A 55,455-nucleotide genomic window follows, 5' to 3' on the forward strand; every position below is an offset into this window, starting at 1 on the left:
CGCCGGCATCGACGCCCTCCAGAAGGCCAGTGAGGACAAGGACTTCACCGCTGCCGGGTTCGTCCAGGCCGGCCGGCACCTCAAGGAACTCGTGGACCTCCAGCCCTTCCAGAAGGGGTTCCTCAACGCCGCCTACTCCACCCCCACCGGCCAGGCGGCCGCCGTCGGCAACGGCAAGGCGGCCATGGAACTCATGGGCCAGTGGGCCCCGTCCGTGGAGGCCGACTCCGGCAAGGGGCTCGGCAGCAACCTGGGCTTCTTCCCGTTCCCCGCGGTCGAGGGCGGCAAGGGCGCCATCACCGAGGTGTTCGGCGGAGGCGGCGGACATGCCCTGCGCCGGGGCGCCCCGCAGGCGGCGGTCGAGTTCCTGAAGTTCTTCGCCTCCGAGGCCACCGAACTGGAACTGGTCAAGAAGACCGGCACCCTTCCCGTGCTGCCGAACGCGGAGAAGGCCATGACCGACCCCAACCTCAAGCTCGTGCAGGCGCAGTTGAAGGCCGCCACCGGCTTCCAGCTCTATCTCGACCAGGCGTACGCACCCGCCGTCGGCCAGGAGGTCAACGACAGCGTGGCCGCGCTGATCGCCGGCTCCAAGTCCCCCGAGCAGGTTGCCCAGTCGATCACGCAGACGGCGAAGGAAGAGCAGTAGCCCGCGATGACCTCCACGTTCCTCGCAGACAAGCGGAGCGGTCCGGGCACCGATCTCCCGCCCCCGGAATCGGTCAGGGCCCGGGGGCGGGGCCGCCGGCGCGTACTGCACTGGCTGACCGCGGTGGGCTTCCAACTGCCCGCCCTGGTGCTGTTCATCGGCATGGTCCTGCTGCCGATGCTGTTCGCGCTGTACGCCGCCTTCTTCCGCTGGGGCGGCTTCGGCATGCCCTCCGACTACATCGGCACGGACAACTTCACCCAGCTCTTCGACAACCCGGTCTTCCTGGGCGACCTGTGGCGCTGCCTGGTCCTGGTCGTGCTGTCCCTCGCGTTCCAACTGCCGTTCGCGCTCGCCATGGCGGTCCTCCTCAACCAGAAGCTGCGCGGCAGAGCCGTCTACCGAATGCTGTTCTTCGCGCCCTACGTCCTGTCCGAGGCGATCACCGGCGTGCTGTTCAGCATGGTCTTCGCCCCGGACTCCGGACTCGCCGACCACATCTTCGGCGCGGTCGGCCTGGACGGCGTGGGCGGGCTGTGGTTCGCCGATCCCTCCTACGTCATGGCGACGCTCTTCCTGGTCATGATGTGGAAGTACTTCGGCTTCCACATGATGCTCTACCTGGCCGGACTCCAGTCCATCCCACGGGAGTTGACCGAGGCGGCTCTCATCGACGGCGCCAGCGCCTGGCAGCGGTTCCGCAACGTCACCCTGCCGCTCCTCGCGCCCACCCTGCGGATCAGCATCTTCCTGTCCGTCATCGGCTCGATCCAGCTCTTCGACCTGGTGTGGGTGGTCACCCAGGGCGGCCCCGACCACCACTCCGAGACCATGGCCGTGACCATGTTCCAGTACGGCTTCAAGCGCTACCAGGTCGGCTACGCCAGCGCGATCAGCGTGGTCATGTTCGGCATCTGCCTCGTCTTCGCCCTCGCCTACCAGCGGTTCGTGCTCCGCCGCGACCTCGAAGGGGCCACCACGACGATGAGGGGGGACGGCAAGTGACCGCCCGCAAGACCACCGCACGGACCCTGCCCCTGCACGTGATCCTCGTCGCCGTCGGCGCGGTGATGGTCGTACCCCTGGTGTACGCCGTCCTGTCCGGGTTCAAATCCACCGACGAGCTCTCCAGCAACCCCTTCGGGCTACCGAAACACTGGCTGACCAGCAACTACACCGACATCCTGGCCGGGGGCGACTTCTGGCGGCTGCTCGGCAGCAGCACGCTGATCGCGGTCGGTACGACGGTGCTGGTGGTCGCCGCGTCGGCGCTGGCCGCGTTCTCCTTCGCGCGGTTTGCCTTCCGGGGGCGGGAGGCGCTGTTCACGCTCTTCACGATGGGGCTGATGTTCCCCTTCGCGGTGGCGGTGCTGCCGCTGTTCCTGTTGCTGCGCTCGCTCGGCCTGCTGGACAACCCATTGGGCGTGATCCTGCCGCAGGCCGGCTTCGGGCTGCCGATGACGATCATCATCCTGCGCGCCTTCTTCCGGGAGATCCCCGGTGAGCTGGAGGAGGCGGCCACGCTCGACGGGTGCAGCCCGTTCGGGTTCTTCTGGCGCGTCCTGCTGCCGATGGCACGGCCCGCGCTCGGCACGGTCTCGGTGCTCGCCGTCGTCACCAGCTGGAACAACTTCATGCTGCCGCTGCTGGTGTTCACCGACAACACGTGGTGGACGCTCCCCATCGGTGTGCAGCAGTTCCAGGGCCAGTACTCCGCGGAGTACGCCCGCGTCTTCGCCTATCTCGTCCTGGCGATGGTCCCCGCCCTCGCCTTCTACTCGGTCGCCGAGCGCCAGCTCGTCGGCGGCCTCACCGCCGGTGCCACGAAGGGCTGACCCCGGCGCTTCGAAAAGTACGGCTCACCCCGCCCGCACGTGAGGAGTCGCACCATGCGCAAGAACCGTCTCAGACTCGCCGGAGTCCTGGCCGCAGTGGTGGTCGCGGCCGCCGCTCCCACCGCCCAGGCCCACGGCAAACCGCCCACCCTCGCCGACCTCGCCCAGCGCCACGGCCGCTACTTCGGCAGCGCCACCGACAACCCCGAACTCGTCGACGGGCCGTACAAGAAGATCCTCGGCAGCGAGTTCGACCAGATCACGCCGGGCAACGGCATGAAGTGGTACGCCACCGAACCCGAGCAGGGGGTCTTCGACTGGACCAACGGCGACGAGATCGTGAACCTCGCCCGCGCGAACCACCAGAAGGTGCGCGGCCACACCCTGGTGTGGCACAGCCAGTTGCCCGACTGGATCACCTCGCGCGAGTGGACGGCGGCCGAGCTGAGGCCCGTACTGAAGAAGCACATCCAGACCGAGGTACGGCACTACCGCGGCAAGGTCTTCGCCTGGGACGTCGTCAACGAGGCCTTCAACGAGGACGGCACGTACCGCGAGTCCGTCTTCTACAAGACCCTCGGCCCCGGATACATCGCCGACGCCCTGCGCTGGGCCCGCCAGGCCGACCCCAAGGTCAAGCTCTACCTCAACGACTACAACATCGAGGGGATCGGGGCGAAGAGCGACGCCTACTACACCCTGGCCAAGGAGCTGAAGGCGCAGGGCGTCCCGCTCGACGGCATCGGTCTCCAGACCCACCTGGCGCTCCAGTACGGCTATCCGACCACGCTGGAGGACAACCTCCGCCGCTTCTCCAAGCTGGGCCTCGACACCGCGCTCACCGAGGTCGACATCCGGATGATCCTGCCGGCGACCGAGGAGAAGCTGGCCCAACAGGCCCAGTGGTACGCCGACTTGACTGATGCCTGTCTCGCGGTGCGCCGGTGTGTCGGGATCACGATCTGGGACTACACCGACAAGTACAGCTGGATACCCGCCTTCTTCGAGGGCCAGGGGGCCGCGCTGCCCTGGGACGAGCAGCTCCAGCCGAAGCCGGCGTACCACGCGATCCGGGCGGCGCTGAAGTAGGGGGGCGGGGGCCTACGCGGCTGCCGCCGTCTCATCGGCGCGCTTCCGTCGGGCCCGGAGCGGAGAAGCGCGCTCCGAGCGACTCGGATGTGCCGGGCCGGTGGCCGACGGTGGCCGCTCGGCCGCCGCCGGCTGGGGCCGCGGTAGGCCGGCCCCCGGGACGCCGGCCACCGCCGTTGGGGGTGGAGGCGGGCCAGGCCCCCGGTGTGCCTCCCTGGGAGCCTGTCTCCGCGACCGGGGCCGCTTCGCCAGGGCGCGGGCGGCTTCGGCGATACGCCCGAGGGCCTGCGCGCGGGTCCCGCCGGTGGTGCGGGGCCCAGCGCACGTGCTCGCGTGTGCCGGGATGGTGGCCTGATGCACGGGACGGGGCGTGATCTGTCGGCGGGGGCTGGCGGTGCGGGTCCGGCCGGGATGGTGGCCTGATGCACGGGACGGGCTGTGATCTGTCGGTGGGGAGCTGGTGGTGCGGGGGGCCGGTGTGGTTGCGGGTGTTGGGATGGTGGCCTGATGCACGGGACGGGCTGTGATCTGTCGGTGGGGAGCTGGTGGTGCGGGGGGCCGGTGTGGTTGCGGGTGTCGGGATGGCGGTCTGATGCACGGGGCGGGGCGTGATCTGTCGGCGGGGGTGAGGGGGTTGGGCCGGCGGGTTGCGGGTGTCGGGAGGGTGGCCTGATCCGCCGGGTGGGTCGTGATGGCCGGTGGTGCGGGGCCCGCAAGGGTGCCTGCATCTGCCGGGGTGGCGGCTTGATCCATCGGACGGGCCGTGATCCGTCAGCGGGGGGCGGGTGGTGCGGTGCTCGACCGCACCACCAGTTCCGTGCCCAGCTCCACGCGCGGTGAGTCCGGGCGTTCGCCGCGGGCCAGTTTGAGGACCGTGCGGACGGCCAGCTTGCCCATGTCGGCGAGCGGCTGGCGCACGGTGGTCAGTGGGGGCGCCGACCAGCGGACTTCCGGAAGGTCGTCGAAACCCACCAGGCTCATGTCCTCCGGCACCCTCAGCCCGCGTCTCCTCAGCGCCTCGACCGCGCCGAGGGCCATCTGGTCGCTGGCCGCGAAGACGGCGGTCGGCGGTTCGGGCAGCTCGAGGAGCTTCTCGCAGCCGGCGAAGCCGGACTCCGGGTGGAAGTCGCCGGGCACGACCAGGGACTCGTCGAGGGTGAGCCCGGCGCCCTCGAGAGCGGCGCGGTAGCCGTCGTAGCGGGCCCGCGAGCACAGCAGCCGGGGCGGCCCCGCGATCAGGCCGATCCTGCGGTGGCCCAGCGACAGCAGGTGCTCGGTGGCCGCGAGCCCTCCCGACCAGTTGGCGGCGCCGATGGTGGGGGCGTCCAGTGCGGGGGAGCCGGCCGGGTCGACGACCACGAGCGGGACGCCCAGGGCGCGCAGCTCGTCGTGGAGGACCGTGTCCAGCGCCGAGGTGACGAGGACGACCCCGTCGGAGGCGCGGGCGCGCAGATTGCGCATCCACTCGCGTGCGGCGCCCGAGCGGCCGTGGATCGCGGAGACGACAGTGCCGACGCCCTCGGCGTGGGCGACCTCCTCGACACCGCGGATGATCTCCACGGCCCAGGGGCTGTCGAGGTCGTTGAAGACCAGGTCGAGCAGGGCGGCGCGGGTGCCGGGGGCCGCGGGGCGCCTGCGGTAGCCGTACTGCTGGAGCAGCTGCTCGACGCGGGCGCGGGTGTGCGGGGAGACGTCCGACCGGCCGTTGACCACCCGGGACACCGTCGGCACCGAGACTCCGGCCTGCCGGGCGATCTCCGTGATGGTGACCCTGCCCCGGGGCTCGGCGTCGGCCTTGCCTGCTGTCACTTGCCCACCTCCGCGTCCAAGCCTCGAAACTTCCAGGAGTCTTCCGGAAAAGTGGGGTCATACACAAGGCGTCACAGGGAGTGATCGCCGTGGGACATGCGTCGGGGCCGGTGCGCAGACAGCCGCTGCGAGCCGGCCCCTCAGATCTCCGGGCGGTACGGCGGCCGCCCGGGCGTTTTCAGGCGGCCGCGACCGCGACCGGGCGGTGCGGCGCGATGACCCGGCCGTCGGGCAGGAGCTCACCGGTGTCCTCGAAGAGCAGAACGCCGTTGCACAGCAGGCTCCAGCCCTGTTCCGGGTGGTGCGCCATGAGGCGGGCGGACTCCCGGTCGGCGGAGGCGGCGGTGGGACACGGTGGCTGGTGCTGGCACATTGGTGGGATCTTTCGCTGTGTTGTGGTCATGACGTCCCCCGTTTGCGATAACTCAGTCGGAACCCAGTGTTGCCCTACGGGCGTCAATCCGCAGGTATTTCGCATCACCACTTCTTCACAGATTGGAGACGCGTCACCCGGCCGGACGGTTCATCTCAACTGCACTGTCCCTTCGGGTGGTTCGCAGTGGCCGGATAGGGCTAGTCCACCTGGAGTCGGGCCCGAGTTCGGCTCGTCCGAGCAATTGTGCGCTCGTACGAGCAAATAGTCTTCTGTGTGATCCCTGGGGATTGTCTACGACCCTAATGGCACCGGAAACGGAGTCGTACCCCGCTACCCGGAATCAGGGGCGGGGTACGAGTGCGGTGGGCGATGCGCGCGGACGAGGATTCAGGCGGGCGAGCCCAGCAGTGGGGCCGGTGTCACCCGATGGGCCAGTACCGGGAGGAGTTCGGCTGCCCGGTGCGGGCGGTGGGCGGCGATGCCGGGTGGCGCCGGTGCCAGTGGGACGAGCAGGTCGGTGGCGGCGAGGTGGCCCGTGCCGGCGTCCGCCGCGCAGTCGCCGTGCAGCCACAGCGCGAGCATGTACAGACCCGGGATCGACAGCAGGCGCGGCTGATACGGCTGCTGCATCACCTCCGCCTGACGCAGTGCCCGCTCGGTGGACGCGATGTAGGGGCCCTCGAAGAAGTGCGAGAACGCCCAGCCGTCCGGGGTCAGCATGGTCTCGGCCGCGGCCACCGAGCGATCGCCGCAGCGGATCAGGAAACGCCACCCGGTCAGCCGGGTGGCGGTGCCGTCCAGGACGTGTACGGGTAGGGGGAGCTCGGGTGTGACGGGTCCCTGGGCGCGGAGCAGGGAGGGTGTCCGGGCCTCGCGGACCGCGGTGGGCGAGGCGAGTGCGGTGAGGACGGAGCGAAGTGCTGGGGCGGGAGCCGGGAGGACATGCAGCGGCATGGTGGGTCGCCTCTCAATCGACAGGCACGGTGGCGCGAGGGCGGGGGCGGACGGCGCTGTCAGCTCACGAAGGTCAGAGAGGCGGGGGCCGGGGTCCGGTGACGCGGGTGCGGGTGAGGACTGCGGTACGTCACCTGACGGCAGGATCCAGGACCGCGGGTGCCAACCCTCTGCCTTGTTCGCGAAGTTTATACGACATGTGTTCAGACAGTGTTTCGTCTAGCCGCTTCCAGCGCGCGGGGCAAGGGGCCATTCGGTCGGCGATACGCGAGAATGATCCCGATACCGTGACTCTCCGGCGGCGGTGACCTCGGGAAATGTTCGGGAAGTGGTCGGCCAATTCTCGTCGGCGTTTTTCACGAGTTCTTCGGGGCACTCGAAACTGCTGAGTGCTCCATGCCGAGTGAATGTGCCACCGGTCACTTCCGACAGGGTAGCGCGCTCGGGGCCGACGCGGGACGTTACCGATCGTTCCGGCTGGGCATCATCCCACCTGACTCATGACGCATCGAGGAGGGACCCTTCGATGGGGGAGAAGGTCGTGGCAGGCCAGTTCGACCTGTCCGATCGCCAGCGCTACCGCGACAAGCTCCGCAGGTGCCTGACGGGGCTGGAGCGGCTCCTGGCGGAGCAGCGGTTCGATCGTCCCCAGAACCTGATGGGGCTGGAGATCGAATTGAATCTGGTCGGCACCGACGGTATGCCGAGAATGCTGAATGGAGAGGTCCTCGAACGCATCGCAAGCCGAGATTTCCAAACAGAACTCGCCATGTTCAACCTGGAAGTCAACATCGCCCCACACAGGCTGGGCGGCAGGGTATTCGACCGGCTCGCCGAGGAACTGCGGACCTCGCTGGCGTACGCCGACCGTAAAGCGGGCGAGGTCGACGCGGGAATCGTGATGATCGGCATTCTGCCCACCCTTGACCGGGACGACCTGGTCTCCTCCAACCTGTCCGACGTCGACCGCTACACCCTGCTCAACGACCAGATCGTGGCCGCCCGCGGTGAGGACTTCGTCCTCGACATCGACGGGGTGGAACGCCTCACCTGCACCTCGAAGTCGATCGCCCCGGAGGCCGCCTGCACCTCCGTGCAACTGCATCTCCAGGTCACGCCGGGACGCTTCGCCGATGTGTGGAACGCCGCGCAGGCGGTGGCCGGCGTGCAGATAGCCGTCGGCGCCAACTCGCCCTTCCTCTTCGGGCGCGAGCTGTGGTGCGAGTCCCGCCCGCCGCTCTTCCAGCAGTCGACGGACACCCGTCCGCCGGAGCTGCAGGCCCAGGGAGTGCGGCCGCGTACGTGGTTCGGGGAGCGGTGGATCTCCTCGGCGTACGACCTCTTCGAGGAGAACCTGCGCTACTTCCCGGCCCTGCTGCCGATCTGCGACGAGGAGGACCCGCTGGAGGTCCTCGACCAGGGGGGCGTGCCCTCCCTCGCCGAACTCGTCCTGCACAACGGCACGGTGTACCGCTGGAACCGGCCCGTCTACGGCATCGCCGACGGCGTCCCGCACCTGCGTGTCGAGAACCGCGTGCTGCCCGCCGGCCCCACCATCACGGACGTCATCGCCAACGCGGCCTTCTACTACGGCCTTGTCCGCGCCCTCGCCGAGGAGCCGCGGCCGGTGTGGACCAGGCTGCCCTTCGAGGCGGCCACGGCCAACTTCGACGCGGCCTGCCGGTACGGCATCGACGCGCGCATGGTCTGGCCCCGGCGCGGTCGTTTGGGCGGCACGGTCGAGGTCGACGCGGCGACCCTCGTACGCGACGAACTGCTGCCGCTCGCCGACGCGGGCCTCGCCGGGTGGGGCATCGAGCGCGCCGACCGGGACCTCTACCTCGGGGTGATCGAGGAGCGGTGCCGGCGCCGGGCCAACGGAGCCTCCTGGCAGGCGGCGACGTTCCACCGGGCACTGGAGGCGGGACTGTCGCGGGACGCGGCGCTGGCGGCCACGACACGGCGGTACCGCGAGCTGATGCACCGGGGAGAGCCGGTGCACACCTGGCCGGTGGGGCTGCCGGAGCCGGTGCCGCTGGGGTGAGGGCCCGGGGCGACGCGCGGAGTCAGTCGCTGACGCTGCCGCCCCGGGCACCCGCGGCCACGATCGCCTTCAGGATCACCGTGTGGATCTGGGAGGGGTCGTTGACCTGCTGGCCGGAGCCGCCGGTGGCCTCGGCGAGCTGTTCGGCCTCCGCACGGTCGGCGTCGGGGCCCACCGCGATCACGATCAGAGGGACCGGGCGTTCGGGGTTGGAGAGTTTCTCCAGTTCGGAGACCAACGCTCCGCGCGAGATGCTGCCGGGATCCTGGTTGACGCCGTCGGTCAGGACCACCAGCGCGTTGAACTTGCCCTTGGCGTAGGAGGAGGTCGCCGCCTTGTACGCGGCGAGCGTGGTGTCGTACAACCCCGTCGCTCCGCCCGGCACCGGCTCGAGGCCGCCGAACGCCGCCGACAGCCGCTCGCGTTGGGTGCCGGTCCCGTCCGCGCTGTCGCCCAGACGGTCCGTCGGTACCAGGACCTTGTAGTCCTTGTCGCCGTCGAGCTTGGTGGAGAACTTCCACAGGCCGATCTCGTCCTCCTGGGTGAAGGTCGCCAGGGCCTGGAGGAGGGAGGCCTTGGTGACGTCCATCCGGGAGCGGCCGGTGCCCGGCACGGCCTCCGACATGGAGGAGGACGCGTCCACGACCGTCGTGATCCGGGCACTCTGCACGGTGATCGTCCAGGTGCCGAGGGCCTCCTGGAGCGCCGCCGCCGAGGCGGGCTCGGCGGCGGGTTCCGCATAGGGCTGCGGCACCTCGCCACCGGCCTTCGCGACCAGCGTCTTCGACACCTGGTCGGCGGAGGTGCGGAACCCCCGGTCCGTCAGCAGCTGTTCCTGCTCGGGCTTGCGCAGGTAGGTCATGAAGCGGATCGCCGCGCGGCTCTCGTCGGTGGTCAGTCGTGTCTCGTCGACCAGCGCGTAGGGGTAGTCCAGCCGCGGTGAGCCGTCCTTGGGGTAGAAGAAGTCCAGACCGTCCCCGGACTCCGCCGAGGAGTTGTGGGCGAAGGCCGCCTGTTCGGACAGGACCAGCGCCTGATTGCGCTTCGGATTGCCCTGCTCGGTGCCCGAGGAGTCCCGCGGCAGCGTCTCCACGAGCCGGCCGTCGCTGTCCGAGATGCGCTGGGAGAGGGCCTTCATCATGGCCGCGGCCTTCGTCTCCCCGCCGGCGGTCTCGCCCGCCGCACTCGTGAGCCGGGTGAGGGCGAGCAGCCCGGTCGCGCTGCGCGCGGGGTCGGCGGCGCCCAGCTTGAGGGAGTCGTCCCGCAGGGTGGCGCCCGCCAGTTGGAGCCAGCCGTACGTCTTCTTCGGCCAGCCCAGTGACTTCCCGGCGGTCGGCACCGTTGCCATCCCGACCGGGCTGGAGGCCACGTTGCCGACACGGGCCACTTCCGTCGCGTCGCCGTCCGCGGAGATCTGCTCGACCCACACGTCCGAGTCCGGCACCCACACCTGCACGCCGGGGTCCTTCCCGGCCGCGAGGGTGTCCCTGACCTTGTACGACTCGCGCGCGGTCACCGTGATGTCGACGCAGCGTCCGTCGGAGGTGAGGTTCTCGTCGCGGGCCCGCTCGGCAGCGCTGCGCAGGGCGGGGGCGACGTCGGGGGAGGCGGCGAGCTCGAGCCGGACCGCATCGTCCCGGCAGGAGGAGCCGAAGGAGAGCAGACCGCCCTGGACGGCGGCGGCCGTCCCGCCGGCGACGGTCAGCACGAGGACCGTCGCGATGGCCACGGTACGGCGGCGCGCGCGTGGGCGGGGGTCGCTGCCGCCCGCCCCATACTGATCGGGCAAGCTGTGACGTCCCATGACGGTGGTGCCCTCCCCTGTCGATTTCCGTGCCGGCACGGCCGTAAATGGCAGGAAAGAGGGAGGCACGCCCCCCGTACGGCGTCCGTCCCCCCGACGGCCTTGCGCACGATCTTCGTCACTTCTTTCGAAGGACCCTAGCGGGGCGGGGGTGGGGATGAGGCTGGATTACTCAACTGGAGGCAGGTGTGCAGGCGGAGGAAGGGGCAGTGGCCGATTCTTTTCCGCAGAAGGCGCTCTCACGGAGGATTTTCCGTGACGAGACGCTGCTCGTTCTGGGGCTTTCGCTCGGTGCGAGTGGTGTGTCCGCGCTGATCAGTTTTGTCGGGTCGGTCACCAAACCAGGGGGTCTCAAGGACCAGGCGGCGACCCTCAACGCCTCGGCCGCGCCGGGCCGTCCCTGGCTGGATCTCGCCTGGCAGCTCTTCGGGATCGCGTCGGCCCTGGTGCCCGTGCTGCTCGTCGCGCACCTCCTGCTGCGCGAGGGGCAGAGCCTCAGAACCCTCGGCTTCGACCGCACCCGGCCCGGGCCCGACCTTGCCCGCGGGGCCGGGATCGCGGCCGTGATCGGCAGCACCGGTATCGCCTTCTATCTGGCCGCGCGTGGTCTGGGCTTCAACCTCACCGTGGTGCCCGAGGCGCTGCCGGACGTGTGGTGGAAGTACCCCGTACTGATCCTCTCGGCGATGCAGAACGCGGTCCTCGAAGAGGTGATCGTCGTCGGCTATCTGCTGCGCCGACTCCACCAGCTGGGCTGGACCCCGGGCACCGCGCTGGTGGCCAGTTCCGTACTGCGTGGCAGCTACCACCTCTACCAGGGCATCGGCGGCTTCCTCGGCAACATGGTGATGGGCGTGGTGTTCGTCTACCTGTACCGCCGGTGGGGGCGCGTGGGCCCCCTGGTGGTGGCGCATTCCCTGCTCGACATCGGGGCGTTCGTGGGCTACGCGCTCCTCGCGGGGAAGGTGGGCTGGCTGCCGACCGCGTGATCAGGCGAGCAGTTCGCCCTCGATGACCGTGACCGCACGGCCCGTCAGCAGCGTGCGCCTGCCGCGCAGCCCGGTGCGGACCCGGCCGGAGCGGCGCGAGGCCTGCAGCCCGGTGAGATCCGTACGGCCGAGACGCTCCGACCAGTAGGGAGCCAGAGCGGTGTGGGCGCTGCCGGTGACCGGGTCCTCGTCGATGCCGACGTTCGGGAAGAAGCAGCGGGAGACGAAGTCGTAGCCCAGGTCCGGGTTCTCGGCGCGGGCGGTGGCGATGACGCCGCGCTCCGCATAGGCGGACAGGGCCTTGAGGTCGGGGCGCAGGGCGTGGACGGATGTCTCGTCGGCCAGTTCGAGCAGCAGGTCACCGATGTTCGGGCCGGTGTCGAAGGCGGTGAGGGGCTCGGTGCCCAGCGCCTCGGCGACTCCCTCGGGAAGTTCGACCGGGGTCAGCGGGGCCGTCGGGAAGTCCAGGGTGATCGAGCCGTCCTCGCACGGTGTCGCGCTGAGCACACCGCTGCGGGTGGCGAACCGCACCGGGCCCTCATGGGCACCCGTGCTGTACAGGACGTGGGCCGTGGCGAGCGTCGCGTGGCCGCACATGTTCACCTCGGTGGCGGGCGTGAACCAACGCAGCGCCCAGTCGGCCTCGCCGTCCCCGGGGAGCCGGTGGGCGAAGGCCGTCTCGGCGTGGTTGACCTCCAGGGCGATGTTCTGGAGCCGGTTGTCGTCCGGGAAGGCGTCGTCCAGGAGCAGGACGCCGGCCGGGTTGCCGGTGAAGGGGCGGGCGGTGAAGGCGTCGACGATTCGGATGCGCATGGCCCGACGGTACGAGGTGATCTCGCGGCCTGGACAAGGCCAATTCGGGGTCGCTGGACCGTTTTCCGTGCCGGGATCCGGGGCGCGTCCTGTCACGCTGATCCGTCGCCCGGTGTCTTGAGGCCGATCTCCTCGAGACGGGAGACACCCTGAACGCGGCCAACCGCCTGACGCGGCGCGACGACGTGACGCGCTGATCACCGTCGGCTGCTGCTCGACGTGTTCGCTCCCGACGTCGCCCTGGTGAGCGACGGCGGCGGCGTCGAACTGGCCGCGCTACGGGGGAGTCTCCCTCTGCCCATTGCGCTCTCGGTGGCGAGCCTCCATTATCAGGAATCCTGTTACTTTAATTTTGTAGCGATGGGTGTTCAGCCATGCCGTTCAGCCCCGGAATCCAGGCCAGAGGGATCCAGCTCCTGCTCGGTCGCGTGATGTCCCGCGTCCACAAGGACCTGCGCTTCACCGACGTCCCGGCGCGTACCGAGAGCCTTCGGGTGGAGACCGGTGCCGGACCGGTGACGTGCACCGTCTACCGCCCGCCGGTCACCACGGACACCCCCGCCCCCGTGTACGTCAACTTCCACGGCGGCGGGTTCGTGGTCGCCCGGCCCGAGCAGGACGACCACATCTGCCGCTACATAGCCGCCACGGCCGGTTGTGTCGTGATCAACGTCGACTACTCGGTCGCACCGCAGCGGCCGTTCCCCGCGCCCGTCACCCAGGCCTACGACGTCACCGCGTGGGTCGCCGAGAACGGTGCCGCCGGTGGCTGGGACGGTTCGCGGCTCGCCGTGGGCGGACACAGTGCCGGAGCCAATCTGACCGCCGCGGTCTGCCGCCTGGCGAGGGAACGCGGCACCTTTACGCCCCGGCTCCAGATCATCGACTCGGCACCGCTGGACCAGGTCGCCGATCCGGCCACGAAGCGGTCCCTCGTCGCCAAGCCGCTGCTCACTCCGCAGCTCATGCGGATCTTCAACGCCGCCTATGTTCCCGATCCCGCCGACCGTGCCGGGCCCCTCGTCTCGCCCGCCCTCGCCGACGACCTCGCGGGTCTTCCTCCCGCCCTGGTCATCACCGCGGAGAACGACCGCCTGCGCGACGAGGGGGACGCCTACGCCAAGGCTCTGGAGGCCGCCGGCGTCCCGGTCACCCACCGCGTCTTCGAGGGCGTCGACCACTACTTCACCCACACCGGTCCGGTACCGGCCGGAAAGGAAGCCATCGACCTGATGGCCACGGCGCTGCGCGACGCCTTGGGGGCGGGCGACTCCTGACCTCCTGGACCCGGGCGGAGGCGGCGCCCCGGGCCGCTCGGTTTCCCGCGCGCACGGTCTCGCGCCCCGCGAAGCCCGAGGGGAAGTCGGCAGAGGTGTACGGGTGAATCGGTGTCCACTCCTCGCCGGTCCCGTGCCGACCGTCGCCGACTGAGGTGCGCGTCCTCGACCGGCTTCGGCTCCGGTGGGATCTGTTCACGCCGTGCAGGCGCTCCCCGCGCCGCCGACGGCCACCGATACCGCGGCGCGCGGTAATGCGGTCCATGCTCACCGACCGGGCAGCGGCCGCTTGACCGGCGGAGCAGCTTTCCCGTACTCGGTTCACCGGAAGGGCCTTGTCATGCGATCGGTTCCGATATATCGTTGAAGCATCGCGACAGATCAACGATGGAATGGAGTGATTGCGATGCGTACCCACGGATTCGAGCGTGGACATGGTGGAGCCGGTCGTAGGGGCCGTGGTGGCCCTGAGGGCCTGCGCGGCGCCTTCGGGCCTTTCGGCCCGGGCGGTCCCGGTGGTCCCGGCTTCGGAGGGCCGGGCTTCGGCCCCGGGCCCTGGGGGCCGAGGGGGAGGGGCGGACCCAGGGGGAGGGCGCGGCGCGGTGACGTGCGGGCCTCGATCCTGGCCCTGCTCAAGGACCGGCCCATGCACGGTTACGAGATGATTCAGGAGATCGCCGAGCGCAGTGGCGGGGCGTGGAAGCCCAGCCCGGGTTCGGTGTACCCCACCCTCCAGCTGCTGGAGGACGAGGGGCTGATCGCCAGTGAGACGGAGGGCGGCAAGAAGCTGTTCGCCCTCACCGAGACCGGTCGTACCGCGGCCGACGAGGGCCCCGACGCGCCGTGGGAGGAAGCCTCCCGCGGCATCGACTTCGAGGCGCTCGGCGAGATCCGGCAGGCCGGCTTCGGCCTGATGGAGGCCTTCGGCCAGGTCTGGAAGACCGGCAGCAAGGAGCAGCGTGAAAAGGCGCTGACCGTCATCAACGAGGCCCGCAAGAAGCTGTACCTCATCCTCGCCGACGAGGGCTGAGACGAGTCCGGGCAGTCGTAGGGCGATCAGAAGGCGCCCCGTGGAGCGATCCGCGGGGCGCCTTCCTGTGGGCGGCGCACTTGTGCCGCGCTCACTTGTGCCGCGCTCACTCCACCAGTCCGGCCAGCTTCCGCAGTGACTCGTTCAGTGCGGCCGTCCCCGAGTCCTTCAGTTTGCCCGCCATCAGCGAGACGGCGGCGCCCGTGAACTCGCCGTCGATGCGGACCGTGGTGGCGTCGCCGTCGGGGGTCAGGGTGTAGCGCGTGGCGACGCTCACCGCCATCGGGCCCTTGCCCCGGATGGCGAACAGCCGGGCCGGCTCCACCTGGTCGATGGTCCACTCGACCTCGGCGGGGAAGCCCATCAGCTTCATGTTCTCCTGGAAGGTTCCGCCCGATTCGAGAACCGTCGGGCCGCCCTTGGGGAAGCTCGTGTGGGTCGCGTTCCACTCCCCGTACGCGGACCAGTCGGTGAGCTGGGCCCAGACCTTCTCCGCGGGTGCGGAGATGAGTGCCTCCGCGCTGATTTCCGCCATGCGGCCACCTCTTCGTGTCGGGCTGTGGTGTCGCGGAAAGTAGCCGCAGGGGGCGCAACATTCAATACTGATGAACCGTCAGAAAACATGGAGGTGTGTTCAGCCCACCTGCCGTATCACCGCCGCGTCGAACAGACCCCACGCGCGCGGGAACGCGCTCTCGTCATGGCAGCGCCACTTCCCAGAACAGATCGGCGAGCAGCGCGTCCTCCGGGGTGTACACCCGGTACACGTACTGCTTGCCGTCCACGGCCGGCAGTGCCACCAGCCGGCTCCTGCACTCCATGCCTGTGGGGGACGAGGGACGTCGTATCGCGGTTGCGCAAGGGGCGCACGGCAGGGCGGCGCGCGTCCACCGGGGCTGAGCGGCTTGATCTCATCCGTAAGGAGGAGATTCCGGCTGCGGGGTCCGCTCTCCGTGGGACGCAAAGATGCTTCCCCTCGGGGATGACCCGATGCGGTGGGGCTGATGAGGTGGGGGATGTGCACCCCCGTATCCCCCGGCAGTCGGCCCGCGAACAGAGCGGCCCGCCGCCGGTCAGTCCGGACGGCGATGTCAGGCTCAGCGCGGAACTGACAGCGGTGGTGTCCGGTGCCCGCAGGCGCGCGCTGCGGGACGGGGACCGGCAGATCGACACGGCCCATCTGCTGCACTCACTGCTGGACGCCGACGCCGAGGCGTACGCCGTCTTCGACGCGGAACCCCAGTTGCCGAGGCTCCTCGGTTATCTCGTGCAGCGCAGCATCGGCTACGGACTGCGCTGGCAGAGCAGCATCGAGGACTCCGGCGCCGTCCCCGCGGTCACGGCGACCGAGGGCCTCTCGCCGCTCGCCGCGGGCGCGATGGAATACGCCTGCGCCCGGGCCGAGCACCGCGCCGACGGACCCGCCCGCGGGATCGATCTACTCGCGGCGATCCTGGTGGACCCCGAGTCCCGGGCCGTCGAGGTGCTGACCCGGGCGGGAATCGAGGCCCGTGCCGTGTCCGCGAGGATCGACGACCGTCTGCCCGGAGGCCTGTCGGGCGGCCCGCCACGGTCCAGCCGCTGAGACAGGAGTCATCGGGGGTGACGCTCATGTCGTCCCCTGTCATCATGGGCCGGTGCATACGTCTGAGAGCAGCGGGGTCAGTGAGGGGAAGGGCGTCGGACTCGGTCTCGCACTGGTGTCAGCGCTCGCCTTCGGCGGATCCGGGGTGGCGGCCAAGCCGTTGATCGAGGCGGGCCTCGATCCGCTGCACGTGGTGTGGCTGAGGGTGGCGGGCGCCGCCCTGGTGATGCTGCCGCTCGCCGTCCGCCACCGCGCGCTGCTGCGCAGCCGTCCCGCCCTGCTCGCCGGTTTCGGGCTGCTCGGCGTGGCCGGCGTGCAGGCCTTCTACTTCGCCTCGATCTCCCGCATCCCCGTCGGTGTCGCCCTGCTCGTCGAGTACCTCGCCCCCGCCCTGGTGCTCGGCTGGGTGCGGTTCGTGCAGCGGCGGCCCGTCACCCGCGCCGCCGCGCTCGGCGTGGTCCTCGCGGTGGGCGGGCTCGCGTGTGTCGTCGAGGTCTGGTCGGGTCTGAGCTTCGACGCCCTCGGACTGCTCCTCGCGCTCGGCGCCGCCTGCTGCCAGGTCGGCTACTTCGTCCTGTCCGACCAGGGCAGCGACTCCGGCGAGGTCCCCGACCCGCTCGGCGTGATCGCGTACGGCCTACTCGTCGGGACCGCCGTCCTGACCGTCGTGGCCCGCCCCTGGACCATGGACTTCTCCGTCCTCGCGCAGCGCGCCGACATGAACGGCACCCCGGTCGCGGCCGGTCTGCTGCTCGGTTGGATCGTGCTGATCGCCACGGTCCTCGCCTATGTCACCGGCGTGGTCTCGGTGCGCAGGCTCTCGCCGGCGATAGCCGGGGTCGTGGCCTGTCTCGAAGCGGTCGTCGCGACCGTCCTCGCCTGGGTGCTGCTCGGCGAGCACCTCTCGGCACCGCAGATCGTGGGCGGCGCGGTCGTCCTCCTCGGTGCCTTCATCGCGCAGTCCTCGACCCCGGCCAAGGGCTCCGTGGAACCGGTCGCGACCGGCGGCGCCGAAAGTCGGTTGTCCGCCCGGGAGAACGCCGCCTAGGCTCCCGGCCCATGCACACGCGCACACTCGTCGTTTCTCCGCCGGCCGCCTGAGGCGGGCCCTCCGGAGACCACGCCCGGCATGACGCCGGGCTGAACGGTGCTGCCCGCAGACGAAGTCCGCGGACCCCGCCACCGAGCGGGCGTCCTCTTCCGAACTTCCGCGCCTCGGCGCATCTGCGGAGAGAACACGTGTCGCATGCTGCTTCAGGCCTGCCCGTCGGGCGAGGCCTCATCTATCTGATCGTCGCCGGAACGACCTGGGGCACCGCGGGAGCGGTCGCCTCGCTGGCCTACCGGACCAGTGACCTGGGCCCGGTAGCCCTGTCCTTCTGGCGCTGCACGGCCGGACTGGCGGTGCTGTTCGCCGTCCGTCTCGTACGGCCACGCGCGCGTACGGCCGTCTCGGAACCGTTCGGCCGCAGAGCCCTGCGGGTCGGCGCGTCGGGCGTCGGTCTCGCGGTGTTCCAGACCGCCTACTTCGCCGCCGTACGGTCCACCGGGCTCGCCGTGGCCACCGTCGTCACCCTCGGCGCCGGCCCCGTGCTCATCGCGCTCGGGGCACGCCTCGCCCTGGGGGAGCGGCTCGGGCGCGGTGGAGTCGTCGCCGTCAGCGGAGCCCTCGCCGGACTCGTGGTGCTGACGCTGGGCGGCGCGGAGGCTTCCGTACGCCCCATGGGGGTGCTGCTCGGGCTGCTCTCGGCGGCCGGCTGCTGTGTGATGACCCTGATCACGCGCGCCGCCCGGGCGGAGTCCACCGGAACGTCCGTGGGGGTGTTCGCGGTCACCAGTCTCTGCCTGCTGCCCTTCGCGCAGGCCGAGGGCCTGGTCCCGCACACAGCCCGACCAGCCTTGCTCCTGGCTCTGTTGGTCTACCTGGCGACCGTCCCCACGGCTCTCGCCTACGCCCTCTACTTCGCGGCCGCCGCGGTCGTCCGCTCCACCACCGTCTCCGTGATCATGCTGCTCGAACCGGTGAGCGCGGCGGTGCTGGCCGTGGTGCTGTTCGGCGAGCGCCTCTCTCCGACCACTGTGGTCGGCACCTTGCTGATGCTGGGCGCGGTCACGGGGCTCGCGGTGACGGAGGCGCGTGTGCCCGCATGACGAACCGAGGGGGCCCTTCCGACGGAAGGGCCCCCTCGCTCAGGCCCGCTGCCGCCGCAGCAGATGCTCGCGCGCCGCCGCGTCCCCGGGACCGCCCCGGTCCGCCAGCTCGTCCGCGATCCGGTCCCGCACCTGAACCGTCCGCTTGCCTGCGTACTTGAACTTCGCCCGCACACCGGTCACTTCGAGTCGCAGCCCGCGAATCCCCGACAACTGCCTCCCGAACGGCACCTCGCCCGCCGCCACCCGCGCGGTGCCGCCTTCCGGCTGGAAGTGACCGACCTGGTGGTTCAGGAGCACGGCCTTCTCGGCGGGGTCGTCCACCACGTGGGCCCGGCACCGCAGTTGGACCGCCGCGTAGAAGCTCGTGGGTGTGCCGTGTTCGGACGGTACGTCCGGGTCGGCCTGCCACGGACCCGGGACGTACGCGTAGTCGTCGACCACGCTCAGCACGACGTCGGGGCTCGCCTCCAGTGCGCCCCACAGCGGGTTGGGTCGCGCGAGGTGTGTCAGGGCCTCGCTCCGCGAGGGGTCGTAGGCGAAATGCAGGGGCTGGACGAACGGGGGCTCGCCCGCAGGGCCGTTGACGGCGAGCTGCCCGAAGTCGTGGACGGACAGCCAGTGCTGCCACTCGGCGTCGTCGCGGGCCGTGTCCCAGGGGTGGATCAGCATCACAGCCCCGCCAGGTAGTCCGGGACCTCGGTGCCGGGGGCCAGGCCGTCGTCGGCGACCGGGGTGCCGTAGCCCTTGCGCAGCGGGACCACGCCGGCCCAGTGGGGGAGGGCGAGGTCCTCGGGCTCGTCGTTGACCCCGCCGGTGCGGAGCTTGGCGGAGACCTCGTCGAGGTCGAGGCGGATGACGGCGGTGGCGGCCAGTTCCTTCTTGTTGGCGGGGCGGGAGTCGAGAGCGCGACCCGGCACCACGTGGTCGACCAGCGCGTCGAGGGCGAGGCGCTTCTCCTCGGCGTCCGTGACGTCGTACGCGAGTCCGTGCACCACCACGGACCGGTAGTTCATCGAGTGGTGGAAGGCGGAGCGGGCCAGGATCAGCGCGTCGACGTGCGTGACCGTCAGGCAGACCGGCAGCCCCGGGTCGGCCTTGCCGGTCATCCGCAGCGGGCGCGAGCCCGTCGAGCCGTGGACGTAGAGCCGCTCGCCCACCCGGCCGTACAGCGTGGGCAGGACCACCGGGGCGCCGTCCCGGACGAAGCCGAGGTGGCAGACGTAGCCCTCGTCGAGTATCGAGTGCACCAGTTCCCTGTCGTACGAGGCCCGGTCGGGTGAGCGCGTCGGGACGGTGCGGTCGGTCGGCGCGTAGGCGGTCGGCTCCGGCGTGGTCGCGGTGGTCCCCTGCATTGCGGTCTCCATTGCACTAGTGCATAATCTGCTTTGTGCTAGGAGAATATCGGATCGAAGGCCGACGTGCATCGGAGATTGCGGCGAGCGTCGAGCGCGCGGTGGGTGCCGGAGAGCTGGCGCCGGGACAACTGCTGCCTCCCATGAGGGAGTTGGCTGTGGGGCTCGGGGTGAATCCCAATACGGTCGCGGCCGCCTACCGCACCCTGCGCGAGCGCGGGGTCATCGAGACCGCCGGGCGAAGGGGCAGCCGGGTACGGTCGAAGCCGGCCACCACGGGACGCGACTCCATCCGGGTCGAGGTCCCGGAGGGCGTGCGGAACGTGGCGAACGGCAACCCGGACCCGGCACTGCTGCCCCCGCTGGCGCCGGCCTTCGCCGCCGCCGCCGAACAGGGCGACCGGGAGCCGGTCCTGTACGGGGAGGCGACCGTGGACCCGGAACTGGCGCGCCTGGCGCGAGAGACGCTGGACGCGGACGGTGTTCCGAGGGGCCCTCTCGCCGTGGCCTCAGGCTCCCTGGACGTGGTCGAGCGCGTCCTGGCCGCCCACCTCAAGCCGGGCGACACGGTTGCCGTGGAGGACCCCGGCTGGGGCAGCCTCCTCGACCTGGTCCCGGCACTCGGCCTGCGCATCGCCCCGGTGGGCGTGGACGACGAGGGCCCGCGCGCCGACGACGTACGCAAGGCCCTGGAGTCGGGCGCCCGAGCCCTGATCATCACCGACCGGGCCCAGAATCCGACCGGCGCCTCGCTGACCGCCACGCGTGCGCGTGCCCTGCGCGCCGTCCTCGAGGATCACCCGGACGTCCTCCTCGTCGAGGACGACCACGGCCATGGCATCGTCGACCTGCCCCTGCACCCCCTGGCCGGAGTCACCCGCCACTGGGCCTTCGTCCGCTCGGTGGCCAAGGCCTACGGCCCCGATCTGCGCCTGGCCGTCCTCACCGGCGACGAGGTCACCGTCGACCGCGTCCACGGCCGCCACCGCCTGGGCCCCGGGTGGGTCAGCCGCATCACCCAGCGGGCGGTGGTGCACCTGTGGGCCGACGGCGTACTGGACACGGCGGAGGTGGCGGCGGCGTACCGCGAGCGCCGCGACGGGCTGATCGGCGCACTCGCGGAACGCGGAGTCGAGGCACACGGCCGCAGCGGCCTCAACGTATGGATCCCGGTCCCGGACGAGACGGGTGCGGTGTCCCGCCTCCTGCACGCGGGTTGGGCCGTGGCCCCGGGTGCCCGCTTCAGAATGAGCGCACCGCAGGGGATCCGCGTGACCGTAGCGACGTTGGCGACCACGGAGGTGCCCCACTTGGCGGACGCGATCGCGAGGGCCCTGGGCCCGTCGCCGACCCGGAATCATGTGTGAGGGGGAGGCGGGCTGTTTTCAGGGGCGGGCGCGAGGAGCCGCGCGACCGCCATCTGCGACCCGCACCCCGCCCCCTCGGCTACCTCGTCGCACCTGACTGAGCGCCGCCCCCGCGAGCACGATCACCGCGCCCACGGGCGTCGACCAGCTCAACGACTCGCCGAGCACCGCGACCCCCGCCCCCGTGGCGATGACCGGAATGAAGTACGTGACCATCTGCGCGGTGGTCGGCCCCACTTCGGCGACCAGTCCGTACTGAACCAGCAGGGCCAACCCCGTCCCCAGTGCGCCCAGCGCCGCGATCGCAAGCAGCGGCAGCACCTCGACACGGGTGGGTATCCCGGAGAACAGCCAAGTGGCGGCCGCCAGTTGTACCGTGGCCAACAGCAACTGCGTCCCCATCAGGGATATATGGGAGTACCCGACGCCGGCCAGAGTCCGCCGCACGTAGATCCACCCGATCGGGTAGCTGAGCGAGGCCAGCAGGGCCATCGCCGTCCCCCTGCCGTCCAGCCCGCTGAACCCCTGCCAGGCCCCGAGAACCGTCAGCACCCCCAGAAACCCCAGGACGAGTCCGGCGACCCGCACGCGCGTGGGCCGGTCCTCGGACAGTGCGACGAGGGAAAGGACCATCCCCCACAGCGGCGAGGTCGCGTTGCAGATCCCCGCCAGCGTGGACGGGATGGTCAACTCCGCGTACGCGAAGAGCGAGAACGGCAGTGCGTTGAGCAGGAACCCCGCGACCGCCAGATGACCCCACGTCCGCACCCCGCGGGGGAGCCGCTCCCGCCGCACCGTCATCGCCGCCGCGAGCACCAGCGTCCCGAACACCAGCCGCCCGAGCGTGACCTGGAAGGGCGCGTACCCCTCGGTGCCCACCTTGATGAGCAGAAAGCTGAACCCCCAGATCAGCGAGAGCACGCCGAAGCGCAGGCGCCAGTCGAGGGCGGGGCGGCGGGTGGTCCGCGGCGGGGCTTCGGTGACGGTCGCGGTGGTCATGCCGACCACGATCCGGCACATGATCTCGTAGCACAAGCGAGTTTTTGAGCGGGGTATCTCGTAGTATTGCTTACATGTTGAACCTGGAGCGCCTGCGTACCCTCGACGCCCTCGCCCGGCACGGCTCGGTGAGCGGCGCCGCCGAGGGCCTGCACATCACGACCTCGGCCGTCTCGCAGCAGATGTCCAAGCTGGAGCGCGAGGTCGGCCAGCAGCTCCTCGCCAAGAACGGCCGGGGGGTGCGGCTCACCGACGCCGGCCGGCTCCTCGCCGACCACGCGGCACGCATTCTCTCCCAGGTGGAACTCGCCCAGTCCGATCTGGAGGCCCAACGCGGCCAGGTGGTGGGGGAGTTGCGGCTCGCCGCGTTCCCGACGGCCGCACGCGGACTGTTCCCGGTCGCGATCGCGGGCCTGTGCTCGGCGCATCCGGGCCTGCGGATCAGCTCACGCGAGATGGAGCCGGAACCCGCGATCCTCGCCGTGATCCGCGGTGACTACGACCTCGCGGTCGTCCTGGACTGGTACAACAAGCCGCTGCCCATGCCCGACGGGCTGGTGAAGGCCTCGATCGTCGACGACACGGCCGACGTGGCGATGCCCGCGACCCACCGCCACGCGCACCGGAGCGAGGTCGACCTGGAGGACTTCGCCGACGACGACTGGGTCACCTGGGGCGAGAGCGAGTTCTGCCACGAGTGGCTGATGCACACCCTCCGCTCCAAGGGCATCGAACCCCGCGTCGCGCACCGCGCGGAGGAGCATCCGACCCAACTCGCCCTGGTCGGCGCCGGACTCGGCGTGTGCGTGGCGCCCCGGCTCGGGCGCGGGCCGATCCCGGAGGACGTGCGGACCGTGCCCGTGCGGCAGTCGGTCAGCCGGCACATCTACGCCGTGTGGCGCGCGGACGCCGACCGCCGTCCGTCGATCCGGGCGGCGGTCGAGGCGCTGAAGTCGGCTGCGGGCAAGGCCGTTTGAGCGCTGTTCTTTCCCCGCAGCCGGTCTCGTCCGGTGGACCGGCCTACGCCGGGCCCAGCTTGCGGAAGTCCCAGGAGACGATCTTCTCGGGGGTCAGCCGTATCCAGGCGTGCCGGCCGTCGTGCGGCATCTCCTCCAGGCGGAAGTTCTTGCGGGCGAACAGCGTCTCCGGGACGTCGAGTTCCGCGCACAGCTCGCCGGTGCGCGGAGCCTCGCCCACGAAGTCCACCGTCCCGGACAACTCCACGCCCTGCAGCTCGTCGTACTCCTCACCGGTGTCGACCACGATCGCGACCCGTGGATCGCGGCGCAGATCGGTCCAGCGCTTGCTGCGCACGACGGAGTACAGCCACACCGAGATGCCGTCCCAGGCGAACCACAGCGTGCTCACATGCGGAGCGCCATCGGCGGAGACGGTGGCGACCCGGCAGGTGCGCTGGCTGGTCAGGAACTCGTCCAGCTCGCCCGGCGTCATCATGATCTTCCGGCCACGGCGCTGAGTGACGGTCATGCATCCCCCTCTTTCTCTCACGTCGTGTCAGAGGAGAGATCCTCTGACATCACGTCAGAAAAGGATGGGTCGTCTTCCGTCCCGACGCAATGGTGGCTACTGTCACCGGCTCCGGGCCGTCGGCGACGAGGGGGAACCGTGCCGTCGTACGAACAACTCAGCGAACTCCTCGCTCCCGAGACCACTGTCCTGCTCACCGTCGAGTGCCAGCAGGGCGTCGTCGGACCGGAGAGCGCGCTGCCCGAACTCGCCCGTGAGGCACGGACCTCGGGTGCTCTGGCCAACGTCGCCCGACTGGTCGCCGCCGCGCACGCGAACGGGGTCCAGGTGATCCACGCGATCGCCGAACGCCGTCCGGACGGGCGCGGCGCCAACCGCAACGCCCGCCTCTTCCGCGCCGCCGAACGCCTGCCCGTCCAGCAGCTGTCCGGAACCACCGCGGTGCGGGTGGCGGCCCCGATCGAGGTGAGCGAGGAGGACTTCCTGGTACGACGACTGCACGGACTGTCGCCGATCCAGGGCACCGAGGTCGACGCGCTGCTGCGCAACCTCGGCTGCCGCACCCTGGTGGTGACCGGAGTCTCCGCCAACGTGGCCGTCCCGAACGCCGTGTTCGACGCCGTGAACCGCGGCTACACCACCCTGGTGGTGACGGACGCCATCGCCGGGGTGCCCTCGGACTACACCCCGGCGATGATCCGTCACACGCTCGCCCTCGTGGCCACCCTCGCCACCACGGACGAGGTGCTGACCTGTCTGGGTGGCCCCCGGCGCCCCGGGCGCGTCTGACATCTCATGCGAGCGAGATCGAGTCGCCGCTGACGGTGATCTTCTCCTCGGGCAGCGGCTGGGTCGCCGGCCCCTTCTTCACGCTGCCGTCGGTCACCGAGAACTCGCTCTTGTGGCACGGACAGGTGATGACGCCGTTGGTGATGCCCGTCACCGCACACCCCTGGTGGGTGCACTTCGACGAGAACGCCTTGAACTCGCCCGCCGTGGGCTGGGTGACCACCACGCCCGAGTCCTTGAAGATCTTGCCGCCGCCCTCGGGGATGTCCGAGGTCTTCCCGAGGACGCTGCCGGCGGCTGCGGCGTCCGAGGACGAGGAGTCGTCCTCGGACCCGCACGCGTTCAGGGTGAGGGCGAGTCCTGCCGCGCCGACCGCCGCCACGACGACCCGGCGACTGGGGGCCGATGCGGGATGAATCGATTCGCTGGCCATGCTGACTTTCCCTTCCACGGAATCTTTGAAGTGCCCTGAGGTACGGCCCCGGAGTGCCTGTTGTTCAGACACCCCCCAGTAACCTGGGGCGATGCTCAAGGAAGCCATCGCGACCCGCTACATCACGCCCCTGCGTGAGGGTGGCTCGCTGCCGGGGCTCGTCGAGGCCGACGACCGCGGGACGTACGTCATCAAGTTCACCGGCGCAGGTCAGGGCCGTAAGACGCTGGTCGCCGAGGTGGTGGCCGGGGAGCTCGCCCGCAGGCTCGGCTTCCGGGTGCCGCGGCTCGTGACGCTCGACCTCGATCCGGACCTGGGGCTCGGTGAGCCCGACGAGCGGGTGCAGGAGCTGCTGAAGTCCAGCGGCGGCACCAATCTCGGCATGGATTTCCTCTCCGGGGCGCTCGGCTTCGACCCGCTTGCCTTCTCGGTCGACCCCGAGGAGGCCGGCCGGATCGTCTGGTTCGACGCACTGGTCAACAACGTCGACCGCTCCTGGCGCAACCCCAACCTGCTGTGGTGGCGGGGCGAGGTGTGGCTCATCGACCACGGCGCGTCCATGATCTGGCAGCACAACTGGCCCGGCGCCGAGAAGTCCGCCGCCCGCCCCTACGACGCCTCGGACCATGTCCTGAAGCCCTTCGCACCGGATGTCGCCGCGGCCGCCGGCGAACTGGCGCCCCGGGTCACGGAGGACCTCCTCGCCGAGGTCACCGCCGAGATCCCGGACGCCTGGCTGGCCGGCGAGCCCGGTTTCGAGTCGCCGGACGAACTCCGGCGGACCTACGCACGGCCACTGCTCGCGCGCGCGACCGTCGTCCATGAGCGGATCGAGGGGATCAAGTGACCGAGCGCCACATCATCAGGGGCGGCCGCACCGACGACCGCGAGGTCTTCGAGTACGCCCTGCTGCGGGTCGTACCTCGCGTCGAGCGCGGCGAGTGCATCAACGCGGGGGTGCTCGTGTACTGCCGCGCCAAGGCCTACGTCGGCGTGCGCACCCACCTCGACGAGGCCCGGCTGCGGGCGCTCGACCCGGACGCGGACGTGGCCGGTGTCCTGGCCGCGCTGCACGCCGTCGAGGGGGTCTGCGCCGGTGGTGAGGGGGCCGGACAGGCCGCCCGCGACGACGCCGGACGGCGCTTCCGTTGGCTGATCGCGCCCCGCTCCACCGTCGTCCAGCCGGGCCCCGTGCACACCGGGCTCACCACCGATCCGGCCGCCGAACCGGAGCGTCTGCTCGATCTGCTGGTCAGGTAATGGATCACACCCGGCTCGTGTGGCGTTGACACCGCGTGCCATGGCTTCTAGCGTCACGTCTGCCGAAGGTACTAAGCGGTCGCTCACCGAATGGGCCGTACATTCTCAGGTCGATTTCCCCAGGTCGATTTCTCAAGGGCGAGGAGAACCAGCAATGTCCACCACAGAGCAGCGGGTAGCCGTGGTCACGGGTGCCGCGCGCGGCATCGGCGCGGCCACCGCCGTACGACTGGCGGCCGAGGGTCGCGCGGTCGCCGTGATCGATCTCGACGAGGCCGCCTGCAAGGACACCGTGGAGAAGATCACCGCGGCGGGTGGCCGGGCGATCGCGGTCGGCGCGGACGTCTCCGACGAGGCCCAGGTGCAGGCCGCCATCGCGCGCGTGGCCGAGGAGCTCGGGGCGCCGACGATCCTCGTGAACAACGCGGGCGTGTTGCGCGACAACCTGCTCTTCAAGATGAGCGTCTCCGACTGGGACACCGTCCTGAACGTGCATCTCAGGGGCTCGTTCCTGGTCACCAAGGCCATTCAGAAGCACATGGTGGACGCGGGCTTCGGCCGGATCGTCAACCTGTCCTCGTCCTCCGCCCTCGGCAACCGCGGCCAGGCCAACTACTCCGCCGCCAAGGCCGGTCTCCAGGGCTTCACCAAGACGCTCGCCATCGAGCTCGGCAAGTTCGGCATCACCGCCAACGCCGTCGCCCCCGGCTTCATCGCCACCGACATGACCGCCGCGACCGCCGAGCGTGTCGGCATGGGCTTCGAGGAGTTCAAGGCCGCGGCCGCCACCCAGATCCCGGTCGCGCGCGTGGGCGAGCCCGACGACATCGCCAACGCCATCGCCTTCTTCACGGGCGAGACGGCCGGATTCGTCTCCGGCCAGGTGCTGTACGTCGCCGGCGGACCGCTCGACTAGGGAAACGGGACCATGACTTCGCAACTCCCCGAGCTTTCGGGCAAGGTCGCGCTCATCACGGGCGCCAGCCGCGGCATCGGCTACGGCATCGCCGAGGCGCTCGTCGCACGCGGTGACCGGGTGGTCATCACCGGTCGCACCGAGGACTCCCTCAAGGAGGCCGTCGAGCAGCTCGGCGCCGAGCGTGCCGTCTACGTGGCGGGCAAGGCGCACGACGAGGCGCACCAGACCGCCGCCGTCGAGCGCGCCATGGAGGCCTTCGGGCGGGTCGACTACCTGGTCAACAACGCCGGCACCAACCCGGTGTTCGGGCCGATCGCCGACCTCGACCTGAACGTGGCGCGCAAGGTCTTCGAGACCAACGTGATCTCCGCGCTCGGCTTCGCCCAGAAGACCTGGCACGCCTGGCAGAAGGACAACGGCGGCGCGATCGTCAACATCGCCTCCGTCGCGGGCCTCGCGCCCTCGCCCTTCATCGCCGCGTACGGCGTCAGCAAGGCAGCGCTGATCAACCTCACCCAGCAGCTCGCGCACGAGTTCGCGCCGGGGGTGCGGGTCAACGCGATCGCCCCCGCCGTCGTGAAGACCAAGTTCGCGTCGGCCCTGTACGAGGGCCGGGAGGCGGAGGCCGCCGCGTCCTACCCGCTGGCCCGGCTCGGCGTGCCCTCCGACATCGGCGGCGCCGCGGCCTTCCTCACCTCGGCGCAGTCCGACTGGGTCACCGGCCAGACGCTCGTCGTCGACGGCGGCATCTTCCTCAACGCCGGAGTGAGCTGACCCTCGTCGTCTCGGCACGGGCGCCCGTTGACACCGACGGCGCCCGTGTCGAACACACAAAAGCCTCACAAGGGATTTACAGGGTCATCACGCCGAGGTGATCAAGCTCCCTGTGAACGAACCGGTTGAGTGTGCGTGGCGCTGCGGTATGTTTTGCCGACTCTCGGCACGGCATTTCGAGGAGCAAGCGCGTGTTCATGCGGAACCGATACCTGCCGCCCCTCGCGGCCCTCGTGTCCATATCCACGGTGGCCGGATGCGGGGTGTTCTCCTCGGGCTCCTCCGACGGCGGGAAGACGATCGTCGTGGGAACCACCAGCGCCCCGGCCACGCTGGACCCCGCGGCCTCCTGGGACAGCTCCTGGGAACTGTTCCGCAACGTCTATCAGACGCTCCTGAACTACTCCCCCGGTGGATCCGACCCCGAACCCGACGCGGCCGAGAGCTGCGAGTTCACGGACACGTCGAGCACCGAGTACAGCTGCACACTGCGCGAGGGGCTGAAGTTCTCCAACGGACACACGCTGGACGCCAAGGCGGTCAAGTACTCCATCGACCGGATCAAGAAGATCAACCTCAACGGCGGCCCCGCGGGCCTGCTGGGAACGCTCTCCCGGGTGCAGGTGAAGGGCGACCGTGAGGTCGTCTTCCACCTCAGCCAGCCCGACGCCACCTTCCCTCTGGTGCTCACCACTCCGGCCATGTCGATCGTGGACCCCGAGGAGTACTCCGCGACCGCGATCCGCAAGGACGGGAAGATCAGCGGCTCCGGGCCCTACAGCCTCGACTCCTTCAAGGAGGGCGAGAAGGCCGAGCTCGTCCGCAACGACAACTACAAGGGCATAGCGGACCTCAAGAACGACGCCGTCACCATCCGCTACTTCCAGCGGTCGGACGTGATGGTCAAGGCCCTCAAGGACAAGGAGATCTCGGTCGTCTACCGCGGTCTCGGGGCCTCCGACACCGTGGACATCGAGACCAACCAGCAGAAGGAGGGGCTCCAGCTCCTGGAGAACCCCACCACTGAGATCAGTTACCTGGTGTTCAACCCCAGCGACCCGTGGTCCGCGAAGCCCGCGGTCCGCAAGGCCGTCGCCCAGATCGTCGACCGCCCGGCGCTCGTGCACTTCGTCTACAAGGACACCGTCGAGCCGCTGTACTCGATGGTCCCGGCCGGACTCACCGGCCACACCACGGGATTCTTCGACGACTTCGGAGACCCCAGCGTGGCCAAGGCCAAACGATTCCTCACGGAAGCGGGGATCACCGAGCGCGTCCCGCTCACCCTCTGGTACACCAGCGACCGCTACGGCTCGACGACCAAGCCCGCCTTCCAGGAGCTGAAGCGCCAGCTGGAGGCCTCCGGGCTCTTCAGGATCACCCTCAAGAGCCGCCCGTGGAAGACCTACGTCGAGGGCTACCAGAACGGCGAGTACCCGGTGTTCGGGCGCGGCTGGTTCCCCGACTTCCACGACGCCGACAACTTCATCGCGCCCTTCGTCGGCAAGCAGAACGCGCTCGGCACCCCGTACGACGCCCCCGAGATCACCGGCAAGCTGCTGCCCGAGTCGCGCGCGGAGAGCGACCGCGGGGCCGTGGGGCCGCAGATCGAGGAAGCCCAGCAGGTCTTCGTGGACGACACCCGGCTGGTGCCGCTGTGGCAGGGCAAGCAGTACGTGGCCGCGAACGAGGAGATCGCCGGTCTCGAGAAGGTCATCGACCCGGCGACCATGATGACGATGTGGGAGCTGTACTGGAAGACCAGCTGGTAGGGCTCGGGCCCGGCCCTCACGGCACGGACTGTCAGTGGTCGCCTGTAGGTTCTGAGACCTGAAGTGACCGCACATCGTGAGGACGTTGACGTGACCGACACCGCCATGCTGCCCGAGTCCTGGCGCGGGGTTCTGGGCGACGAACTGCAGCAGCCGTACTTCAAGGAGCTGACGGAGTTCGTCGAGGACGAGCGGGCGAAGGGTCCCGTCTACCCGCCGCGCGAGGAGGTCTTCGCCGCCCTCGACGCGACGCCGTACAACCGGGTGAAGGTCCTGATCCTCGGTCAGGACCCGTACCACGGCGAGGGCCAGGGTCACGGCCTGTGCTTCTCGGTCCGCCCGGGCGTCAGGACCCCGCCCTCCCTCCGGAACATCTACAAGGAGATGAAAGAGGAGCTGGGCCTGGAGATCCCGGACAACGGCTACCTCATGCCGTGGGCCCAGCAAGGCGTCCTGCTGCTCAACGCGGTGCTCACGGTCCGCTCCGGCGAGGCCAACTCGCACAAGGGCAAAGGCTGGGAGAAGTTCACCGACGCGGTGATCCGCGCGGTGGCCGAGCGGCCCGACCCGGCCGTCTTCGTGCTGTGGGGCAACTACGCGCAGAAGAAGCTCCCCCTGATCGACGAGAACCGGCACGTCGTGGTCAAGGGCGCGCACCCCTCCCCGCTGTCGGCGAAGAAATTCTTCGGCTCCCGCCCGTTCACCCAGATCGACGAGGCGGTCGCCCGGCAGGGCCACGAGCCCATCGACTGGACGATCCCGAACCTCGGCTGACCCGTCCGCCGGGCCGGTGCCGCACGGCCCCGGCCCGGTCCCGCCTGACCTCGATCGACAGTGGCGGCGGCTAGCGTCGGGAGGGACAGGGGACGACAGCAGACAAGGGCCCGGAGGACGCTTTGACGGAGCGACAGGAGCAGGCGGCGCCGGACACCGTGATGACGCGGATCGGGCAGGTCGTCATGCTGTGTCACGCGGGGGACCGCGAGGAGGCCCGGCACCGCTTCCTGGCCCTGTGGGCGGAGATCGGCGAGGACGGCGACCCGTTGCACCGCTGCACCCTGGCGCACTACATGGCCGACGCCCAGGACGACCCCTGCGACGAACTCGCCTGGGATCTGAGGGCGTTGACGGCCGCGGAGGAACTCACCGAGGACCGGCCGGCCCGGCACGAGGGCGCGCTCGCCGTGCGCGCCCTGTATCCCTCGCTGCACCTCAACCTGGCCGCCGACTATGTGCGGCTCGCCCGCACGGACGCCGCCCGCACCCATCTGCGCCGGGCCCGCAGGGCGGCGGACGCCCTGGGGGAGGACAGCTACAGCGACGGTGTGCGGGCGGAGATCAGCCGGCTGGAGCTACGGCTCGGCGAGGGCGGATCCGCCGGTGGCGGACCGTGGGGGCCGCCGAGGCAGCGGCCCTGAGCCCTGGGTGCCTCAACGCCCGTACGTCTGGTCGCAGATGACCGACTCGGGGCTGCCCTCCTGCCAGCCGCCGTACTTCCGGCCGAGCCCGCAGACGTCCTTCGAGCCCTTGGGAACCGACTTGGGGACCGGCCTGGTCACGTCCGGGATCTCGACCCGGGGCGGCCGGTAGTGCCCGGCGTCCGGGTGCCGAGGCTCAGGATGTGTCGGGCGCGCGGGATGCCGTGGATGTCCCGGACGCGCCTGTGCCGGCTGTCGGGGCTGCGGCTGAGCGGAGGCCGCCGTGGTCCCCGGAGCCCTGTCGCGTGGCGCGGCTCCCTCCGGCTTCGAGGACGGGGACGGGGCGATCATGGACAGCGCCTCCTGGGCCGGGGCCTGCACGATCTGCGGCTGCGCCTGACCGTCCGGGCGGGCGTCGCCCTGTCCCGGCAGCCGTGACGGTGCTGTCGTCTGCGGCGGCCCGGACACAGGTGGACGCTGGACCGTCACACAGCCGGTGAGGGCCGAGACAGCCACGGTGACCAGGAGCGTTGCGGTAGTCGTGGTTCGATGCACCCGCGCCACTCTGCTGGTTCGGGCGACCTCGGCGACAGCGGACGAGCGGAGGTTGCCCCGCACGGGTGATCTCCGCGCCCGTACGGTGTGCTCAGGCCTCCCGGTGCTGACGTCAATCGCCGGTGACGCCGTCGATGCGCTCGCGGATCAGGTCGGCATGGCCGTTGTGGCGGGCGTACTCCTCGATCATGTGGGTGTAGAGCCAGCGCAGGTTGAACCGCTCCCCGGTCCGGCGGTGCTTGCCCACGGTGAGGTCGTCCAGGCCGAAGCGGGTGGCGTTCTGCCGGCTCTTCTCGATCTCCGCCTGCCAGGTGCCGTAGGCCTCCTGCCAGGTGTCGGCCTCGGTGAGACGGAAGTCGCCGTCCGGGTCGGCCTCGCTGTAGTAGATCGGCCCCGCGTCCTCGTCGGCCAGGACCCGGCGGAACCAGTTGCGCTCCACCTCTGCCATGTGTCGCACCAGGCCCATCAAGGAGAGCGTGGACGGCTCCACCGAGGCGGTCCTGAGCTGGGCGTCGGTCAGACCCTCGCACTTCCAGGCCAGCGTCTGCCGGTGGTAGTCCAGCCAGCCCTCCAGCATGCTGCGTTCGTCGGCGGTGGTCGCGGGTTCGGGGCGCTGATTCGTCATGCTCGCATCCTGACCCAGCTCACCCCTCACCACCAGCGAATTCCCGGTCGTCGGCCGGGGCCCGCCGCGGCCGCCGTATGCTTCCGGCAAGGCCCTGGCCGGACAACCTGGAGGAGTCCACGTGAAGGTCGGCTGCATCGGACTCGGTGACATCGCGCAGAAGGCGTATCTGCCGGTGCTCGGCGGTCGGCCCGGCGTCGAGCTGCACGTGCAGACGCGGACGCCGGCGACGCTGACCCGGGTCGCCGACGGTCTCCACCTTCCCGAGGGACAGCGGCACCAGGACCTCGGCTCGCTGCTCGCCCAGGACCTCGACGCCGCCTTCGTGCACGCACCGACGAGCGTGCACCCCGACATCGTCGCGCGGCTGCTGGAGGCGGGCGTACCGACGTACGTCGACAAGCCGCTCGCCTACGAACTCGCCGACTCCGAACGGCTGGTGGCGCTCGCCGATCAGCGGAACACGAGTCTGGCCGTCGGGTTCAACCGGCGTTTCGCCCCCGGGTACGCGCAGTGCGCCGAGCATCCGCGCGAGCTGATCCTCATGCAGAAGAACCGGATCGGGCTCCCGGAGGAGCCGCGCACGATGATCCTCGACGACTTCATCCACGTCGTCGACACCCTGCGGTTCCTGGTGCCGGGGCCGGTCGACGACGTGACGGTACGCGCGCGCGTGGAGGACGGACTGCTGCACCACGTCGTGCTCCAGCTCGCCGGGGACGGCTTCACCGCGCTCGGGGTGATGAACCGGCTCAGCGGCTCGGCCGAGGAGATCCTTGAGGTGTCCGGGCAGGACACCAAGCGGCAGGTGGTCAATCTCGCCGAGGTGATCGACCACAAGGGCCAGCCGACCGTGCGGCGGCGCGGCGACTGGGTGCCGGTGGCCCGGCAGCGCGGCATCGAGCAGGCGGTGCTCGCCTTCCTCGACGCCGTGCGCGCGGGAAAGGTGCTCAGTGCCCGGGACGCGCTGGCGACCCATGAGCTGTGCGAGCGGGTGGTACACGCGGTTCAGGAGCGGTCCGCCTGAACCGCCGGCCCAGCTGAGCGGCGCACCACGCGGCGAGGATCAGCAGGGCCGCGTGCACCGGCCAGTCGCCGAAGCGGACGTACGGTGTCGTCCCGGTCGCCAGCGGTACGTCGTACACGCGCGAGGTGCTGGAGTCGGTGCCGATCCACCGGCCGACGCGCTGTCCGCTCGCGTCGTAGACCGCGGAGACGCCGGTCAGGGTCGCGTGCACCATCGGGCGGCCCGTCTCGGCGGCGCGCAGGGCGGCGAGCGAGGCGTGCTGCTCGGGGGCCCAGCTCTGCTGGAAGGACGAGGTCGCCGACTGGGCGATCAGCAACTGGGCGCCGTCCTGGGCGAGATGGCGGCTCATGTCGGGGAACGCCGACTCGAAGCACACCATCGGCCCGACCTTCAGCCCGTGACCGACGTCCATCACGACCTGCTCGGAACCGTGCCTGCGGTTCTCGCCCGCCGCCTTGCCGACCGAGGTGGCCCAGCCGAGCAGCGAGCGGGCCGGGATGTACTCGCCGAAGGGGACGAGTCGCATCTTGTCGTAGCGGTCGCCGGTGAGCCCGCCGGGGCCGACGAGCACCGAACTCTTGTAGATGCCGGGCTTGTCGGAGCGGCGGGCGTCCACGTTCACGAGGATGTCGGCGCCGGTCTCCTCGGACAGCGCAGCGATCCGCTTCGCCAGGTCGGGCCGGTCCCCGAGGTCGAAGCCGACGCTGCTCTCGCCCCACACGATCAGGTCGACGTCCTGCGCGGCGAGGTCGCGGGTCAGCTGTTCCTCGCGGGCGAAGCGCCGGTCGGGGCCGTCGATGACACCGGGCTGGACGACCGCGATCCGTGTCGTCCTCCCGGTGTCCGGGCGCGGTGACCACATCCAGGCCGCCGAGGTCACGGCGGCCGTGGCGACCAGACCCGCCACCGCGGGGACCCTGGACTCACGGACCGTCACCACCACGGCGACCGCCGCATTGACGGCCACGATGAGGAAGCTGAGCAGCCACACCCCGCCCACCGAGGCCAGCCGCAGCGCCGGTTCCACCTCCCACTGGCTGGAGCCGAGTACGCCCCACGGGCCGCCGAGCCCCTGCCAGGACCGGACGAGTTCGATACCGAGCCAGCCCGACGGCAGCACGGCAAGACCTGCCGCGATCCGGCCGCGCGAGGGCGTCCCGGCCAGGAAGTGCCGCACCAGCGCGCCCCACGGCGCCCACAGCGCGCCGAGCAGGGCGCCGATGACGAAGATGAACACACTCAGGCTCGGCAGCAGCCAGTGGTGCATCCCCACCATGAAGCCGAAACCGCCGGCCCAGCCGTCGTACGCCGCCCGTTTCGCCGTGGGAGCCGAGCGGATCAGCGCGATCCAGGGGACGAGGGCGACGTAGGCGAACCACCACAGGGACGGTGCCGGGAACGCGAGGACGGGGAGAGCGCCTGCCACCGCGGCGACGATCGAGCGCCGCCACGGGGAGGCGAGCCAGTGGCCGAACGTGTTCATACGGCGCCTCCTACCCCACAGGTGACTCCAGTGTGCGTGTGGTCGACCACCCCGAGGGCGTCGGCTCAGTTGATCACAGGTGTGGGCCGAGGGTCCGGCAGACGCCGCCACTTCTCCTCTACGACGACCTCGCGCAGCCGCCAGCCGTCGTCCGTGCGCAGCAGAGCGAAGGCGTAGCGGCCGCCGCAGACGAAGTCGGGGGCGGTGGAGGCGGTGCTGTCGCCGGCGAGGCGCATCGGGTTGATGTAATCGGCCTGGACGCGGGCCGTGTCGCCGGTGTCCTGGTCCAGGGTGCCGAACCGGACGCGGCGGTTGACGATCAGATGCTGGCGCATCGAGAACAGCCGCAGGCTGTCCGCGAGCCATGCGGCGACCTTGCGCGCGTCTCCCTCGACCCCGCCCGCCGAGCGGTAGTCGGCCCGCCCGTCGGAGGTGAACAGTCCTCGGTACGCCTCCCAGTCGCCGTCGTCCACGGCCACGGCGTAGTCGGTGACGAGTGCGTCCACGGTCAGCCGGTCCATCACGGTCGCGAGCTCCACACGCTGCGTCATCGGCTCAGTGTTGGGCATGGGGCGGGCCGCGCCAAGGGGCGTGCGGTGACATTCGGAGGGCGGGGCGGGGGCGGTCGGTGGGCGAGTGGTCGAAGGAGGGGGTGGTCGACGGGCGGGAGGTCAGCCGTCGGCCAGGACATCCACCGGCCAGGCGGCCGAGTGCGGGCCGAATCTGTTCTCGGCCGTGAGGGCGACCATGCGGGCGTTGCGCGCCTCGGCCTCGGGGCCGTCCGGCAGGTGGTAGTCGTGGCCCGCGCGGGCGGAACTGACCTGCACGGATGTGGCGGCCCGGACCCGCCGGCGGACGTACCGGTCGAGCGCTTCGGGCACCTCGTCCGGTGCTGCGCCGGTGAGGCAGTCGCCGAGCACGGCCGCGTCCATGATGGCCTGTGCCGCGCCCTGTGCCTGGAACGGCACCATCGCGTGCGCGCTGTCGCCGAGCAGGGTCACTCGGCCGACGTGCCAGCGGGTGAGCGGGGCGCGCGTGTGGATGCCGTAGCGCAGGACCTGGCCCGCGCGGTCGAGGACGGTCAGCAGCCGGGGGTCCCAGCCGGAGAACGTGCGCAGTTGCTCGCCGGGTTCCGCCCGCGCGGTCCACGACTCCTGGGCCGCCCGGTCCGTCACGAACACGGCGACGACGTTGAGCAGTTCGCCGCGACGCAGCCAGTAGTGGACGACGTGACGGCCCGGGCCGAGCCACCCTGCGTACTCCGGGAGGTCCAGGTCGGCGACCTCGGCGGCGGGGAGCAGGGCCCGGTAGGCAACGGTGTGCGAGAACACGGCCTCGTCCGCGCCGAAGAGCCACTGGCGGGCGGCTGAGCGGATGCCGTCGGCGGCCACGACGAGGTCGGCGTCCAGACGTTCACCGCTCGCCGTGGTCACATGGGCCGCGGTGTCGTCCTGGTCGATCCCGACGACGGCGGTGGCCAGGCGCAGCGACTCGGGCGGTACGGCGGCGGCCAGGGCCTGTTGGAGATCGGCGCGGTGGACCTGGAGGTACGGCGCCCCGAACTCCTCCTCGGCCTCACGGCCGATGGCATAGCGGCAGATCTCGCGGCCGTCGGACCAGGTGCGGAAGCTCACGTGGGCCGGGCGCGTCGACTGTTCCGCGACGGCGTCGAGCAGGTCCAGGCGGCGGAGGACGCGCGTGGCGTTGGGGGCGAGCTGGATGCCGGCACCGATCTCGGTGAGCCGCCGCGACTGCTCGACGAGCGTCACTTCATGGCCGGCCCGGCGCAGGCTCAGTGCCGCGGTCAGTCCTCCGATGCCCGCGCCCACGACGATCGCTCTCATGGCATGACCTCGGCGGACGTGGCCTCAGGCCGCCTCGATGACGTCACTGCGGATCGCGGCCGCCCACTCGACCACCAACAGCTCGTACTCCGCGCGCTCCTGCGACGACAGCGTGCCGCCGGCGCGCATCCAGAGCGCCCGGATCTGCTCGTTCACCTCGGCAGCAGACCGTGCGGAACCACGGGTCAGGGAATCGGGGGACATGCGCACAAGCCTAGGCGCAAGCACTGACAGTCCGCTACCGGACGGCTACGCAGAACATATGTGATTGGTCACGGATTTCGGGGCGCGCGCCCCGGACGACCAGACACCATCGGCGATGGGTGGCCTCGCGGTGGAACTGGACGTCGCCGACGAGCCCGGGGCTGAAACCGCACACGGCAGCCGCCTTGAGCAGGGCGCCCACGTCGATGGCGTCGAGCCCGTGCGCGATGTCGGCGACGGCTGTGGCCCCGAGCACTCGCGGCGGGTCCGCGAAACCGTCGTACACCTCGTCGTGGTCGAGGAAGCCCACGTCGCCGTCCGGGTTGCCGGAGACCGCGCGTTCGAGCAGGGCAGCCACCGTGCCCGGGGCAGTGGCGGACAGGGCCCCACACCGCTCAGACCGCGTCGGCGTGTGTCAGCCCGCGGACTCCGCCGCGTGCGGGCTCAGGGCGCCCATCGTGACCAAGGCGATGATGACGATGCCCAGGGCGATGCGGTACCAGACGAAGGGCATGAAGCTCTTGGTCGAGATGAACTTCATGAACCAGGCGATGACCGCGTAACCGACGACGAAGGCGATCACCGTGGCGAAGATCGTGGGGCCCCAGGAGACGTGGTCGCTCTCCATCGCGTCCTTCAACTCGAAGATGCCGGAGGCCAGTACGGCGGGGACGGCGAGAAGGAACGAATAGCGCGCGGCGGACTCGCGCTTGTACCCCATGAACAGGCCGCCACTGATCGTCGCGCCGGAGCGGGAGACGCCGGGGACGAGGGCCATGGACTGGCAGAGGCCGAAGATCAGGCCGTCCTTGACGCCCAGGTCCTCAAGTCCCTTGCGCTGCTTGGGCGCACGATGCCGCCCGCCGTTCTCGTCGCGTGCCGCCAGCCGGTCCGCGACACCTATGACGATGCCGACGACGATCAGCATCGTGGCGGTGATGCGCAGATCCCGGAACGGCCCCTCGATCTGGTCCTTGAACAGCAGTCCCAGCACACCGATGGGGATGGAGCCGACGATCACCAGCCAGCCCATCTGGGCATCGTGGTCGCCGCGCAGCTCCTTCTTGACCAGGGAACGGCTCCATGTCGAGATGATCCGCCCGATGTCCTTGCGGAAGTAGATCAGTACGGCGGCCTCGGTGCCGATCTGGGTGATCGCGGTGAAGGCCGCCCCTGGGTCCTTCCAGCCCGAGAAGGCCGCCGTCAGGCGCAGATGCGCGCTGGAGGAGACGGGAAGGAACTCGGTCAGCCCCTGGACGAGTCCGAGGACGAGTGATTCAAACCAAGACATGAAGTTACGGCGTCCAAGTGCTGGTCGTGTGAGGGGAGTCGGGCGTGCCACATCACCGGGCGCGGTGATCGGGGTGCGAGGGCAGCGTAGCGCCCCGCGGTGACGGGCCGGCCACAGGGGCGGGTCAGGGGCCGGCGGGCCTGTCCGTGCGCGCGGCCGGTGGGCGCCTACGCGGCCGTCGGGCCCTTCACCGTCCAGCCGGGGGTCTGTGGGTGGGACGTCAGGTCCTCGTGCACCACGGTGTCGCCGCACGCCGAGCAGGCGACGACGGGCGTCAGTTCATGGCCGCAGCTGTGCTCCAGGACCATGGGCCGGTCGTCGTCCTCGCGCAGGTGCCGGTCACCCCACGCCATGAGCGTCAGCAGCACCGGCTCCAATTCGAGCCCTGCCTGGGTGGGCCGGTACTCGAAGCGCTGCGGTCGCTCGCTGTAGACCCGCTTGGTCAGGATCCCGGCGTCGACGAGCCGGCGCAGCCGGGTGGCCAGGATGTCCCGCGGGGCCCCGATGTTGCGCACGAGCTGGTCGAAGCGGCCGTTGCCCAGGCAGACCTCCCGCAGCACGAGCAGGGAGTACTTCTCGCCTACGAGCGCCAGGGCGTCGGCGATCGAGCAGGGACGCGGGTCTCGGGTGGCGGCCATGACGCCCAGTCTAGGGGAGGGTTTGGTTCTCCAACTCATGGGTTTGTTTCTCCAACCTACGAGGTTATGGTGAGTTTGGATTCCCTACTCACTGGTAATCGCCCGCATTGATGGAGGCCCGCACCATGCGTGACGCAGTCATCGTCGAAGCCGTACGCACCCCCATAGGCAAGGGCAAGCCCAGCGGCGCCCTTGCGCACGTGCACCCCGTCGAACTCCTCGCCCACACCCTGCGCACCCTCGTCGAGCGCTCCGGCGTCGACCCGGCGCTCATCGACGACGTCATCGGCGGCACCGTCGACCAGGTCGGCGAGCAGGCCATGAACACCACCCGCTACGCGGCCCTGTCGGCCGGCTTCCCGGAGACCGTCCCGGCGACCACCGTGGACCGCCAGTGCGGCTCCTCCCAGCAGGCCGTGCACTTCGCCGCGCAGGGAGTGATCGCGGGTGCGTACGACCTCGTCGTCGCCTGCGGGGTCGAGTCGATGAGCCGGGTGCCGATGTGGTCGAACGTTCCCGAGGGCAAGGATCCTTTCGGTCCCGGGGTCGCCGAGCGCTACGAGGAAGGCCTCGTCCCGCAGGGCATCAGTGCCGAGCTCATCGCCGCCAAGTGGTCGATCACGCGTGAGCGGATGGACGCGTTCGCCGTCTCCTCGCACCAGAAGGCGGCCGCAGCCTGGGAGAAGGGCCTCTTCGACGCCGAGGTCGCGCCGCTGGACGGCGTCTCGCGGGACGAGTGCGTACGCCCGGGCAGCACCCCCGAGACCCTCGCCGGCCTGAGGCCCGCCTACTTCGACCCGAACTTCGCCGAGCGCTTCCCGCAGATCGAGTGGAACGTGACCGCGGGCAACGCGAGTCCGATCAACGACGGCGCCTCGGCCGTCCTCATCACGTCGAGCGAGACAGCCGAACGGCTGGGCCTGCGCCCGCTGGCCCGCCTCCACAGCTTCGCCGTCACCGGCTCCGACCCGATCCTCATGCTCACCGGCGTCATCCCCGCCACGGAGCAGGTCCTGCGCCGAGCCCACCTCACCCTCGACGACATCGACCTCTTCGAGGTCAACGAGGCGTTCTCCAGCGTGGTCCTGGCCTGGCAGCAGGAGACGGGTGCGGATCTGTCGAAGGTCAACGTCCACGGTGGCGCGATAGCGATAGGGCACCCCCTGGGCGCGAGCGGCACCCGTCTGACGACGACGCTGGTGCACGCGATGCGCGAACGCGGGGCTCGTTACGCCCTGCAGACGATGTGCGAGGCGGGCGGACTGGCCAACGCGATGATCTTGGAGAGGGTGTGACGGGGGCCCTTTAGAGGCGCCCTCGGCTCCACCCCCCTCAAGCGCTCAAGGGCGCCGCAGATGATGCCGCTTGCGCCACGCCACGATCGCCCCCGCCAACGCCGGCAGGGCGATCGCCGCCATGGCGATCAGAAAAGCGGGCGACGTCGGCGCCGAAGCCCGCGCCCCGGCGACCACGTACGCGGCGGTGTTCGGAATCGACCCGAGCGCCGTCGCGACGAGGAACGGGACGTACCGCATCCGGGAGACCGCGGCGCAGTAGTTCGCGGCCCAGAACGGGACTCCGGGGAACAGCCGGGCCGCCAGCATCGACCGGAAGCCGTGCCGACTGAGCTGTCCGTCCGCCGCCTTCAGCCACCGCCCCCGCAGCAGCGGCCGCAGGGCGTCCTGCCCGAGTATCCGGCCCAGACCGAAGGCGATCCCCGCCCCGAGCACCGTGCCGGCGAGGGCCGACGCGAGCCCGAGCTGCGAACCGAAGAGGGCGCCGGCGGCGAGATTCAGCAGGGGCCGAGGCACGAACGCCACGGTGCACAGCCCGTACGCGACCCCGAACACGACCGCGGCCGCGACCCCGCCGAGCTGGGGCGGCCAGCCGTCGGAGAGCAGTCTCTGCGGCTCGAAGAGCAGGACCATGGACGCGGCGCCCGCGAGCAGCGCGACGAGCAGGGACAACCGGGACCACGGCGACAGCAGCACTCTCGTGCAACGGGAGGTGAGACCCACCGGAGCGGGGACGGGGAGGGCGAGCTCCGTGGCGATGGCCGGGGGAGTGGCCGTGGCGGTGCCCCCAGAGCGGGTGGTGGCATCGAGCATCCAGTGACGGTAACCGACAGGGATGTGTGATCGCCGTATGGGTGCCGCCGGTTGCGCGGTCGGGCGGCGCCAAAAACCGTTCGACGTGGGACGACGCGTGGGACATGATCTGCGTCATGTTCCGGTACGCCTTCGCTCTCGCAGCATCCGCAGTCGCGGATGCGCCGAAGGCTGCCGTTCCCGTGTTCCTGGCCGCCGCAGACGGCGCCCGAAGCTGACCCTTCCCGGACAGTCCGGCGGACCCCGCAGGGGGAGGGTCGGCGAGTCCTTGGGGTCCCGTTCTTCCACGAACACGAAGAGGCTTCGAGGTACAGCCATGTCCAAGACCGCTTACGTGCGCACCAAGCCGCACCTGAACATCGGCACGATGGGTCACGTCGACCACGGCAAGACCACCCTGACCGCCGCCATCACCAAGGTCCTGTCCGAGCGCGGCAGCGGCACCTTCGTGCCGTTCGACCGCATCGACCGGGCCCCGGAGGAGGCCGCGCGCGGGATCACCATCAACATCGCGCACGTCGAGTACGAGACCGACACCCGCCACTACGCCCACGTGGACATGCCGGGCCACGCCGACTACGTCAAGAACATGGTCACCGGGGCCGCGCAGCTCGACGGGGCGATCCTCGTCGTCTCCGCACTCGACGGGATCATGCCGCAGACCGCCGAACACGTGCTGCTCGCGCGGCAGGTGGGCGTCGACCACGTGGTGGTCGCCCTCAACAAGGCGGACGCGGCCGACGAGGAACTGATCGAGCTCGTCGAGCTGGAGGTCCGTGAGCTGCTCACCGCGCACGGTTACGGCGGCGACGCCGTGCCCGTCGTACGGGTCTCGGGGCTGAAGGCCCTGGAGGGGGACCCGCGTTGGACGGCGTCGATCGAGGCGCTGCTCGACGCGGTGGACACGTATGTGCCCATTCCCGAGCGGTATCTGGATGCGCCGTTCCTGATGCCCGTCGAGAACGTGCTGACCATCACCGGCCGGGGGACCGTGGTGACCGGCGCGGTCGAGCGGGGCACCGTGCGGGTGGGTGACCGGGTCGACGTGCTGGGAGCTGCCGTGGAGACGGTGGTGACCGGGGTCGAGACCTTCGGCAAGCCGATGGACGAGGCGCAGGCCGGGGACAACGTGGCCTTGCTGCTGCGGGGCGTTCCCCGGGACGCGGTCCGGCGGGGGCATGTCGTGGCCGCCCCCGGCAGTGTGGTGCCGAGCCGTCGCTTCACCGCGCAGGTGTATGTGCTGTCCGCGCGGGAGGGCGGGCGTACGACGCCTGTCTCCACCGGGTACCGGCCGCAGTTCTACATCCGTACGGCGGATGTGGTGGGGGATGTCGACCTCGGTGAGGTGGCCGTTGCCCGGCCTGGGGATCGTGTCGTGATGACCGTTGAACTGGGGCGGGATGTGCCGCTTGAGCCAGGTCTCGGATTCGCCATCCGTGAGGGTGGCCGGACCGTCGGGGCGGGGACCGTTACCGCCCTTGTGTGAGGGTGGTTGCGGTGTGTGGGGGGCTGCGGGGCCGTTGTGGCTGGTCGCGCAGTTCCCCGCGCCCCTATCGGGGCGCTCTCGCCCAGGCACAATGACAGGATGACCGAGTCCCTGCCCGTCGCCCGTGCCGTTGATCACGGGTTCGCCAAGTTGATGCCTGACGTGGACCGGGAGCGGGCCTGGTTGCTGACCGTCGACGGGGCTCCGCAGTCGTACGTCGATCTCGACGAGCCGACGCATCTGGAGTTCGAGTACGCGCAGCGGCTCGGGCATGTGCTGGACGGCATCGGGGAGTCGGGGCGGCCGCTGGACGTCGTCCACCTCGGTGGGGGTGCTCTGACGTTGCCGCGGTATCTGGCGGCCACCCGGCCGGGCTCCCGGCAGGACGTCGTCGAGGCCGACCGGGCTCTGCTGGAGCTGGTCGTCGAGCATCTGCCGCTTTCGGAGGGGGCGGGGATCGCGGTGCACGCGGCCGATGCGCGGGGATGGCTGGAAACCGCCCCGGCGGGCTCTGCCGATGCGCTGGTCGCCGATGTCTTCGGAGGGTCGCGGGTGCCCGCCCATCTGACGTCCTTGGAGTACGCCCGTGAGGCGGCGCGTGTGCTCAGGAGCGGCGGGGTCTATCTCGCGAATCTCGCCGACGCCGCGCCCTTCGCGTTTCTGCGGTCCCAACTCGCCAACTTCGCCGAGGTGTTCGAGGAGCTTGTGCTGATCGCCGAGCCGGCGGTACTGCGCGGGCGGCGGTTCGGGAACGCGGTGCTCGTCGCCGCGCGGCTGCCCCTCGACACGTCGGCCCTGGCCCGGCGGACGGCGGCCGACGCCTTTCCGGCGCGGGTCGAACACGGTGCCGGGCTGCGGAAGTTCATCGGGGCGGCACGGCCGGTGCGGGACGAGGAGGCGGTGCCGTCACCCGAGCCCCCCGACGGGGCGTTCGGCATCGGCTGAGTCGTTCGTGGTGACCTGGGTGACCTGCTTGGTGTTCCGGCGCAGATTACGGACGTCCGGTACGCACAGGACGGCCGCCGTGACCGCCGCGATCAGGCCCGCGCAGCCCCACAGGGCCGCGGTGCGTCCGAACGCCGACTCCGCCGGGCCCGCCAGCGCCGCCGCGAGCGGCATGAGGGCGACCGAGCCGAACCAGTCGTAGGCCGAGACCCGGGAGAGCTTGTCCTCCGGTATCTCCTGGTGCAGGGCGGTCATCCAGGAGACGCCGAACACCTCGACGGTCGCGCCGGCCACGAACATCGCCGTGCACAGCAGCGGTACCGACACCGGTACGGCCAGCGCGGCGGACGGCAGCGTCATCGGGAACACGCAGAGGATGCCCACGAAGAGCAGCCGGTGCGGTTTCCAGCGGGTCATGAGGAGGGCGCCGACGACCGTGCCCGCGCCGAAGAAGCCGAGGGCCACACCCCAGGGGGCCGCTCCGCCCAGGTCGTCCTGGGCGACCAGCGGGCCGTAGACCGCGTCGGCGGCGCCGAGCACCGCGTTGGCCACGGAGAACTGGACGACGATGCCCCACAGCCACGGCCGCCCCGCGACCTCCCGCCAGCCGTCGCGCAGGTCGGCGAGCAGGCCGGCGCCCGGTTCGCGCGCCGGGATGTGACTGACGTCGAGGAAGGAGCGGAGCGAACCGGCGAGCGCGAAGGCCACCGCGTCCCCCGCGAGCACCCAGCCGGGGCCGACCGCGGCGACCATCGCACCGCCGAGCGCGGCACCGCCCAGCGCCGCGCCCTGCATCGCCATCCGGAACACCGCGAAGGCACGGCCGGCCTGTTCGCCGCGCACCGAGGACAGCAGCATGCCCTCGGCCGCCGGGCTGAAGAACGCGTGGCCTGTACCGCCGAGCGCGGTCAGCAGCATCATCTGCCAGATCCGGGGCTCGCCTGCCAGGACAAGAACGGCGAACGCGCCCTGGGAGAGGCAGTTGAGGGCGTTGGCCGCGACCATCACCCGGTGCCGGGGCAGGCGGTCCGCCACCGCACCGCCGATCAGCAGGAACACCACCAGCGGGAGGGTGCGCGCGGCGGCCACCAGGCCCACGTCGCCGCTGTCGCCGCCCGCCTCCAGTACGGCGAACGCGGCGGCGATCAGGGCGCCGTTGCTGCCGAGGTTGGTCACGAACGCGGCGGTGGTCAGCAGGCCGTAGTTCCGGCTCGCCCAGGCGGGTCCGCGGGCGCGGCGGGAGGAGTCGGCGGAGGGGGTCACCGGCCGACTATCGCCGCCGGGGTGCTGCCGTGCCAATCTCTTTCCGGACGGATCGGGATGCGGTGACGGCTGGAAGGAGACGCCGATCACTGGTGCCGGGCCTGGTCAGCGCGATTTACTCGTGGGTAACATCCCGGGCATGAGCGCAGACCAGATGTCCGTCGGCGAGATGCTCGCTGCGACCGTGCCCATGGTGCGGACCCTGAACCTCGAGTTCCTGGAGACCGGCCCGGAGAAGGTCGTGGTCGCCCTGCCCGACCAGGGCGAGTTCCACAACCATGTGGGCGGACCACACGCCGGGGCGATGTTCACGCTCGCCGAGTCGGCCAGCGGGGCGGTCGTCCTGGCCGCGTTCGGCGACCAGCTCTCGCGGGCGGTACCGCTCGCCGTGAACGCGGAGATCGCCTACCGCAAGCTCGCGATGGGCCCGGTGACCGCCACGGCCACCCTGGGTCGTCCGGCCTCCGAGGTCGTCGCCCAACTCGACGCAGGGGAACGCCCCGAGTTCCCGGTCACGATCGAGATCCGCCGCGCGGACGGGGCGGTCACGGGCGAGATGACGGTGGTGTGGACACTGCGGCCGAACGGCTGAGTGCGGGGTCGGCGGGGCGTGGGGGTGAGTGGTCCAGTTGTCCACGCGCACCGCTGTCTCCGCCGCTCAGGCCGCCAACCGCCTCCGCCCCACCCCCTCGCCGCTCTCCCACTCCGCCACGAACCCCTTGAGCCAGTCGATGAACTCGGGGCCCAGGTCGTCACGGTCGCAGGCCAGGCGTACCACCGTGCGGAGGTAGTCCGCCTTGTCGCCGGTGTCGTAGCGGAGGCCGTCGAAGACGACGCCGTGGACCGTGCCGTCGGTCGCGAGGTGCTGGAGGGCGTCGGTGAGCTGGATCTCGCCGCCGCGACCCGGCGGGGTGCGGTCCAGGACGTCGAAGACCTCGGGGTCGAGGACGTAGCGGCCGATGACCGCGTAGGCGCTCGGTGCGTTCTCGGGGGACGGCTTCTCGACCAGGCCGGTCACGCGGACCAGGCCCTCCTCCTCCGTGGGCACCACGGCCGCGCAGCCGTAGAGGTGGATCTGCTCGCGCGGTACCTCCATGAGGGCGACCACGCTCCCGGCGTACCGGTCGCGGACGTCGAGCATCGTGCTGAGCAGGGTCTCGCGCGGGTCGATCAGGTCGTCGCCCAGGAGGACGGCGAAGGGCTGGTCGCCGACGTGGCGGCGGGCACAGAGCACCGCGTGGCCGAGGCCGAGCGGCTCGCCTTGGCGGATGTGATGGATGTTGGCCAGGCGCGCGGGATCGCGCACGGCGTCGAGGCGTACCGCGTCGCCCTTGGCCGCGAGGGCCTGCTCCAACTCGAAGGCGTTGTCGAAGTGGTCCTCGATGGCCCGCTTGTGGCGGCCGGTGACCATCAGGACGTCGTCGAGCCCGGCCGCTGCGGCCTCCTCGACGACGTACTGGATGGCCGGCTTGTCGACGACCGGGAGCATCTCCTTGGGCGTCGCCTTGGTCGCCGGCAGGAATCGGGTGCCGAGCCCGGCGGCCGGGACGACCGCCTTGCGGACCGTGCGGGTGGGGACGGCGGTGTCCGTCGTGTGGGGGACGATCATGCGGATCATGCTGCGTCACCCGGATGAGAGCCCCCCGGGAGACGCCTGGGAGCCCGCTGTGGACCCGGCCCGGAGTGGGAGATTTCGTGTGCCAAGCATCCGGCCGCGCACACAACTTGAGTCCTGCGCACCGCTTAACATCGAATGCGGGTACGGATACCGGCGGTAACATTTCTGAACTGTCCTCTTTTTGAACATGGGTCACTCCACCTTCTTGTTTGCTGTACATCAATTGTGCGAAGGTGAGCGCCCCCCGGGATGAACCGGGTCGCATCTGATGCGGCATAGGTATGCACCAATCAGGCGCCTGCTTTCCGAGGACGCGCATATCCCATGCCGTCCTGCGGCTTGGAAGGAATTGGTCCCGTGCAATCCGCTTACCCCCCACGACCCCCTTACCCCCCACGCCCCGGATCGAGTCCGGCTGAGTCCGACCGCAATCTTCTGGCCCGGCTGGGAGAGAACAGCGTGGACGGCCATGCCGTCGCGCTGTTGATGGCGCGTCACTGGCAGGCGACCTACGCATACTCGGTCATCTGCCTTGCCTCATGGTCGGCTTCGGCCTCTATGGCGGCCGCGGCGGCATTCCACCGGGTGCTCGGCCGGGCCGGTGACGGCGCGCTGCGCCCACAACTTCTTGTTGCGGTGAGGGAGTTCGTCAAGGAGTGGGCCGCGGATGACGAAATCTCCGCTGTACTGCCGGAACTTCGCAAGACGATCGGCGGCCGTGGTCTACGCGCGGCGAGGTCCGCCACCCCGGAAAGAAGACAGCTCGCCGAGCGCGCATTCAGGTCCCTTCCCGGCGCCTCCCAATGCCTGCTGTGGCACAGTGAGGTCGAGGCCGAACCCATATCCGTACCGGCCGGTCTGCTGGGTGTGGACGCGACCCGTGCGGCGGCCGCCCTCGAGCAGGCGCGCGAGCAATTCCGCACGGGCTGTGTCCGTGCTCACCGGGAACTCGCGCCCACCAGTGAATGCCGTTTCTACAATCGTCTGCTGGATGTCCCCCTTCGCCGGGGCGGGAACCTTCTGCCCGATGTCCGCAAACATCTGACGGATTGCCGGTATTGCCGTCATGCAGCCGAACAGCTCAGCCACTTCGAGGGTGGTCTGGAGGTGCTGCTCGCCGAGACGGTGCTCGGCTGGGGCGCCCACCGCTATCTCGACTCGCGGCCCGCGCGTTCCGTCGAGCGTCCGGCCCCGACCTCGCCCGGTCCGGCCCGTGCAAAGCCCGGCGGTCGCCACCGCCCCGTTCCCGCAGGCCTCCTCGCCCAGCCGCGCAAAAGCACCCGTGCCGTCCTCGTCGGCGCCGGTCTGACCTCCCTGGCCCTGCTCGCCACAGTGCTCGTGACCAAGGGCTGGTCGGACGACGGCGGTGTTCCCACGCCCGGCGCCACCTGGGGCGCGGTGAGCGGGAACACCGTACGGCCGAGCCCGTCGACGGTCTCCCAGGACGCCGGGTCCCCGTCCACGGCCTCGATGGGCAACCCCGTCGAGGTCGGCCACGGCAGGCTCCGCAACGCCGACGCCGACCTGTGCCTCGACAGCCGTGACGCCCACCACGCGCGGGCCACGCCCGGCACGAAGGCCATGCTGACGGAGTGTTCCTCGGCCGGGTCCCAGCAGTGGTCGTACCAGCAGGACGGGCTGCTGCGCAGCGCGGCCGATCCCAGGCTCTGCCTCGACTCGGACACCGAGAAGCGGTCGGTCGTGATCGCCGACTGCCTGACCCGGACGGGAGAGGTCCGCTACGACCTCACCGTGCGCGGCGAACTGCTGCTGCGCCGCGGGAAGGGGCTCCTGGTCGCGCCCGGCAAGGGGGAGACCGTCGTCGTCACCGAGCGGAACGGCTCACAGAAGCAGAGGTGGGTGCTGGAGTTCACCGACGAGAGCGCGCCGGCACAACAGGGCACGCAGTCGCCCGAGGACGCGGAGACGGGCCGGCCCTCCGGGGGGCCGGGCGAGGATCCGATCGCACCGCACCTCGCCCCGCCCTCAGGTTCCGGCGAACACCCCGACAGCGGCCGCGAACAGAGCCCCGGTCAGCCCTCGGACCAGCACGGAACCCCGCCCCAGCAGTACGGGACACGGGTCGCCCAGGTCGACGACAGCGACTCCGAGCCGGCCGGTCCGGCCACTCCTGCCGCTCCTGCCGCCCCGGTCGAGGGGGCCGGGGCGGTGGTGGGTGCGGTCCTGGACACCGCGACCTCGGTGACGGCGCCCCTCGCGTCGACGCTCGGCACCGCACTGCCGTAGACCGAAACTGCCGTGGACCGAAACTGCCGTGGACCGAAGGTGAGCTGTTGCTCCGGACGTCGGTTCTCGTGAACCGGTAGGCTGCCACGGCGTGCGTCGGTGCTTGGCGCACGCCGGGAACGCGACTCAGGAGGAACCGGCGTTGCACGTCCAGGAATGGCTCGACACCGTGCCCCCGGCCGCCGTCTACGCCCTGGTGGGTTTGGTCATCGGCCTGGAGAGCCTGGGCATTCCGCTGCCCGGCGAGATCATCCTGGTCTCCGCAGCGCTCCTGTCCTCGCAGCACGCGGGGATCAATCCCGTGGTGCTCGGTGCGTGCGCCAGCGTCGGGGCGGTCGTCGGTGATTCCATCGGCTACGCGATCGGGCGCAAGGGCGGACGGCCGCTGCTCACCTGGCTCGGCAACAAGTTCCCGAGGCACTTCAGTGAGGGCCATGTCGCCACGGCGGAGCGGTCCTTCGAGAAGTGGGGCATGTGGGCGGTGTTCTTCGGCCGTTTCGTCGCGCTGCTGAGGATCTTCGCCGGGCCGCTCGCCGGTGTGCTGCGGATGCCGTACTGGAAGTTCCTGATCGCCAACGTGCTGGGCGGGATCATCTGGGCGGGCGGGACGACCGCGGTCATCTACTACGTGGGGATCGTCGCGGAGTCGTGGCTGAAGCGGTTCTCGTGGCTCGGACTCGTGCTCGCCGTGCTGATCGGACTCACCTCGATGCTCGTGCTCAAGCGCAGGGCGGCGAAGGCGACGGACCGGATGCGGGCGGCCGAACCGGAGACCGTCCCGGCCGCCGACTGAGGCTCACGGCTTGTCGTGCACCTCACTGTGGGCCTCGGCCAGGTCCGCGTAGAGCGTTCCGTTCAGGGTGACTCCCTGACGCTCCTCCTCCGTCAGCTCCCGCCGCACCTTCGCCGGCACGCCGGCCACCAGTGAACCGGGCGGTACCCGCATGCCCTGCGGTACCAGTGCCTGGGCCGCCACGAGGGAACCCGCCCCGATCACGGCGCCGTTCAGCACCGTCGCGCCCATGCCGATCAGACAGTCGTCCTCGACCGTCGCTCCGTGGACCACCGCGTTGTGGCCCACCGAGACGCGCTCGCCGATCGTCACCGGGAAGCCGGGGTCGGCGTGCAGGGTGCAGTTGTCCTGGATGTTGCTCTGGGCGCCGACTGAGATGCGTTCTACGTCGCCGCGGGCCACCGCGCCGTACCAGAGGCTCGCCCCCGCCTGCAGCGTCACGTCACCGATCACCGACGCGGTGGGCGCCACGAAGGCCTCTCCGTCGATCGTCGGTTCCTTTCCGCCGATGCCCGTGATCAACGCCTTGTGCGCCATTTCGCCTCCTGGTTCGCGATATCCCGAACCGTACGCCACCCGGTGGGGCGAAGATCACAAGCCCGCCATCTCATCTGTGCGGCGTGCGCTCAGTACGGTGTGCTCGTGCCGAAGAGCAAGAACACGTTCTCATCCTGGCGGGGCCGTCTCGTCCAGCGTGCCGTCCACGCGGGCTGGGCCTGGGTGCAGCGCACGGGCTCCGTCACCGCAGAGCGCCCGGGGCGCTTCCGCTTCGGTGCGCTCGGTGTGCACACCCGGCTGGCCTTTCCGCTCGGCACGGTCTTCGGTGAACCGTGGATCCATGTCGGGTCCCACTGCATCGTCGGCGAACAGGTCACTCTGACCGCCGGCCTGATGCCCGACCTGGACCTCGGTCCGGAGCCGATCCTGCGCATCGGCGACGGGGTCGTGCTGGGGCGTGGCAGCCATGTCATCGCCGACACCACGGTCACCATCGGCAGCGACTGCTACTTCGGGCCGTACGTCTATGTCACGTCCACCAATCACTCGTACGACGATCCCCACGAGCCGATCGGCAAGCAGTGGCCGCGGATGGAGCCGGTGGAGATCGGGCCGGGGTGCTGGATCGGGACCGGGGCGGTGATCCTGCCCGGCGCGCGGATCGGGCGGAACGTCGTCGTGGCCGCCGGTGCCGTGGTGCGGGGTGTGGTGCCGGACCACGCGGTGGTGGCGGGGGCGCCCGCCCGGGTCGTACGGCGCTGGACCTCCGAGGACGGCTGGCAGCCGCCGCTCAGGACCCCGGCGCCGGTACCGATACCCGAGGGAGCCACGGCGGAACAGCTCAACGCGCTGGCCGGGCTGGACGAGGAGACGGCGGCGAAACTCGCCGAGTTGGACGAGGGTGCGGCGGGGCGACTTGCCGGACTGGACTGAGGGACGGGGCGGCGGGGAGCGCGTTGAGTGGGTTGGGCTGAGGGTGTCCGGGCTCGCCTTGCGGTGGGGAGCGGCGGGTTGGCCAGGGCGGGTGTCGGGGGAGGCTGTTGGGCGGGATGGGCCGTGGGCGCCGGGTCGGGTGTGGTGTGGGGCGGTGAGTCGCGGGGCTTGGCGGGTGGTCGGATTGACGGTGTGTCGGGTTCGCCCTCTGGGAGTCGCTAGGCCGATTGGCGGGGGAGCTCGCCGAGTCGGGTGGGCTGACGGGTGACGCGAAGGGGGCCCTGTCGGCTGGGGTCGAACCGGCGTCGGGTCAGCCCGTCGAGGAGCAGGGTGCCGATCAGGGGCCAGGCCCGCGCCCGCTGCCTGGAGAGCGCGGAGGGCGTTTGCTGGGGAGTCGTTCCGGGTGCCGGATGTGACCACCGGGTCCGCCGGGTAGTGGCCCAGGGCGGAGTAGCTCGACGTGCTCGGTGGGCGGGGTGGGCGGGTGGTCGCGAAAGTCGCCGGGCCGGGGTCAGCCCGTCGCGAGGAGCAGGGTGCCGATCAGGGCCAGGCCCGCGCCCGTCGTCTGGAGGGCGCGGAGGCGTTCGCTGAGGAAGCCGCGGGCGGCCAGGGCCGTGACCACCGGGTAGAGCGAGGCGAGGACGGCGGCCACCGTGACCGGGCCGTGCTGGGCGGCCACCGAGTACGTGCCGTTCGCCGCCACGTCCGCGAGGCCGATGAAGGCGAGTGCGGGGAGGAAAGACCAGGGGAAGCCGGTCGTCGGGAGCGCGGGCGAGCCCCGTTTCACCGAGACGTACAAGGCCGCGCCGCCCACCGCCCCGTTGACCAGGCGCTGCACGAACAGGGCGAGGAACAGGCCGGTGACGGTCGTGGACGCCTCCGCGATCAGGGCGAACACCGTACCGAAGCCGAGGGCCGCGATCAGGGTGAGGACGATCGCCCGGCGTTGCACCGGGGCGCCGCGCAACTGGGGCCCGCCCGCCAGGATCACTCCCGTCACGGCCACCGCGATGCCCGCGGCCTGCGTGAGCCCGGGACGCTCGCCGAGGAAGAGGCCCACGCCGACCGGGACCGCCACGCTCAGCGTGCCCAGCGGGGAGACGACACCCATCGGCCCCAGCGCGAGCGCCTTGTAGAAACAGATCAGGGCGACCGGTCCGGCCAGACCCGCGGCGAACGCGAACCACAGCCGGGGCCCCGCCTTGCTCCAGCCGCCGGTCGCCACCACGATCGCGCCGAGCACGGCCGCGGCGATCGCCTGCGAGACCACGACGACCGTGAGCGCCGGGAGCCGTCGGGTCAGCACCCCGCCGCCGAAGTCGGCCAGGCCCCACAAGAGGCTGGTGGCCAGGGCGAAGAATGCTGTCACGGGCCGCCTCGCAGTACAGTTCGGTGAACGATCGGGTGCATCCCACCGTAGTTCATTCAGTTGTACTGTGTCATACAGAATATTGGACGTGAAGTGTCGGACCTCGACCTGCTGACCCAGTCCCTGGCGCGCAACGTCAAGCGCTGGCGGACCGAGCGCGGCTTCACCCTGGACGCGCTCGCCGCCCGAGCCGGAGTCAGCCGCGGCATGCTGATCCAGATCGAGCAGGCCCGGACCAACCCCAGCCTCGGCACGGTCGTGAAGATCGGCGACGCGCTCGGCATCAGCATCACCACGCTGCTCGACTACGAGCAGGGGCCGAAGGTGCGGATCGTCCCACCGGAGCAGGTGGTGCGGCTGTGGGGCACGGACGCCGGCAGCTGGAGCCGGCTGCTCGCGGGCGCGGAGGCCCCCGGCCCGCTGGAGATGTGGGAGTGGCGGATGATGCCGGGCGAGAGCAGCCGGTCGGATCCGCACCCCGCCGGGACGGTCGAGATCCTGCACGTCACGGAGGGCGAGATGACCCTGACCGTCGACGGTGTCGAGCACCGGGTCGCCGCCGGGGCGAGCGTCACCTTCGAGGCCAACGCCGAGCACGTGTACGCCAATCAGGGCGACGTTCCCGCGCAGTGGATGCTGGCCGTCTCGGTGCCGGCCGTGCCATGAGCGGCTGTTAGCGTGCCGCCATGGACGCACCCATCGGACACTTCGACCACGCCACCCCCGCCCCCGCCGCCCTCGACGAGCTGACCCGCCCGGTCGCCGATGCCGTACGGCACTGGAGCGGCAGCGTCCCCGCCGAGCAGATCGTGTACGTCGACACCGACCCGCGGTGGGCCGACACCGCGGTCTTCGTCGAGCACTACGGCAGGGAGCTCCTCGAGCGGTCGGCGAACTGCGTGGTCGTCGCGGGCAAGCGCGGTGGCGAGAGCACCCTCGCCGCGTGCGTGGTGCTCTCCACCACCCGGGTCGACGTCAACGGGGTCGTCCGCCGCCAACTCGGCGCCCGCAAGGCCTCGTTCGCCTCGATGGACACGGCCACGGGGGAGACCGGCATGGAGTACGGCGGCATCACCCCGATCGGACTCCCCGGCGACTGGCCGCTGTTGGTCGACTCGGCCGTGGTCGATCTCCCGTACGTCCTGGTCGGCAGCGGGCGGCGACGGGGAAAGCTACTGGTCCCGGGGAAGGCGTTCGCGGAACTGCCGGGCGCGGTGGCACTTGAGGGACTCGGCATCGCCTGACCGGGTCGGAGGGCTCTGATCTCGGGTCTCGGGCCGGGGGTTCTGGTCTCGGGCCGGGGGGTCTGCTCTCGGACCAGTGGTGGCCCCTGCTCTCAGGCCGGCGCGTGGTGGGCGAGGATGTGATGGGGGTCCGCCTCGCCCGGGACCGGGGCCGGGTCGGCGTGTACCAGGGCTGCTGTGAGGCGGGGGACCGCGTGCAGCAGGGCGTGTTCGGCCTCGACGGCGACCTCGTGCGACTGGCGCACCGTCATCTCCCCGTCCACCACGACCGCCACCTCCGCCCGCAGCCGGTGCCCGATCCAGCGCAGCCTCAACTCGGCGACCCCGCACACCCCTTCGACCTCCCGCAGCGCGCCCTCGGCCCGGTCCACCAGCTCCGGGTCGACGGCGTCCAGCACGCGCCGGAACACCTCGCGTGCCGCGTCCCGCAGCACCAGTGTGATCGCGGCGGTGATCGCCAACCCCACGATCGGGTCGGCGAGTTGCCAGCCCAGGGCCGAGCCGCCGGCCCCGATGAGCACGGCCAGTGAGGTGAACCCGTCGGTGCGGGCGTGCAGTCCGTCCGCCACCAGGGCGGCCGAACCGATGTCCCGACCCACCCGGATGCGGTAGCGGGCGACCCACTCGTTGCCCGCGAAGCCCACCAGCGCGGCCGCGGCGACCGCCGGGACGTGCGTCACGGGACGCGGATCCAGCAGCCGGTCGATCGCCGCCCACCCCGCGAAGGCCGCGCTCGCGGCGATCGTCAGCACGATCACGAGGCCCGCGAGATCCTCGGCACGGCCGTAGCCGTACGTGAAACGGCGGGTGGCCGCCCGCCGGCCCAGCACGAAGGCGATGCCCAGCGGTACGGCGGTCAGCGCGTCCGCCGCGTTGTGCACCGTGTCGCCGAGCAGCGCGACGGACCCGGACACGGCCACCACGACCGCCTGCATCAGAGCCGTGACACCCAGCACCGCCAGCGAGACCCACAGGGCGCGCATGCCGCGGGCGGAGGACTCCAGCGCGGAGTCGAGTTTGTCGGCGGTCTCGTGGGAGTGAGGGGTGAGGACGTGCGCCAGGCGATGGCGGAGTCCGTGGCGTCCGTGCTCGTGCCCATGCGGGTCATCGTGGTCGTGGTCGTGGTCGTGGCCATGACCGTGACCGTGACCGTGCTCGTGGTTGATCACGTGGTACCCCTTCCCGTGCACGCGGTGGTGGACGTACCCCGCCCACGGAGCCATTATGTGCGTATGAGCGCACGCATGCACCTATCAACTGCGCACGATGCGCACCCGCGCACCTCCGGCGAGGAACAGTTCGCCCTGGCCGCCGAGATCCTCGCCCTGCTCGGCGACCGCACCCGCCTCACCCTCCTCCACGCCCTGACCGGGGGAGAGGCCGACGTCACGACCCTCACGGAGGCGTGCGGAGCGGCCCGGCCGGCCGTCAGCCAGCACCTTGCGCGACTCAGGCTGGCCGGGCTGGTGAACACGCGCAAAGAGGGGCGCCGGGTGATCTACGCCCTGCGTGACGGACACCTGCGCCGCCTCGTCGACGAGGCCCTGAACGTGGCCGACCACCGTCTCAGCGACCGGCCGGTGCACGACTGAGACGTCAGTACGTGGCCGCCGTACCGAGGTACTGCTCCGCGAAGGCCGCGGCGGCGGCAGGCGAGGTGAACAGGCGGCGGAGGCGGGCGAAGGTGGTGCCCGCGCGGTACTCGTCGCCCGACGACGTGCCGTGGTAGACCTCGGAGAGCCACTGCGAGAACTCCTGGTAGTCCCACACACGCCGCAGACAGGCCTCCGAGTAGCCGTCCAGGCCGCTGCCGTCGTCCTTGCCGAGGTAGGCGACGAGCGCGTCGCCGAGCAGGAAGGCGTCGTGCAGGGCGAGGTTCATGCCCTTCGCCGCTATGGGCGCGGTGAGGTGGGCGGAGTCCCCGGCGAGGAAGAGCCTGCCGAACGTCATGGGCTCGACCACGTAGTTGTGCATGTCCAGGACGCGCTTCTCGATCAGCCGGCCCTCGGTGAGCGGTGGGGTGCCGTCCGCGCCCAGGCGCTGTTGGAGTTCGGCCCAGACGCGGTCGTGGGACCAGTTCTCGGGGTCGTCGCCCGGCGGGCACTCCAGGTAGTAGCGGGTCACCTCGGGGCTGCGGGCCATGTGCCCGGCGAAACCGCTCGGGTGGATGCCGAACAGGACGCAGTCGGAGGACGGCGGCGCCTCGGCGAGCAGCGCCAGCCAGCCGATGCCGTAGTCGTGCCGGGCGATGGTCGTGGTCTCGGGGAGGACGGTGCGGGTCACCCCCCGGGCCCCGTCGCAGCCC

The 55,455-nt window shown here is 70.8% G+C and carries 59 protein-coding genes (2 of these 59 running past the window's edge); 32 read left to right on the forward strand and 27 right to left on the reverse strand.

The features are described from left to right. From OG841_RS38810 to OG841_RS38825, 4 genes are all read left to right on the forward strand, one after another. On the forward strand, positions 1-649 hold the 3' portion of the coding sequence (locus OG841_RS38810; RefSeq protein ID WP_328637128.1) for an extracellular solute-binding protein. 647 nt of this gene lie to the left of the window's left edge; only the last 649 of its 1,296 coding nucleotides appear in the window; its start codon lies off the left edge, out of view; it ends in the stop codon at positions 647-649. Between the two features lie 6 nt (positions 650-655). Further along, positions 656-1,654: a carbohydrate ABC transporter permease gene (locus tag OG841_RS38815; protein WP_328637127.1), complete on the forward strand. Its 999-nt coding sequence runs from the start codon at positions 656-658 to the stop codon at positions 1,652-1,654. 65 nt (positions 1,655-1,719) lie between these two features. Continuing rightward, a complete protein-coding gene (locus OG841_RS38820; RefSeq protein WP_371570938.1) occupies positions 1,720-2,484 on the forward strand; it encodes a carbohydrate ABC transporter permease in 765 nt (254 codons plus the stop codon). A 54-nt stretch (positions 2,485-2,538) separates the two neighbouring features. Next, positions 2,539-3,573, forward strand: coding sequence for an endo-1,4-beta-xylanase (locus tag OG841_RS38825; RefSeq protein ID WP_328637125.1), 1,035 nt, complete (start codon positions 2,539-2,541; stop codon positions 3,571-3,573). A 771-nt stretch (positions 3,574-4,344) separates the two neighbouring features. Here the strand turns inward: OG841_RS38825 and OG841_RS38830 are convergent. From OG841_RS38830 to OG841_RS38840, 3 genes are all read right to left on the reverse strand, one after another. Then, positions 4,345-5,382, reverse strand: a complete 1,038-nt coding sequence (locus OG841_RS38830; protein ID WP_328637124.1) for a LacI family DNA-binding transcriptional regulator — start codon at positions 5,380-5,382, stop codon at positions 4,345-4,347. A 178-nt stretch (positions 5,383-5,560) separates the two neighbouring features. Then, positions 5,561-5,755 (reverse strand): DUF5999 family protein, encoded by a 195-nt coding sequence (locus OG841_RS38835; protein ID WP_371570941.1) that lies wholly within the window; start codon positions 5,753-5,755, stop codon positions 5,561-5,563. 390 nt (positions 5,756-6,145) lie between these two features. Then, positions 6,146-6,712 (reverse strand): hypothetical protein, encoded by a 567-nt coding sequence (locus tag OG841_RS38840; RefSeq protein ID WP_326670465.1) that lies wholly within the window; start codon positions 6,710-6,712, stop codon positions 6,146-6,148. A gap of 526 nt (positions 6,713-7,238) precedes the next feature. Between OG841_RS38840 and OG841_RS38845 the strand changes: the two genes are divergently transcribed. Then, positions 7,239-8,756, forward strand: a complete 1,518-nt coding sequence (locus OG841_RS38845) for a glutamate--cysteine ligase (RefSeq protein ID WP_371568996.1) — start codon at positions 7,239-7,241, stop codon at positions 8,754-8,756. A 22-nt stretch (positions 8,757-8,778) separates the two neighbouring features. Here the strand turns inward: OG841_RS38845 and OG841_RS38850 are convergent, their stop codons facing one another. Continuing rightward, the gene (locus tag OG841_RS38850; protein ID WP_371568999.1) at positions 8,779-10,560 is read right to left on the reverse strand and encodes a substrate-binding and VWA domain-containing protein; all 1,782 of its coding nucleotides are present in this window, start codon (positions 10,558-10,560) and stop codon (positions 8,779-8,781) included. A gap of 188 nt (positions 10,561-10,748) precedes the next feature. Here OG841_RS38850 and OG841_RS38855 point away from each other — a divergent pair, with 188 nt between their 5' ends. Beyond that, on the forward strand, positions 10,749-11,549 hold the full coding sequence (locus tag OG841_RS38855) for a CPBP family intramembrane glutamic endopeptidase (protein ID WP_328637121.1): 801 nt from the start codon (positions 10,749-10,751) through the stop codon (positions 11,547-11,549). Here the strand turns inward: OG841_RS38855 and OG841_RS38860 are convergent, their stop codons facing one another. Next, on the reverse strand, positions 11,550-12,362 hold the full coding sequence (locus tag OG841_RS38860) for a PhzF family phenazine biosynthesis protein (protein WP_328637120.1): 813 nt from the start codon (positions 12,360-12,362) through the stop codon (positions 11,550-11,552). Between the two features lie 374 nt (positions 12,363-12,736). Between OG841_RS38860 and OG841_RS38865 the strand changes: the two genes are divergently transcribed. Both OG841_RS38865 and OG841_RS38870 read left to right on the forward strand, forming a co-directional pair. After that, complete coding sequence (locus tag OG841_RS38865; protein WP_328637119.1) at positions 12,737-13,639, forward strand: alpha/beta hydrolase; 903 nt, start codon at positions 12,737-12,739, stop codon at positions 13,637-13,639. A gap of 406 nt (positions 13,640-14,045) precedes the next feature. Continuing rightward, on the forward strand, positions 14,046-14,669 hold the full coding sequence (locus OG841_RS38870; RefSeq protein ID WP_328637118.1) for a PadR family transcriptional regulator: 624 nt from the start codon (positions 14,046-14,048) through the stop codon (positions 14,667-14,669). A 106-nt stretch (positions 14,670-14,775) separates the two neighbouring features. Here the strand turns inward: OG841_RS38870 and OG841_RS38875 are convergent, their stop codons facing one another. Next, positions 14,776-15,204, reverse strand: coding sequence for a type II toxin-antitoxin system Rv0910 family toxin (locus OG841_RS38875; RefSeq protein WP_328637117.1), 429 nt, complete (start codon positions 15,202-15,204; stop codon positions 14,776-14,778). 483 nt (positions 15,205-15,687) lie between these two features. On the opposite strand from OG841_RS38875, the gene OG841_RS38880 reads away from it, so the two are divergent. The 3 genes from OG841_RS38880 (at position 15,688) to OG841_RS38890 (ending at position 18,405) form a co-directional block, all read left to right on the forward strand. Continuing rightward, entirely contained in the window at positions 15,688-16,254 is a 567-nt protein-coding gene (locus OG841_RS38880; protein ID WP_371569005.1) for a Clp protease N-terminal domain-containing protein, read from the forward strand. A 52-nt stretch (positions 16,255-16,306) separates the two neighbouring features. Continuing rightward, on the forward strand, positions 16,307-17,302 hold the full coding sequence (locus tag OG841_RS38885) for an EamA family transporter (RefSeq protein ID WP_371569007.1): 996 nt from the start codon (positions 16,307-16,309) through the stop codon (positions 17,300-17,302). Positions 17,303-17,493: 191 nt separating this feature from the next. After that, on the forward strand, positions 17,494-18,405 hold the full coding sequence (locus tag OG841_RS38890; RefSeq protein ID WP_371569009.1) for a DMT family transporter: 912 nt from the start codon (positions 17,494-17,496) through the stop codon (positions 18,403-18,405). Positions 18,406-18,444: 39 nt separating this feature from the next. On the opposite strand, the gene OG841_RS38895 is transcribed toward OG841_RS38890, so the two are convergent. Together OG841_RS38895 and OG841_RS38900 are read right to left on the reverse strand one after the other, a co-directional pair. Then, a complete protein-coding gene (locus OG841_RS38895) occupies positions 18,445-19,077 on the reverse strand; it encodes an FMN-binding negative transcriptional regulator (RefSeq protein WP_328637113.1) in 633 nt (210 codons plus the stop codon). Next, positions 19,077-19,760 carry a pyridoxamine 5'-phosphate oxidase family protein gene (locus tag OG841_RS38900; protein WP_328637112.1) on the reverse strand — a complete coding sequence of 228 codons (684 nt, stop codon included), beginning with the start codon at positions 19,758-19,760 and terminating at the stop codon, positions 19,077-19,079. The genes OG841_RS38895 and OG841_RS38900 overlap by 1 nt, the downstream gene beginning before the upstream one ends. A 35-nt stretch (positions 19,761-19,795) precedes the next feature. Between OG841_RS38900 and OG841_RS38905 the strand changes: the two genes are divergently transcribed. After that, the gene (locus OG841_RS38905; protein WP_365123024.1) at positions 19,796-21,127 is read left to right on the forward strand and encodes an aminotransferase class I/II-fold pyridoxal phosphate-dependent enzyme; all 1,332 of its coding nucleotides are present in this window, start codon (positions 19,796-19,798) and stop codon (positions 21,125-21,127) included. Between the two features lie 18 nt (positions 21,128-21,145). Here the strand turns inward: OG841_RS38905 and OG841_RS38910 are convergent, their stop codons facing one another. After that, a complete protein-coding gene (locus OG841_RS38910; RefSeq protein WP_328637110.1) occupies positions 21,146-22,126 on the reverse strand; it encodes a DMT family transporter in 981 nt (326 codons plus the stop codon). A 74-nt stretch (positions 22,127-22,200) separates the two neighbouring features. Here OG841_RS38910 and OG841_RS38915 point away from each other — a divergent pair, with 74 nt between their 5' ends. Continuing rightward, complete coding sequence (locus OG841_RS38915) at positions 22,201-23,103, forward strand: LysR family transcriptional regulator (protein WP_328637109.1); 903 nt, start codon at positions 22,201-22,203, stop codon at positions 23,101-23,103. Between the two features lie 43 nt (positions 23,104-23,146). On the opposite strand, the gene OG841_RS38920 is transcribed toward OG841_RS38915, so the two are convergent. After that, a complete protein-coding gene (locus OG841_RS38920; protein WP_328637108.1) occupies positions 23,147-23,614 on the reverse strand; it encodes a pyridoxamine 5'-phosphate oxidase family protein in 468 nt (155 codons plus the stop codon). Between the two features lie 138 nt (positions 23,615-23,752). On the opposite strand from OG841_RS38920, the gene OG841_RS38925 reads away from it, so the two are divergent. Further along, positions 23,753-24,403: a cysteine hydrolase family protein gene (locus OG841_RS38925; RefSeq protein ID WP_328637107.1), complete on the forward strand. Its 651-nt coding sequence runs from the start codon at positions 23,753-23,755 to the stop codon at positions 24,401-24,403. A 4-nt stretch (positions 24,404-24,407) separates the two neighbouring features. On the opposite strand, the gene OG841_RS38930 is transcribed toward OG841_RS38925, so the two are convergent. Then, positions 24,408-24,836 carry a Rieske (2Fe-2S) protein gene (locus OG841_RS38930; RefSeq protein WP_328637106.1) on the reverse strand — a complete coding sequence of 143 codons (429 nt, stop codon included), beginning with the start codon at positions 24,834-24,836 and terminating at the stop codon, positions 24,408-24,410. A 91-nt stretch (positions 24,837-24,927) separates the two neighbouring features. On the opposite strand from OG841_RS38930, the gene OG841_RS38935 reads away from it, so the two are divergent. From OG841_RS38935 to OG841_RS38965, 7 genes are all read left to right on the forward strand, one after another. Beyond that, positions 24,928-25,683: a HipA family kinase gene (locus OG841_RS38935; protein ID WP_328637105.1), complete on the forward strand. Its 756-nt coding sequence runs from the start codon at positions 24,928-24,930 to the stop codon at positions 25,681-25,683. Continuing rightward, positions 25,680-26,096, forward strand: coding sequence for a DUF3037 domain-containing protein (locus OG841_RS38940; protein ID WP_326670491.1), 417 nt, complete (start codon positions 25,680-25,682; stop codon positions 26,094-26,096). The genes OG841_RS38935 and OG841_RS38940 overlap by 4 nt, the downstream gene beginning before the upstream one ends. Before the next feature lie 154 nt (positions 26,097-26,250). Next, positions 26,251-27,012, forward strand: a complete 762-nt coding sequence (gene fabG / locus OG841_RS38945) for a 3-oxoacyl-ACP reductase FabG (RefSeq protein WP_328637104.1) — start codon at positions 26,251-26,253, stop codon at positions 27,010-27,012. A gap of 12 nt (positions 27,013-27,024) precedes the next feature. After that, on the forward strand, positions 27,025-27,789 hold the full coding sequence (locus OG841_RS38950; RefSeq protein WP_328637103.1) for an SDR family oxidoreductase: 765 nt from the start codon (positions 27,025-27,027) through the stop codon (positions 27,787-27,789). Positions 27,790-27,980: 191 nt separating this feature from the next. Then, positions 27,981-29,561, forward strand: a complete 1,581-nt coding sequence (locus OG841_RS38955) for an ABC transporter substrate-binding protein (protein ID WP_328637102.1) — start codon at positions 27,981-27,983, stop codon at positions 29,559-29,561. A 90-nt stretch (positions 29,562-29,651) separates the two neighbouring features. Further along, positions 29,652-30,335, forward strand: a complete 684-nt coding sequence (gene ung / locus OG841_RS38960; RefSeq protein WP_371569018.1) for a uracil-DNA glycosylase — start codon at positions 29,652-29,654, stop codon at positions 30,333-30,335. Positions 30,336-30,457: 122 nt separating this feature from the next. Next, positions 30,458-30,979, forward strand: coding sequence for a hypothetical protein (locus tag OG841_RS38965; protein WP_266567551.1), 522 nt, complete (start codon positions 30,458-30,460; stop codon positions 30,977-30,979). Positions 30,980-30,991: 12 nt separating this feature from the next. On the opposite strand, the gene OG841_RS38970 is transcribed toward OG841_RS38965, so the two are convergent. Together OG841_RS38970 and OG841_RS38975 are read right to left on the reverse strand one after the other, a co-directional pair. Then, on the reverse strand, positions 30,992-31,495 hold the full coding sequence (locus OG841_RS38970; protein ID WP_371569020.1) for a hypothetical protein: 504 nt from the start codon (positions 31,493-31,495) through the stop codon (positions 30,992-30,994). A gap of 151 nt (positions 31,496-31,646) precedes the next feature. Continuing rightward, a complete protein-coding gene (locus OG841_RS38975) occupies positions 31,647-32,159 on the reverse strand; it encodes a DinB family protein (RefSeq protein WP_328637099.1) in 513 nt (170 codons plus the stop codon). Positions 32,160-32,280: 121 nt separating this feature from the next. On the opposite strand from OG841_RS38975, the gene OG841_RS38980 reads away from it, so the two are divergent. After that, a complete protein-coding gene (locus tag OG841_RS38980; RefSeq protein WP_371569024.1) occupies positions 32,281-33,186 on the forward strand; it encodes a Gfo/Idh/MocA family protein in 906 nt (301 codons plus the stop codon). Here OG841_RS38980 and lnt read toward each other — a convergent pair. The 7 genes from lnt to OG841_RS39015 form a co-directional block, all read right to left on the reverse strand. Continuing rightward, complete coding sequence (gene lnt / locus OG841_RS38985) at positions 33,110-34,669, reverse strand: apolipoprotein N-acyltransferase (protein ID WP_328637097.1); 1,560 nt, start codon at positions 34,667-34,669, stop codon at positions 33,110-33,112. The genes OG841_RS38980 and lnt overlap by 77 nt on opposite strands. A 65-nt stretch (positions 34,670-34,734) precedes the next feature. Beyond that, positions 34,735-35,220, reverse strand: a complete 486-nt coding sequence (locus tag OG841_RS38990; RefSeq protein WP_328637096.1) for a nuclear transport factor 2 family protein — start codon at positions 35,218-35,220, stop codon at positions 34,735-34,737. A 120-nt stretch (positions 35,221-35,340) separates the two neighbouring features. Continuing rightward, positions 35,341-36,513: an FAD-dependent monooxygenase gene (locus OG841_RS38995; RefSeq protein ID WP_328637095.1), complete on the reverse strand. Its 1,173-nt coding sequence runs from the start codon at positions 36,511-36,513 to the stop codon at positions 35,341-35,343. Positions 36,514-36,537: 24 nt separating this feature from the next. After that, the gene (locus OG841_RS39000) at positions 36,538-36,717 is read right to left on the reverse strand and encodes a hypothetical protein (protein WP_328637094.1); all 180 of its coding nucleotides are present in this window, start codon (positions 36,715-36,717) and stop codon (positions 36,538-36,540) included. 34 nt (positions 36,718-36,751) lie between these two features. Continuing rightward, entirely contained in the window at positions 36,752-37,075 is a 324-nt protein-coding gene (locus OG841_RS39005) for a hypothetical protein (RefSeq protein ID WP_326670506.1), read from the reverse strand. A gap of 57 nt (positions 37,076-37,132) precedes the next feature. Further along, positions 37,133-38,008, reverse strand: a complete 876-nt coding sequence (locus tag OG841_RS39010) for an undecaprenyl-diphosphate phosphatase (RefSeq protein ID WP_328637093.1) — start codon at positions 38,006-38,008, stop codon at positions 37,133-37,135. Between the two features lie 167 nt (positions 38,009-38,175). Next, positions 38,176-38,646 (reverse strand): winged helix-turn-helix transcriptional regulator, encoded by a 471-nt coding sequence (locus tag OG841_RS39015; RefSeq protein ID WP_328637092.1) that lies wholly within the window; start codon positions 38,644-38,646, stop codon positions 38,176-38,178. 125 nt (positions 38,647-38,771) lie between these two features. On the opposite strand from OG841_RS39015, the gene OG841_RS39020 reads away from it, so the two are divergent. Beyond that, positions 38,772-39,941 (forward strand): thiolase family protein, encoded by a 1,170-nt coding sequence (locus OG841_RS39020; RefSeq protein ID WP_328637091.1) that lies wholly within the window; start codon positions 38,772-38,774, stop codon positions 39,939-39,941. Positions 39,942-39,986: 45 nt separating this feature from the next. On the opposite strand, the gene OG841_RS39025 is transcribed toward OG841_RS39020, so the two are convergent. Next, complete coding sequence (locus OG841_RS39025) at positions 39,987-40,754, reverse strand: TVP38/TMEM64 family protein (RefSeq protein WP_328637090.1); 768 nt, start codon at positions 40,752-40,754, stop codon at positions 39,987-39,989. Between the two features lie 316 nt (positions 40,755-41,070). On the opposite strand from OG841_RS39025, the gene tuf reads away from it, so the two are divergent. Beyond that, positions 41,071-42,240 (forward strand): elongation factor Tu, encoded by a 1,170-nt coding sequence (tuf, locus tag OG841_RS39030; protein ID WP_328637089.1) that lies wholly within the window; start codon positions 41,071-41,073, stop codon positions 42,238-42,240. Positions 42,241-42,339: 99 nt separating this feature from the next. After that, a complete protein-coding gene (locus OG841_RS39035; protein WP_328637088.1) occupies positions 42,340-43,185 on the forward strand; it encodes a spermidine synthase in 846 nt (281 codons plus the stop codon). Here the strand turns inward: OG841_RS39035 and OG841_RS39040 are convergent. Further along, positions 43,147-44,448 carry an MFS transporter gene (locus OG841_RS39040; protein ID WP_365123267.1) on the reverse strand — a complete coding sequence of 434 codons (1,302 nt, stop codon included), beginning with the start codon at positions 44,446-44,448 and terminating at the stop codon, positions 43,147-43,149. The genes OG841_RS39035 and OG841_RS39040 overlap by 39 nt on opposite strands. Positions 44,449-44,602: 154 nt before the next feature. On the opposite strand from OG841_RS39040, the gene OG841_RS39045 reads away from it, so the two are divergent. Beyond that, positions 44,603-45,040, forward strand: coding sequence for a DUF4442 domain-containing protein (locus tag OG841_RS39045; protein WP_266524882.1), 438 nt, complete (start codon positions 44,603-44,605; stop codon positions 45,038-45,040). Positions 45,041-45,106: 66 nt separating this feature from the next. On the opposite strand, the gene galU is transcribed toward OG841_RS39045, so the two are convergent. After that, positions 45,107-46,057, reverse strand: a complete 951-nt coding sequence (galU, locus tag OG841_RS39050) for a UTP--glucose-1-phosphate uridylyltransferase GalU (RefSeq protein WP_371569032.1) — start codon at positions 46,055-46,057, stop codon at positions 45,107-45,109. Between the two features lie 468 nt (positions 46,058-46,525). Here galU and OG841_RS39055 point away from each other — a divergent pair, with 468 nt between their 5' ends. After that, positions 46,526-48,313 (forward strand): RICIN domain-containing protein, encoded by a 1,788-nt coding sequence (locus tag OG841_RS39055; protein ID WP_371569035.1) that lies wholly within the window; start codon positions 46,526-46,528, stop codon positions 48,311-48,313. A 142-nt stretch (positions 48,314-48,455) separates the two neighbouring features. Then, positions 48,456-49,106 carry a DedA family protein gene (locus OG841_RS39060; RefSeq protein WP_328637084.1) on the forward strand — a complete coding sequence of 217 codons (651 nt, stop codon included), beginning with the start codon at positions 48,456-48,458 and terminating at the stop codon, positions 49,104-49,106. A gap of 3 nt (positions 49,107-49,109) precedes the next feature. Here the strand turns inward: OG841_RS39060 and OG841_RS39065 are convergent, their stop codons facing one another. After that, positions 49,110-49,643, reverse strand: coding sequence for a gamma carbonic anhydrase family protein (locus OG841_RS39065; RefSeq protein WP_371569039.1), 534 nt, complete (start codon positions 49,641-49,643; stop codon positions 49,110-49,112). Positions 49,644-49,748: 105 nt separating this feature from the next. On the opposite strand from OG841_RS39065, the gene OG841_RS39070 reads away from it, so the two are divergent. Further along, positions 49,749-50,537, forward strand: coding sequence for an acyltransferase (locus OG841_RS39070; RefSeq protein ID WP_328637083.1), 789 nt, complete (start codon positions 49,749-49,751; stop codon positions 50,535-50,537). Between the two features lie 511 nt (positions 50,538-51,048). Here the strand turns inward: OG841_RS39070 and OG841_RS39075 are convergent. Continuing rightward, the gene (locus OG841_RS39075) at positions 51,049-51,906 is read right to left on the reverse strand and encodes an EamA family transporter (RefSeq protein ID WP_371569042.1); all 858 of its coding nucleotides are present in this window, start codon (positions 51,904-51,906) and stop codon (positions 51,049-51,051) included. Positions 51,907-51,999: 93 nt separating this feature from the next. Here OG841_RS39075 and OG841_RS39080 point away from each other — a divergent pair, with 93 nt between their 5' ends. Further along, entirely contained in the window at positions 52,000-52,572 is a 573-nt protein-coding gene (locus tag OG841_RS39080; protein ID WP_328637081.1) for a helix-turn-helix domain-containing protein, read from the forward strand. A 20-nt stretch (positions 52,573-52,592) separates the two neighbouring features. Continuing rightward, positions 52,593-53,150 carry a YbaK/EbsC family protein gene (locus OG841_RS39085; protein WP_371569046.1) on the forward strand — a complete coding sequence of 186 codons (558 nt, stop codon included), beginning with the start codon at positions 52,593-52,595 and terminating at the stop codon, positions 53,148-53,150. 92 nt (positions 53,151-53,242) lie between these two features. Here the strand turns inward: OG841_RS39085 and OG841_RS39090 are convergent, their stop codons facing one another. Continuing rightward, a complete protein-coding gene (locus OG841_RS39090; RefSeq protein WP_371569047.1) occupies positions 53,243-54,373 on the reverse strand; it encodes a cation diffusion facilitator family transporter in 1,131 nt (376 codons plus the stop codon). Positions 54,374-54,382: 9 nt separating this feature from the next. Between OG841_RS39090 and OG841_RS39095 the strand changes: the two genes are divergently transcribed. Continuing rightward, positions 54,383-54,742: an ArsR/SmtB family transcription factor gene (locus OG841_RS39095; RefSeq protein WP_371569049.1), complete on the forward strand. Its 360-nt coding sequence runs from the start codon at positions 54,383-54,385 to the stop codon at positions 54,740-54,742. Between the two features lie 4 nt (positions 54,743-54,746). On the opposite strand, the gene OG841_RS39100 is transcribed toward OG841_RS39095, so the two are convergent. After that, positions 54,747-55,455 carry the 3' portion of a 4-hydroxybenzoate 3-monooxygenase gene (locus tag OG841_RS39100; RefSeq protein WP_328637079.1) on the reverse strand. 509 nt of this gene lie beyond the right edge of the window, so 709 of the gene's 1,218 nt are visible here — the last part of the coding sequence; its start codon lies off the right edge, out of view; it ends in the stop codon at positions 54,747-54,749.

Origin of the sequence: Streptomyces canus (assembly GCF_041435015.1) — a bacterium.
GTDB classification, from domain to species: domain Bacteria; phylum Actinomycetota; class Actinomycetes; order Streptomycetales; family Streptomycetaceae; genus Streptomyces; species Streptomyces canus_G.

Excerpts from the sequence above, each read along its gene's own strand:
- OG841_RS39000 (WP_328637094.1), bottom strand. The coding sequence starts at position 36,717 with ATGTCCCCCGATTCCCTGACCCGTGGTTCCGCACGGTCTGCTGCCGAG.
- OG841_RS39010 (WP_328637093.1), bottom strand. The coding sequence starts at position 38,008 with ATGTCTTGGTTTGAATCACTCGTCCTCGGACTCGTCCAGGGGCTGACC.
- OG841_RS38815 (WP_328637127.1), top strand. The coding sequence starts at position 656 with ATGACCTCCACGTTCCTCGCAGACAAGCGGAGCGGTCCGGGCACCGAT.
- OG841_RS38900 (WP_328637112.1), bottom strand. The coding sequence starts at position 19,760 with ATGCAGGGGACCACCGCGACCACGCCGGAGCCGACCGCCTACGCGCCG.
- OG841_RS38845 (WP_371568996.1), top strand. The coding sequence starts at position 7,239 with ATGGGGGAGAAGGTCGTGGCAGGCCAGTTCGACCTGTCCGATCGCCAG.
- OG841_RS39045 (WP_266524882.1), top strand. The coding sequence starts at position 44,603 with ATGTCCGTCGGCGAGATGCTCGCTGCGACCGTGCCCATGGTGCGGACC.
- OG841_RS39025 (WP_328637090.1), bottom strand. The coding sequence starts at position 40,754 with ATGCTCGATGCCACCACCCGCTCTGGGGGCACCGCCACGGCCACTCCC.
- OG841_RS38910 (WP_328637110.1), bottom strand. The coding sequence starts at position 22,126 with ATGACCACCGCGACCGTCACCGAAGCCCCGCCGCGGACCACCCGCCGC.
- tuf (WP_328637089.1), top strand. The coding sequence starts at position 41,071 with ATGTCCAAGACCGCTTACGTGCGCACCAAGCCGCACCTGAACATCGGC.
- OG841_RS39020 (WP_328637091.1), top strand. The coding sequence starts at position 38,772 with ATGCGTGACGCAGTCATCGTCGAAGCCGTACGCACCCCCATAGGCAAG.
- OG841_RS39015 (WP_328637092.1), bottom strand. The coding sequence starts at position 38,646 with ATGGCCGCCACCCGAGACCCGCGTCCCTGCTCGATCGCCGACGCCCTG.
- OG841_RS38825 (WP_328637125.1), top strand. The coding sequence starts at position 2,539 with ATGCGCAAGAACCGTCTCAGACTCGCCGGAGTCCTGGCCGCAGTGGTG.
- OG841_RS38990 (WP_328637096.1), bottom strand. The coding sequence starts at position 35,220 with ATGACGCAGCGTGTGGAGCTCGCGACCGTGATGGACCGGCTGACCGTG.
- OG841_RS38975 (WP_328637099.1), bottom strand. The coding sequence starts at position 32,159 with ATGACGAATCAGCGCCCCGAACCCGCGACCACCGCCGACGAACGCAGC.
- OG841_RS38850 (WP_371568999.1), bottom strand. The coding sequence starts at position 10,560 with ATGGGACGTCACAGCTTGCCCGATCAGTATGGGGCGGGCGGCAGCGAC.
- OG841_RS38875 (WP_328637117.1), bottom strand. The coding sequence starts at position 15,204 with ATGGCGGAAATCAGCGCGGAGGCACTCATCTCCGCACCCGCGGAGAAG.
- OG841_RS39085 (WP_371569046.1), top strand. The coding sequence starts at position 52,593 with ATGGACGCACCCATCGGACACTTCGACCACGCCACCCCCGCCCCCGCC.
- galU (WP_371569032.1), bottom strand. The coding sequence starts at position 46,057 with ATGATCGTCCCCCACACGACGGACACCGCCGTCCCCACCCGCACGGTC.
- OG841_RS38870 (WP_328637118.1), top strand. The coding sequence starts at position 14,046 with ATGCGTACCCACGGATTCGAGCGTGGACATGGTGGAGCCGGTCGTAGG.
- OG841_RS39035 (WP_328637088.1), top strand. The coding sequence starts at position 42,340 with ATGACCGAGTCCCTGCCCGTCGCCCGTGCCGTTGATCACGGGTTCGCC.
- OG841_RS38915 (WP_328637109.1), top strand. The coding sequence starts at position 22,201 with ATGTTGAACCTGGAGCGCCTGCGTACCCTCGACGCCCTCGCCCGGCAC.
- OG841_RS38840 (WP_326670465.1), bottom strand. The coding sequence starts at position 6,712 with ATGCCGCTGCATGTCCTCCCGGCTCCCGCCCCAGCACTTCGCTCCGTC.
- OG841_RS38860 (WP_328637120.1), bottom strand. The coding sequence starts at position 12,362 with ATGCGCATCCGAATCGTCGACGCCTTCACCGCCCGCCCCTTCACCGGC.
- OG841_RS38995 (WP_328637095.1), bottom strand. The coding sequence starts at position 36,513 with ATGAGAGCGATCGTCGTGGGCGCGGGCATCGGAGGACTGACCGCGGCA.
- OG841_RS38835 (WP_371570941.1), bottom strand. The coding sequence starts at position 5,755 with ATGTGCCAGCACCAGCCACCGTGTCCCACCGCCGCCTCCGCCGACCGG.
- OG841_RS38820 (WP_371570938.1), top strand. The coding sequence starts at position 1,720 with ATGGTCGTACCCCTGGTGTACGCCGTCCTGTCCGGGTTCAAATCCACC.
- fabG (WP_328637104.1), top strand. The coding sequence starts at position 26,251 with ATGTCCACCACAGAGCAGCGGGTAGCCGTGGTCACGGGTGCCGCGCGC.
- OG841_RS38935 (WP_328637105.1), top strand. The coding sequence starts at position 24,928 with ATGCTCAAGGAAGCCATCGCGACCCGCTACATCACGCCCCTGCGTGAG.
- OG841_RS38950 (WP_328637103.1), top strand. The coding sequence starts at position 27,025 with ATGACTTCGCAACTCCCCGAGCTTTCGGGCAAGGTCGCGCTCATCACG.
- OG841_RS39095 (WP_371569049.1), top strand. The coding sequence starts at position 54,383 with ATGAGCGCACGCATGCACCTATCAACTGCGCACGATGCGCACCCGCGC.
- OG841_RS38920 (WP_328637108.1), bottom strand. The coding sequence starts at position 23,614 with ATGACCGTCACTCAGCGCCGTGGCCGGAAGATCATGATGACGCCGGGC.
- OG841_RS38865 (WP_328637119.1), top strand. The coding sequence starts at position 12,737 with ATGCCGTTCAGCCCCGGAATCCAGGCCAGAGGGATCCAGCTCCTGCTC.
- OG841_RS39090 (WP_371569047.1), bottom strand. The coding sequence starts at position 54,373 with ATGGCTCCGTGGGCGGGGTACGTCCACCACCGCGTGCACGGGAAGGGG.
- OG841_RS38930 (WP_328637106.1), bottom strand. The coding sequence starts at position 24,836 with ATGGCCAGCGAATCGATTCATCCCGCATCGGCCCCCAGTCGCCGGGTC.
- lnt (WP_328637097.1), bottom strand. The coding sequence starts at position 34,669 with ATGAACACGTTCGGCCACTGGCTCGCCTCCCCGTGGCGGCGCTCGATC.
- OG841_RS38895 (WP_328637113.1), bottom strand. The coding sequence starts at position 19,077 with ATGCTGATCCACCCCTGGGACACGGCCCGCGACGACGCCGAGTGGCAG.
- OG841_RS39065 (WP_371569039.1), bottom strand. The coding sequence starts at position 49,643 with ATGGCGCACAAGGCGTTGATCACGGGCATCGGCGGAAAGGAACCGACG.